A 56635-nucleotide genomic window follows, 5' to 3' on the forward strand; every position below is an offset into this window, starting at 1 on the left:
CCATCTTTATTCAAAGAGTTAGACAGCCTAAGCAAGCAGCTAGACGCAATAAAAATCCATGAAGTCATATTGGATCGCAGCTACAACGCAGCCGTTGTACAACACCCTCGACTGGGTGTTCTTGGTTGGAACAAAAACTATCTCATTCTTGGGTATCAATTGCTGATGGGTCTTAGCCCTGAACAAATGAGAGCCGTACTGGCGCATGAATTTGGTCACCTATCAGGAAACCACAGCCGATTTTCTGGGTGGATTTATCGAAACCGAATTAGCTGGGCCAGAGTCATGGACGCCTTCTCGAATGAACACTCATGGGGCGGCTCGATGATGCGTAAGTTCTTTAATTGGTACTCACCAAAATTTGACGCCTACTCCTTTGCATTAGCCCGTAGCAATGAATACGAAGCCGATGCGATCTCAGCTCAGCTAACCTCGGCTAATATTGCAGGACAAGCCCTGCTGAATGCGTATGTCGCAGCGCCCTATGTTGAACAGCACTATTGGGATGATTTTTTTAAACAAGCTGATCACTACACAAAACCACAGACTCCTCCCCTCGAAGGCCTCCAAGCGTTTCTACAGAGCACCTGCATTGACAAAGAAGACATTAAAGAGCATTTAAATACGGCATTAAATGCAGAAACCCATTATGCAGACACACACCCTTGCCTTTCCGATCGACTCAAAGCGCTTGGGGATACGCAAAAGTTTCAGTTGATGACTTCATTTGAAGTCAGTGCTGCGCAGGCATGGCTTGGCAATAAGAACAGTGACGTTTTAAGCGATTTTGATCAAGAGTGGTGGCAGGAAACCCAAGAGCGCTGGGAAAGTCGTTTTGCTTATTCACAAGAGTCACTTAAGGCTTTGAGCGAATTTGATGAATGCATCGCCGAAGAGCTCAGCGACGATGACCTCTGGAAATTCGCTTACTTGACCCAAGAGTTTCGCTCATTAGAGCAAGCACAACCCCTGTTCCAGATGTATCAATCTCGATACCCCAAAGACAGCGATGCTGCCTATTACATAGCTCGCTATCAGATGGATCATGATCTCGAAGCCGCTATGCTTCAGTTCAAAATTGCTCGTCACGACCCTAGACTGATTGAAGCCTGCGCCCATTTAGGCTTCCAACTATTGATGACTCAAAATCAAGAACAAGAAGCCAACCAATGGTGGCAAGAGTGCGTTAGCATCAACCAAGTATTCAATGAAGCTAAAGAGGAAAGAGCGTCCGTCACACTTAGGGACACCCTCAATGAGCCTAGTAAAGATCAGCAACCACTTCTTGAAAACTTAATTGAGCAGCTAAAGGCGCACAAGCGCGTTAAAAAGGTTTGGATTGCCGAGAAAGCCGTCTCACATTACAAAGACGACCCTGTCTATATCGTGGCTTTTACTTTGCGCGGTTTAGCATTTTCGTATGACAAAGCCGAAGATGAGCTTAGGAATGCGATCCGTCACTCAGCTTCTGTATTTATCGTCGCTAAAAGCGGCTCTCATAAAAAGCTTGCAAAAAAGGTCATCAAATCAGGAAAGCGGGTGATTTAATCGATCACGTAATCAACGAAATCATCTTCGGTGATTTCGTTGTCTTTCACCTCATAAACACTGATGACGGAAGCACCGGCATCAATGACTGAGCGACTTTTACCCGAGATCAAAGGGTGCCATTCAGGTAATTCTTGCCCTTCATAGATTAAGCGGTAGGCGCACGTTGGCGGTAACCAGTGGAACTCAGCTACATCCTGCGGGCGAAGCTTAACGCAGCTTGGCACAAGCTCCGTTCGTTTTTCATACTGAGTACAACGGCAGTTATCATCCATTAGATGACACACTACCGTGGTGTAAAACACCTCTTCGGTGTCTTCATCTTCAATTTTATGAAGGCAACACAGAGCACAACCGTCACACAGCGATTCCCATTCACGATCGGACATTTGCTCCAAGGTTTTGGACTTCCAAAAGACGGTATCCGCGACCATTAACGCACACCGGATTCAGGGCGATCTTTGAAGAGATTCAACATATAGTCGTCTTTTGGGGGTGGCATTTGAAGGTAGAAGCCTTGCTCTTTAATGCCATCAAGTACCTTGTCGATATCCACTCGTGCCAGAGCACGCTCTTTGTGAAGCGGCATATCCATCACATGGATGGCATTACCAAAGCGCTCCATCAGAGCCTCTGGTACCTCTTTTAAGCCCGTGCGCTTGTCCACATAAAGATACATTTCATCTTTGCGGGAGCTTTTATAAATACTGCAAATCAACATGGGATTAATCCTGTTGTTCAAATAACTCTAATTGCTCAAGCAACGCCTGACCAATGATCTCTTTGCGCCAGCCTGCTAAGCCTTCGGGTAGCTGGTACGCACCAAACCACTCTCGACTACGCACTAAAAGCTCTAGGTCTTTCTTTTTCAGCATAAGCTCTGGGGCAATCCCCTTTTGCTCAGCAGCAGTCCTAGCCATCGCTTTCAGCTTTTTAAGACGCTTATTCCAATACACCGGTAGAGGCCTTGGTATTGGCTCGACCGGATTTTGCTCGGCGCTTTGTTTGGCGTTGCTTAGCATTTCAAGAATGGTGTCGCCGTCCTCTCGAATCACTTTAGAGCGTAATTCAGGAATGCGCGACAAATCCAGGCGGTTTCTGGGCCAACGCTGGATTAGGGTCAAAAGCGATTGATTGCGCAAAATACGGTTGCGCGGAACATCGCGCCCTCGACTTTGCTGCTCTCGCCATGCGGTCAGATCACGCAAGGCCGCCATCTTATGATCCGGCAAGCCCCACATTTGGCTAAAGCGCAGGTAGTACTCAAATCCGGTTGGGTCTTGATCCTCTACGTGCGCCAATGCCACTTGCGACTCTTCTTCAAACCAACCCAGCACACCTTTCTCGGTAAGTTCGGCCGCAAGCTTTTGGCAAAGCGCCGGTAGGTAGGCGACATCTAATGCGGCGTACAGCTCTTGGTCGGCGCTTAGCGGACGTTTCAACCAGTCTGATGTGGTTTCGCCTTTGCCAAGTTGCACACCCAGTGCCGATTCTACAAGGCGCTGCAAACCCATGGTAAAGCCCCACCCAGCAAAGGCTGCGGCCAGCTGAGTATCAAAAATCGGAGCCGGTATCGCACCTAATGAATGGTTGAATAACTCGAGGTCTTCACTGCCCGCGTGGATGATCTTAAGTACGCTTTGGCGATTGAACACATTCACCAAGGGTTCAAAGTCGGTCACGCTGAGCGGGTCAATCAGATAACAACGCTGATCATCAGCGACCTGAATTAAGCCCGGTATCGGGTAGAAGGTATCGACTCGTTGAAACTCGGTATCAATAGCAATCATAGGCAACGTCAGCCAATGATCGCAGTAGGTCAGCAACTCTTCATTAGTACTGACATACACCGCATCTTGGGCAGCCTGCTCAAGTTGACCCCAGTCATAAGGATTGGACATGCAAATAGCCCCTTAAAGTGTCCTACGGCCGGCCAGCGCGTGAGCCAGCGTGCCACCATCAACAAACTCCAGCTCCCCACCAACAGGGACTCCGTGAGCGATGCGCGTAATTTTTAAAGAAGGATGGTTCTTGAGCTGTTCAGCAATGTAATGCGCTGTGGCTTCCCCCTCCACCGTTGGGTTGGTTGCCAAAATCAACTCATGAAGGCCCGCTTCATCCACACGACGAAGCAACTGATCGATACCAAGATCATCCGGTCCTATGCCATCGATCGGTGATAAATGACCGCCCAACACGTAGTATAGGCCAGCGTATCCACCGGTCTGCTCAATAGCGAGCACATCCAAAGGTGACTCAAGTACACATAAGCTTTTATGGTCTCGTCCACTGGATGAGCAAATTTCGCATATAGGTGTTTCACTTAAGGTGTGACACATTTCGCATTCAGACACTTGCTCGCACGCCTCTTTAAGGGAGTGCGCCAAGGTAAGCGCTGAATCACGATCGCGCTCAAGCAGATAGAATGCCATGCGCTGAGCCGACTTTGGCCCAACACCTGGCAAACACTTAAGCGAGTTGATTAACTGCTGAATTAAGGGGCTAAACGACATAAGACTCTTAGAATGGCAGGTTCATACCAGGGGGTAAGCCCATACCGCCAGCAACAGAAGACATCTTCTCTTTGCTGTACGACTCTACTTTGCGAACCGCATCATTGATGGCGGCCGCAACCAGATCTTCAAGAATCTCTTTGTCTTCTTCCATCAAGCTGTCGTCCAACGCAACGCTTTTCACATCGTGACGACCGTTCATCACAATCTTCACAAGGCCTGCACCGGATTCGCCAGTAACTTCAGCGTTTGCGATTTCTGATTGGACCTTTTGCAACTCTTCTTGCATTTTTTGGGCTTGTTTCATGATGTTGCCCATACCGCCACCTTTAAACATGCTAATACCTCACTCGCTCAGTCGATGGGAATAATCGTTTCTTTCAGGATGGTTGCCTCAAACTGTGCAACCAAGCTCTGTACTGTGGAATCTTGTTCAAATGACGCCACCGCTTCAGCCAACCGCTCTGCCCGTTTACGTGCAAAGTAAGCTCGCGGTGTTTCTTGTGTTTGCGCCTCTTTGAGGAATTTTACCTCAAATTGCGCCTTAAAATAATCGACCAATGCTTCTTGGATACGTTCCTTATGAACGCCCGAAAGCATGGCTTCTTGTTCTTGGGTGTAGTGAAACTCGATCGCAGTATCGGTTTTGACTTCCAGTGATAAACTGCCGGCTAAGCTCGCCGTCATGCCTGTTAACCCTAAATGGCCTACTACATGAACCCAATCGCTTAACTGAAAATCGCCCCACGCTACCTGCATTTCTGGCGTTACTTCAACAGCAGGCAGTTCGGCCTCCTCTTTTGGTAACGCTGTTTCAACAGGTGCCACCGTCGCCGAAGTCAAAGGCGACAGGACCGCAGGCTCAGACTTTTTTGCTGGGCTGTACGCGGGCTCCTCCGTATCCATCATCGGAGGCATATCATCATAGGTCGGAGGCGGAATCTCCTCTTCCCAAGGTGGCACATCCTGCATCTGAGGCGGCTGAGCAGGCTTTGGCTCTGATGCCGATCGCATCGGCTCTTCAGGCATAGTGGGTATTGTAGGGGCAGGCGCAGCACTCGATTCTGGCCTTAAAGACACAGACTGGATCGACGCCCTAGTGGGTGCCGTTTCTTGTACTGCCTCTTGAGCCGTATTTTGTACAGGCTCCGATATCGTGGTTTCCGGTACTTGTTCAGGCACCGAAGACGCTTGAGCCGCAGTCGCAACATGAGCGCTCTGTGTTGACGGTGAAGCAGATGCAGACGACGCTGGTGTTGGTGCAGGGCTCGTTGATGCAGAGTTCGTTGATGCGTTGCCTGCAAGCTGGATCGGTTTGGCAGACTGATCCGCTGGTCTAAACGCCAGCATGCGAAGCAACACCATCTCGAGGCCTTCACGGGCGTCCGGTACAAACGGCAAGTCCTTACGACCCATCAACGCGATCTGATAGAACAACTGAACGTCTTCGGCGGACAACTGACTCGATAGGGATAATATATGTTCTTGATCGCCTAAGCTGTTGTCCACCGCCGCAGGCAGTGCCTGTGCAACAGCAACGCGGTGCAAGACACTGATCAAGTCCCCTAAAACCGTCATATAGTCGGGCGAGAATTGCGCTAGCTGAGCCACAGCATCCAGCAACTGACTTGGGTCGTGCGCGGTGAGTGCATCCAGCATACGATAGACCAATCGCTGATCAATCGTCCCCAGCATCGCACGCACATCGTTTTCGATCACAGAACCTGCGCCAAAGGCGATCGCTTGATCCGTTAAACTTAAGGCATCACGCATCGAGCCATCCGCCGAGCGGGCCAATAGCCAAAGAGCCGGTTCTTCAAACTGGATCGACTCTTCACCCAGAACAAACTGCAAGTGCTGTACGATCCGCTCTGGGATTAAATTTTTAAGATTAAACTGCAAACAACGCGACAAGATGGTGACAGGCAGCTTTTGCGGATCGGTTGTGGCCAGCAAAAACTTAACGTGCGGAGGTGGCTCTTCGAGGGTTTTTAACAGTGCGTTAAACGAGTGTGTCGACAGCATGTGCACCTCGTCTATCAAGTACACTTTGAAGCGCCCATGCGTTGGGGCGTACTGCACGTTTTCGAGCAGCTCGCGCGTGTCTTCCACTTTGGTACGCGATGCCGCATCGACCTCGATCAGGTCAACAAACCGGCCTTCAGCAATCTCTCGGCAGGCACTGCACTGACCGCAAGGCTCTGAAGAGATACCCTGTTCACAATTTAGCGATTTGGCAAACAAGCGAGCGATGGAGGTCTTACCCACCCCGCGGGTCCCTGTAAACAAGTACGCGTGGTGCAAACGCTCCTCGTCGAGCGCGTTTACCAAGGCTTTTAGGACATGCTCCTGCCCTACCATCTCGGTAAAACGTTTAGGACGCCATTTTCTGGCAAGGACCTGATAACTCATAGCTCGCTCGTACCTAATCTTGAAGATCGCTAATGCTACCGATTATCAGGTGTTCATGCCAGTAAACTGGCCCTCGCCCATAAGAAAAAGCCTGCAAAACAGCAGGCTTTTCTTGATCATAGCAAAACGTTAATACTGCTCATCTTGCTGATTGATCATGGCATAGACTTGGTGGGTCCCATCTTTCATCAAAACCACCACTGGGTAGGGCGAGAAACGATCTCCCATCTCCATACCCGGACTACCCGCAGGCATACCCGGTACCGATAAGCCAATGGCGTTTTCAACCGGCGTCTTTAGGAACTGCTCGACCAGTTTAGCCGGAATATGCCCTTCAAACACATACCCATCTTGGGTAACAGCCGTATGGCACGAACGGTATTTAGGACCAATACCCAACTCCGTTTTTAAACCGGCCAAATCATCGGGGTGTTCACTGGTTAAGGAAAAACCGTGTTGTTCTGCATGGGTGATCCAATCGGAACAACAACCGCATGTAGGGCTTTTATAGACAGTCATCGCCTGACTTAGGGCGGATGTTTGCGCATCCACGCCCTTAGTCTGTTCCGCCTCGGAGGATTCAACGTCCGTACAGGCCGAGAGGACTACAGCAAGCCCCATCACACTGACTAAAGGACATTTTTTGAGCAGACGCGCATTAACAAATGTGAAAAACATAGAACAATCCTAATCGTTTAAATTGAGTGTAGAACCAAGGTAACGACTAGAGTTTGGGTGGGCGATCTATGCCGGATAAGTGTGCATTGGCCAGATCAAATCGCTGATCGACCATCGGCGTATCGGAGTCATTTAACGCCCCTACCTGCCACATAAAAGGCACCACTGCGGAATGGGTAGCGTGCGATAAACTGCACAGAGTGGCATGCTCCGAACATCCCTCTTCGCAGTGCACAGGTTGAGTATTCATCGAAGCACACTCGACTGATAAGTCAGCCGCGCCGTGACAGCTGTGCTGCTCGTCACCCGCGTTTGTCGCCATTGTCATGGTGGTTACGGACGACGTTTTTGCCCCATGCGCAAGCGTCGAGGCAGCCACTGGCATTACCAGCAGCGACCACGCCATCACACATTGCAGCAAAAGCGCCATAAGGCGTCGATAAGTTCTCATGGCGGTATTAAGCCACATGCTCCTGTTTACGTGAAGCCTTTTAACCCTGTTTATACCCACTTCAGTTACAAAACAACTCACAAAATTGACGCGCCTTTTTTATAGTGGAGTACTTCAATAAACAAGCAATTTAGACTGTATTTTTATTCACACTTACTGGTATCTTCTTGAATGGAATTTCAAATACGGTTTTGCGATAAGAACACGAGCTTGAAAGCCAGCAATGTGTCATTTTTGATCAAGTTAATCGGAAAACTTACGCTATAGTGTCTTAGATAAGAAACAAACTCAGGGAGAGATGTAATGACCGCCAAGGTGCTCATTGTTGATGATATACCCGATAACATTGACCTGTTAAGGCGCGTTCTGTCTCCGCTGGATTGTACAACCTTGGTGGCCACCAACGGTCTTCGGGCACTTGAGTTAATCGAGAAGAGTCGACCTGACTTGGTGCTTCTCGATGTCATGATGCCGGAAATGGACGGCTTTGAAGTCTGTCGACGACTGCGCGAAAACCCCGTAAATCAGGACTTGCCGATTCTATTCGTCACTGGACGTCAGGATGATATCCGAATCGGTTTTGAGGCTGGCGGCAACGATTACATTACAAAACCCGTTAATACCGATGAAGTGCTGGCCCGAGTAACCCATCACCTAGAGCGGGTTCGCTTGTTACATGACCTTAAAACGTTAAATATTGAGTTAGAAGATAAAGTCCGCGAGCGCACTGCAAAACTGGCCCTAACCAATCGCCAACTGCGCGAGGAAGTGCACGAGCGGCGCTACATGCAGGATCGGCTGCGCTACTTAGCGGAGCACGATTTTGTAACCCGCCAATACAACCGAAATGCATTGGATGCCCACATTACCGATGTAATTGCCAAAGCTCAGCTAGAGCAACACAGCGCAACATTTTTGCAAATTGATCTGGATCGATTTCGCTTAATCAACGAAAGCTGCGGCTGCGTCGCGGGCGATGAATTACTGCGCGAGTGCTCGGAGTTAATCGCGTTGTGCTTAGGGCGCGATGATTTCTTAGCCCGCATTGGTGGCGACCGATTTGGTTTGGTGACGATTAATCGATCGGTCGAATCAGCACAATCCCTTGCGCGGTTGATTAAAGAACAGTTTGCCCAGTATCGTTTTCATTGGGAGGACCGAGAGTTCTCTATTGATGTTACGATCGGTATTCTTGCCATCGATCAACGCATACAAAGCTTCGAACAGCTGCTGATTATGGCCGATGAGTTACTCTATTTGGCCAAAAAAGAGGGGGGACACTCCATTCGTCTGTATGACGAGGAAACCACACGCGTTGTGAACGAGCAAAGACGCATTAACTGGGCTCTGAAATTACTGGATGCCTTGAAATACGATCATTTTGAGGTGTTTGTTCAACACATAGTGCCCTCTGATCAAAGTATCGATCGCACCAAAGTACGCCTTGAAGCCCTCATTCGTTTAAACGACCCAAAGCGGGATCACGTCCTAACACCCGATCTATTTATGCCAGCCGCGGAGCGGTTCAACTTAATGCCCGGCATAGACCGGTGGATGATCGATCACGTCTGTCAGTTCATAGGCGCCCACCCTAAGCTTCAAGTCAAACTGGACAGTATCGCTATTAACTTATCGGCCACCACCCTCACAGATACTCATTTGGCGGACTTTGTCGCCGCGACCATCAATCAATACGGCATTGAGCCACGCTTTCTCTCTTTTGAAATTACCGAAACCGAACGTTTCATTAATTTAGATGTGGCTAAAACAACGCTTAATGCCCTGTCCGAACTTGGGTGTGCGTTATCCATCGATGATTTTGGCAGTGGCTATGCGTCGTTCAACTATTTACGCGAACTGCCGTTTAATGAAATAAAGATTGATGGCGTGTTTATCAAAGATCTGGATATATCCGACGCCAATCTTACGATGGTCAAATCCATACTGGACATCGCTAAACAACTGAATAAACCCGTGGTTGCCGAGTTTGTTGAGCGCCATGAGACCTTGGAAGTACTCAATCAACTCGGTGTTTCTTGGTGTCAGGGGTACCTTTTCCACCGCCCCGAACGGTTAACTCCGGATGTGATCGTGCGTCTGTTAGAGCCACAGTCGTCCATTGCCTAGAGGTGTTACGTGCGTAAATGTCTACTTCTGAGCCTTGTTTTCGGACTCATGTGTTTTACTCTACTGGGTAAAACACAGACCTATGCTACACCGCTGGATCAATTTACGCCCACACCAAAAGAGCAAGAATGGCTAAGCCAACACACGGATATTCGCTTCACGGGTGATCCAAACTGGCTTCCTTTTGAGGCCTTTGAAGGCGATCAATACGTCGGCATAGTCGCCTCCTTCCTTAAAGAATTTGAAGATCGGCTTTCTGTACAAAAGCCCTTCGAGCGCATTCCCAGTGATTCTTGGTCCCACACATTAGCCATGGCAGAGCAAGGCCAGGTCGATGTGGTATCCGGGGATTTGGCCGATGAGAATCTGCGCCGTACCCACACCTTTACCGAACCTTTTTTACGCTCCCCTTTGGTCATTGTCAGTTACGAGATGGGCAGTGCCGTGAACGACCTTAACGCGTTGGGCGATGACGCCATCGGCATCATCAAGGGGTATGGCTATACATGGGATTTGTGGGAAGCCTATCCGCAAACCAACATGATCGAGGTCGCGGATGTCAGCGACGGTCTGGCTAAGCTTGAATCCGGTATGATCCGCTACTTGGTCATGACCCAAACGCTGGGGCAGTTTACTTTGGCTCAACACCCAAACAATACACTGCACATCCGCGGCCAACTGCCCATCACCGTTGATTTAGGCTTTGCCGTCAGAAACGATTGGCCAGAGCTTTTGGCGATGCTTAATCGCGTAATTGCCTCCATTCCGCCTCATATGCAGCACCAAATTGCTCAGACGTGGTACCTAAATAACGCTGACCGATTTACGGACTATTCTTCTTGGTGGACGTTAGCGAGTATTTTGATCATCGCTGTATGTGTTTTACTCGGCTGGGTATACACGCAGCGTCTTCAGCAACTCAAGATACAAGACCAGCGCAAAAACTACGCCGATGCCCTACTAGGGATTAATGCTGGTGACTGGTGGATTTCGCTGCCCAATCAAGCCTTACATGTATCCGAAGCCTTCTTATCCCAACTGAATGCGGCCTCCCATCGAATAACGCATCTGAATGATCTGATTAACGTCATCACGCCACAAGATCAGCCAAGCGCGATCAAAGCGTTTGATACCCTGCTTACGGGGCATACAAGCCTTGAACTTGAATGCCGCCTAAAAGCGAAAGATCAGAGCGTCATCTGGGTTAAGATCAAAGGCAAAGCGATCAAGCATCACAAGGATGGCACAGCGAGCCGAATATCGGGGATCATCGAAGACATCTCTGACCGCAAAGCGCACGAGCTTGAACTAAAACAATTTAAGCAATTTGCCCATCACTCAAGCCAAGGTATGGGCATCGCGGGCTTTGATACCCAGATCCATTACCTGAATCCAACCCTGATGCAGTGGTTAGAAGGGACACTTCTGACAGATCATGAGGTAAAACGATGCCATATCGCGCAGTACTACCCAGAAAAATACCACGCTTTTTTAAAAGACACCGTTTTCCCAACCATCTTGAAGGAAGGCTATTGGAAGGGTGAGCTTGAGCTGTTGGCCTCAGATGGCACCACCATCCCCACCTATGAGACCTTCTTCTTAATTCGTGACGAAAACGGTAACCCTGAATTTTTTGGCGATATTATCATCGATATGTCGCTGCAAAAAGCCGCTCAACACGCACTTGAGCACGCCAAAATCCAAGCGGACCAAGCAAACGCGAGTAAATCGACCTTTTTAGCCAATATGAGTCACGAGATTCGAACGCCACTTAACGCCGTTCTCGGGTACTCTCAATTGCTTTTGCATGACCCAAGTTTTAACGAAGAGCAACAAGGCCAGCTACGACGCATTCAAACCGCAGGTCAACGCTTGTTGAGATTGATCAATGATGTATTGGATCTATCTAAAATCGAGGCGGGCAAACTCACTCTGAACAATGAATCGTTTGATCTGTTTCAGGAGTGCGAAGACATCGTTCACCTACATCAAGCCAAAGGTGAAGAGAAACAGCTCTCGGTCGTTTACGAACCCGAAATATCCCCTAACGAGTGGGTTTCCACAGACCGTACCAAGCTGGGTCAAATCCTATCTAATCTTTTAGATAACGCGATTAAATTTACGCCCAATGGCCGTGTCACCTTACAGGTAAAACGTACCGGTGATGAGATTTCGTTTTTGGTAACGGATACAGGCCCTGGCATCAGTTATGAAGATCAACGCCAGCTCTTTAGCCCCTTTGTCCAAGGCCAGTCGGGTAACCAGCAAGGTGGCACTGGGCTTGGACTGGTCTTATCCCGAAGGCTTGCAGAACTCTTAGGTGGTTTATTAAAGCTCAACAGCCAGCAATCACTTGGCACACAAGTGTTGGTTAAACTGCCGTTACCGGCAATCAAAGATAGCACATCGACAACCGAGGCATTAAAACCCACCACCCAAACGGTTCATCAACGAGGACTGACCGCCTTGGTGGTTGAAGATGATGAGATGAGCCGTGACATTTTAGTTCAAATACTCAACCGAACCGGCTTTAAAACCTACGTTGCACACTCGGGTAGACAAGGCATCGAGCTGGCTTATTTACGCCAGCCGGATATCATATTTACCGATATTCGAATGCCCGAGATGGATGGGGTCGAAATGTTACAAAGGTTACGTACACAATCGTTCACGCGTGACTTACCCATCATCGCGGTTTCGGCCTCGAGCTTAGAGCATGAACGGCGCTTTTATCTGGATCAAGGATTTGATGATTTTGTGGGTAAGCCGGTCGATTTCAATGAGCTGATACGGGTCATTCAAGAGCATTTGCAACTAACGCCAGCAAGTAACCTCCAAAACCCAAATAACCCTATAAAAAACAAGGTTGAATCTAATTTATACCCGGAGTGCAACAGTCAGGCCCAAAACAAAGAAGTGTTATCTAAAGGTGACATTTTTCATCTTGAGAGTGCCCTTGATGCGGCCCAATCAGGTGATGTCGACCAAACAGCCCTGCATTTTTCCAACATCAGTGATCATCTAAACGGCCACCTTAGAAGCACTGTAGATCAATCACTTAAGCGATATGACCTAGAGACGGTATCGAATGCCATCAGCCGCTACCTTACAGACCACTCAAATTCAACCTAAGTATTTTTAAAAGAGAGGGTTTTCACCTAATGGAATGAATTTATTTCAGCGCCATTTCGGGTGAAAAACGACCAATCTCGACTAACTTTAATTTATGTCAAAGTAATTTAGTCGGGTATTAATTGCGTCGAATCGTCTCATTTTGGAACGCCGCATCATGTTTGATGCTGCCCTTATTGATACTGCAGCATCGGAAGCCGCATCTGATTCCTCGGCCAATAGCCCTGATTCACAAGATACCTCGCAAGAGAATCAGAACGACCTTGCGATAGCTTTGGGCCACCAAGACCCAGCCAACAGCTTGTATGTATTCGACGGCAACCTTCCTGATCTTCAAGCCCTCACCAGCGCGGTCCCCGAAGGGGCTCAAATTCTGATATTGGGCGCCGAAGACGGCTCATTGAATGACATTGCAGCTTACGTTGAAGGGTTGGATCAACCGCTCAGTGCCGTTCACATTGTTACCCACGGCAGCGACAACCAGCTCCAGATTGGTAACGATCTGCTGACATCCGAAAACCTGCTAACCGACTACGCAGATGCACTGAACATCCTATCCAGCCACTTGAGTGAATCCGCTGACATACTGATTTACGGCTGTGATTTTGCCGCAGGTTCCGACGGTTTAGACACCCTTGAAGCGTTATCCAAAGCCTTATCTGCGGATATTGCTGCCTCCGACGACGTTACCGGCGCTAGTGGAGATTGGGACTTAGAGGTACAAAGCGGAAACATTGAAGCTGAATCCCTTTCTGTAGAAGAGTGGGACAATAACCTTCTCAACCTCTTCGCGCCAGAGGCATTACCTGATGTGCTTGTTCTCGATGAAGATACCAGCGCCACCATTGATGTCACTGCTAATGACATCGATCTTGATGGCGATAGCATCATCGTAACTGATGCGCATGCATCGTTTGGCGTTGTCACCATCAATCCTGATAACACGCTAACTTATACGCCCGATGAGAACTACTTTGGTGTCGATACCATCACATACACCATTGAAGTCAGCCAAGGCGCTGAGATACATTGGATGAACTGATGGACTGGGTCATTGAGAACCCAAGTTATCGATATGTGGGTTTTACCCAGCACGGATCACCCGGACACATTGCCCAACTTAAATTAGCGCGGTCTAAACGAATCGCGCTACTGCCTCAGGCCTACCGTGACACCTCTATGCTGACGCAAGACCTCAAGGATCGAACGTTGGCCATCGGCATGGTTTCGACCGGTAGTGCTCAAGATTTATTCGCCAACGGGTTTTTACGACCGATCGCCGTAACCAGTAAATTTCGACACCCGGCCATTGGTTGGGAGCAGATTCCAAGCATGTACGAGCTGGGTTTAAAGGAGTTTGATATCAGCGGCTGGTATGGCTGGTTTATCAGTTCATTGACTTCGGGAACGATTCGCCGTGAGCTCTACAACAACATGCAAAATATGTTGTTTGACCCCGATTACGAGAATCTTATTCTTGCCCGTCAATTTAAGCCGGTTGTAGCGCATAACGTGATGATTGCCGACCGAATTCGAAACGAGCTTTCACAGAATCGAAGCTACATAAAAGACTATAAAATCGGCCGTATTGGATAATACGGCCCATCAATCATCAGTGGTTTTGGTGGAACAATATCCGGATCAGATCTTCTTTTTTGGGATGATCGTTGATCCACTGGGTAATCCGCTCGGCCTCTTGATAATCCAGTTCGCCCAACAGGGCTTGGTTTCGAGCACGTTGATCGGCCTCGACACGGTCCTGTCGGATCTTGCGTTGCCATGGCTCAGTAAAAATTTTGGTCAGTTTATCTTGCATCAAGAGTGCACCTAGCAACTGCCATTCACCCTCATCTAGCCAAGCTTCATCGCAATGCGTGCACACATCAATGAAGTTTTCATGTTCATCGCAAATTTTATACTTGAGCATAAAATGCTGGCACTTGGAGCAGATTAAGGCCCCTTTTCGATCTTCTACTTCCATAAGTTCCGGAAGCTCACAATCGGGCATGTTTTCTCGCCATGCACGATAAGAAAGAAGATCGATCAAGACACCCTCGCAATGGGTGCACTTACGCGCCATTAAACTCGGTTCGAGCTTAACGGGCTTTAAAAGCGTTAACTGACAGGCTGGACACTGCATAACATTCCCTATTACATGCATTGGAGCAACACGAGAGCCGCGTTGCTTTGTTTACTGGCACGGTGGTCATATCCTTATGAGCCGAGTAAAACAATGAACTTGTGTTTCTTTAAAGAGGCACTTTAATCGCATGTTCGGTCTTGGACAAGTGTTTTTGATTTGTCATTTCCATTAAAGCGCTTTGGTAATCACGAGTTTTCGGGTGACGCCAAGGTATGTCCAGACAGTTGAATACAGGCGTGGCAGAAAATTAACCAGTAAAACGACCATCAGTGCCCCAAGCGTAATCATCAAGAGCCACGCCATAATGCCGATTCCGACACCCCAAGTGAGTATCGGAAAAGGCAGCGAGACAAGCAATGTAACCCAAGCCATAGATTGGTAGAGATAAAACTCAGCCTTTGGTATCTGCTTTGTGCCGTAAAGCTTACGGTAGTGCGCTTCACTCGATACCGAAAAATGCATAAAGCTGATAAAGCTTAAGATGAAGACCACGATCAATGTCATCATACGGCCACCCCCTCTTTTTTGAAGCTTTTGGGGGCTCGGCGTTGAGACGATGTGGCCTTGATCGCTTGTTTTTTACGGATGTAAATCGCACCGGTGAAAAACAACACGCCCAGTAACAAGCACATGCCATCGAAGCTTAGGCGAAGTGCATCGGCGTGCGATACCGCATGCCAAAGCCCTACGGGTGAAGTCAGTTGATCCAACACCGGTAGCGCCGTAAACAGCGCGCCACAAACAAAGAGCTGGTGCAGCCACGCACCTCGGTTTCGGAAAAACAAAGCGTGAACCAACGCAACCATCCAAGCCATAAAGAAGCCGTTGATCTCCCAATCTTGTCGACTTGCAAAATCAGCCGGTAACAGGCGGTTTAGCCAGAAATACACAGCAACCGCCCCACACAACCCGGTAATACTGGCGATGTTCAAAGTGTTGACCAACTCAAAACCCACCCTGCCCATCTGTTTTTTAGCGCGCTTAGAGGCCCAAAGGATAGACCCCGTCCCGACCATCAAGGTACCCATAACGCCCGAGATAAATAAGCACCAACGAACAATGGAATCGGCAAAGCGCGCTTCATGCAGCGTACGGAACACGCCACTTGCGGCCGTGAAGAACGAAGAATCCGATGTTTTCAACGCCTCTTGCCCTGTGATCTCCCCATTCGCTGAGAAGGTCACCGAGTCACTGGAGCCTCGCTCGGCCAGCAACACATCACGCTCTGACGAGGTAAACACAAAAGAGGCCGCTTTCTGTAAAGGCTGATGTATTTGAATCCGCTCGATACTGGCATCCAGTTGTGTTTGGGCATTCTGCAGCATCGCTTGCAGTGGCGGGGTTGAGAGTTCACGCGTTGGGCGGTTCTCGCGTGCTTCGGTAGGTCGCTCCCGTGCTTCTTGATTAGCCATCGGACGATTAGCGCCGCGCTCGCGCCCACCCTGCGCCATTTGATTGGCTTGATTGGCCTGCGGTGCTCGCTCACCACCGCCCCCTCGGGTGTTCTCGGTCCAGAAAATCAGGCTCGATGATAAAAGCAGCAAGCCCGAAAAGGTGATCATCACATGGAAAGGCAAAGCTAACACCGCGGTAACGGCATGCGCGTCCCCCCACCCCAGCGAGCGTTTTTGAGTCCGGAACGAGAAGAAATCACTGAAAATCTTTCGGTGCATAATCACGCCACTGATCAAGGCAATGAACATACACATCGTGGCAATTTCGACCAACGTGCGGGAAAAGCCGCGCGGCAAGCCATACAGCTCAAAGTGGAAGCGATACAGGAAGTCGCCACCTCGGGTTTCACGCTCATTGATGGGCTCGCCCGTGGCGGCATTCAACACCTCTTTAGGGCCACGACGACGCTCATTTACGCCCTCTTCCTGCCAGTTTAAGCTAACGGTGTTATTACGCGCCGATGGGAGTGAAATATCCCATCGGTTTGCATCAGGTGCGACCTCTTTTAGTCGGTTATAGGCTGTAACAAGGCTCTCTTGTGTCAGGTAGGAACCATGGCGTTCTGGTGTCATCCAGTGGCTGATTTCGGCACGAAAATAGGAAAGCGTACCGGTTAGGAAGATCGCGAACAGCAACCAGCCGAGTAAAATGCTGCTCCAGGTATGGAGCCAAATCATCGTCCGTCGTAGTGGTCCTTTCATACGGTTTGCCCTCCAATGGCCCACCAGGCCCCCCACACGGCAGCACTGACAACAACCGCTACGACAAAGGCTTTTTTCAACGAGTTAATCGAGAAGAAGGTCACGATGCAGATCGCATAGTACAGGAAAAACAGAAAATGCACGGCGGTTCGCATCTCGCGCTCCGTACCTCCGGCAAAATGTGCGCTTAGCAAACTTAAGCCTGCGGCGAGGCTATAGCCCCCTACCACGGCCAATAAAATACGCAATAGGATCGGCACCCGATCAAAAAGAGCAGCCCTGCTTCGTTGTGTGGTCATTCGTTCTTATTCGCTTATTTTTTCTAATAGATGAGAATGATTATATTTTTAATTATCATCCAAGACGAGTGGCCCTTTGTTAAGATTTGTTATTTACTCAACAAGTGCACGGCTTTCTGCGACACGCCTTATCATTTCTTTACAATTATTAATTGATAATTGCTTTTATTCTTATTTACCAAAGAGAATCGGTTTGTAATCATGCGCTCTCCTTTTACTGATCCCTACTAAAACGATGAAACGTCTTGCCATCACTGCGGTTTGTAGCTTTGTGCTAAGCGCACTTGCGCTCTATTGCTTTACCTCGACCACCACACATCAACGCGTCTTATCTTTGGTTGGTATAAGCCCAGATACGCCAGAACTTACGCGAAATGAGCGACCTCGACGCGACCCCGATGCCAACCCCCGCCCTCGAAAACAAGAGTGATCCTTAATGAAGTTGCCTAATACCCTGATCAAATCCTGCTTATGGATCATCATTGTCGCAAGCCCCTTATTTGCAGGTTACTGGATCTACCAAGACAGCCAATCCAGTGTACAAGCTTGGCTTACCGATACCGTAAAACGCGCCTCCATCGAAATCACCGTCCCCGCGACCGGTACCTTAGAGCCCTCTAACTATGTTGATGTGGGGGCGCAAGTCTCTGGGCAGATAAAAACACTGCACATTGCCGAAGGGGATGTCGTTGAGAAAGGCCAACTGCTGGCTGAGATTGACGCCACGGTGTTTGAAACCGAGGTTAAAGAGAGCCGCGCGAGCCTCCAGAATCAAAAAGCCCAGCGCGATCAGTTGGTCGCCCAACTGGAGCTTGCCGAAAGCCGTTATGCCAGGGATCAACGTTTGTACAAAAAAGGCGCCGTCAGTGACGACTCACTTGAGGAGAGCCGAACTGACATTGTGATTTTGCGCGCCAAAATCGTCGCCATCGAAGCCCAAATTCAGATCAACGAGGCCGCCCTTGAAGGGGATTTGGTCACCCTCTCTTACAGTAAAATTTACGCCCCCATCGATGGCACCATCACCAGCATAGCGGTGCGCGTTGGCCAAACGATTAACGCTAGCCAAAGCGCCCCGACCTTGCTGACCATCTCGGACCTGTCCAACATGACCCTGCGCGCCAATGTATCAGAAGCTGATATCCAACGTTTGGCACCGCGCATGCCAGTGCGGTTTTCGACACTGGGCAACCCCAACGACTTTTTCCACTCCACGCTTGATAAGATTCTGCCCACCCCTTTGGTCAATAACGATGTGGTGCTGTATCAGGTCTTGATTGGGGTGGATAACCGCTCTGGCCGCTTAATGGATGGGATGAGCACCCAAGTCTTTTTCATAGAAGCCCAAGCAAGCGACGTATTAACCGTACCGTTAGCCGCGGTGTCGGAGCGCCCACGCGGCGCGGTTGCGTTTATCCCATCAGGCACTGGCGGTCGCGCAACCAAACCCGTTTCGGTGGGTATCAAAAACCGCACACACATCGAAATCGTCGACGGCCTTACATTGAATGAGACAGTCATCATCGGGCGCGAAAATGGCGAAAACAAAGAGAAAGCGGTTAGCTTAACCGGCTCATCAAGCGGTCGTCCGATGGGAGGCCGGCGTGAATTCTAACTCCCCTCCTTTGCTGTCAATTTCGCATGTCAGTCGTCATTATCGCAACGGCGATTCGGTGATCAGTGCGCTGGATGACGTATCGCTGACCATTCAAAAAGGCGAGTTTGTGGCCATTATGGGTCAATCTGGCTCTGGCAAATCGACCTTGATGAACATCATCGGCTGTTTGGATCAACCAAGCGAAGGCCGCTATTTAATCCACGGGCACAATGTCAGCTCCCTCAACACCAACCAACTGGCGGCTTTACGGTTAAAAACCTTCGGTTTTGTGTTCCAGCGCTACCAGCTATTACCCACCCTGACCGCGGCCGAAAACGTGGCGTTACCCGCCCTTTATGCCAACACCGACAAAGAAACTCGGCTTAGCAAAGCGTTAAGCCTGCTGCAACGCTTAGGCATTGAAGGGCGCGAGACGCACAAACCCAGCGAGCTATCCGGTGGCCAGCAACAGCGCGTCTCGATCGCACGCGCATTGATTAACGGTGCCGATGTTATTTTGGCCGATGAGCCCACAGGCGCTTTGGACTCCAAAAGCAGCGAACAAGTACTGGAACTATTAGGCGAGCTGAACGCCCAAGGGGTTACGGTGATTCTGATCACCCACGATGCCCATGTTGCCAGCAAAGCTAAGCGCCAAGTCCACATTCAGGATGGCAAAATCGTTTCAGACTCCGCACAGGCTTTGGAGAGCGAGGTTTCAGAAAGCCAGGAGCCGATTAAAGAGCTGCCCTCAATCAGCGTCAGCGAAGCCACCCGCATCTCTCTAAATGCATTGAAAGCCAATTGGTTTCGAACCTTACTTACCTTGCTGGGTGTCGTGATCGGCGTTGCCGCCGTGGTTGCCATGATGGCGATTGGTGAAGGCGGTAAACAACAAGTCGTTCAACGCATTCAGTCGCTGGGGACCAACCTATTACTGGTGAGACCTGGCGGCGCGAACATGCGAAACACGGGCGATATTGCGACCTTGATCGAATACGACGCCGATGCACTAACTGACCTTGCCCATATTGATCAAGTGGCACCAGAACGAGAAAGCCGATCCACCATTCGATACCGTAATCAGGATTACCGCGCCAAGATCATGGCCACCACCCCAAACTACCTAGCGGTGAAGGAGTGGTCACTCTCGCAAGGGGTGATGTTTGATCAGCAAGACATGGATCAAAAAGCCCCAGTGATCGTCATTGGCGATACGATCGCGACATCGCTGTTTCCCGACGATAACCCGATTGGTCAATACGTGATGATGAAAAGCGCACTGTACCAAGTGATCGGGGTACTGAGTACTCAAGGTGCTTCGGCCAGCGGCGTCAACAACGACGAGATGGTTTTGATCCCGTTATCGACCGGTTTATCACGCGTGTTTGCAGGCCAGTATCTGAATGGAATCACCATTAAAGTGGATGACACCGACCACCTTAGCAGCGCCGAGGAAGCCATCCGCGCACGGTTACTCAAGCGCCACGGGACAGAGGACTTTCAAGTGCTGAATACGGCGTCCTTGATTGAGGCGGTCTCAGAAACGCAAAACACCATGACTTGGTTACTGGGCTCCATCGCTGCCATCTCCCTGTTGGTGGGAGGAATTGGCGTGATGAACATCATGCTGGTGAGCGTATCGGAGCGGCGCCGGGAGATCGGCTTACGGATGGCCACAGGGGCCAAGCCCAAAGACATTTTGCGCCAGTTCAACATCGAGGCCTTGGTGGTCTGCTGCTTTGGCGGTGTGATGGGGATTTTGATTGGCCTTGGGGCTGCGCAGACCTTAGCCAGCTTTAATTTAGCCATTGCGTTATCGTGGCACCCGCCAGCCCTTGCATTTGCATCCGCCTTTTTAGTGGGACTGGTCTTTGGCCACGCCCCAGCGCGCAAAGCATCCAAATTGAACCCCATCGACGCGCTGGCCGAGGAGTAACCCAATGCGATTCATGTTAACCGGCAGTCTGGTTCTGTGTTTGTCTGGCTGCGCCACCTATTCCGATTACCAAGCGCCAAGCGCCCCGATGGATGTCAGCGTGCCCTACAACCATCCCGTTTTTACTAGTGATTTGTGGTTTAGCTTTGGTGCCCGTGATTTGACCGATCTACTCTCGGTGGCCTTTAGCCAAAACTGGGACTTATCGGTCGCCAGAGAGCGGGTACGCCTGGCCGAGTTAAACCTTAACAGTCAGCAAGCGGGCAATGGCATCAGTATCAGCAGCGGTATTGGCGGCTCTCAAAGTACCACCACGCAAGACTTAAGTCAGAGTGATCATTCCGAGTCCTTATCGTTCTCGGCCCGATACGAGGTGGATCTCTGGGGTAAAATCCAAGCGGAAGAAGATCAATCTGAACTGGACATACTCACCTCACAATGGGATTTGGATGCGGCCACATTATCCGTCACGGCCAACATCGTTAAAGCCTATCTAAGCTACTTATCCCTCAAGGAGCGGCGGCTGATCGCCGAAAGAAACCTGCATTCCGCAAAGGAGAGCCTTGCGCTTTACGAGCTGCAATTTGAAGCCGGCGTCGTGTCACGCAGCGACCTCCTTAAGCAGCAAAGCACCATCATCAGCCTAGAAGAAAAGTACGTTAACTTTGCCTACCAGATAGAGGATCAAAAGCGCCTATTAGCGATCCTATCTGGGCAAAGTTCTTGGCAGGAAATAGAGCCCAACAAACGACTATCTGATCTTAAATTACCCAAAATTGCATTGAACCAGCCTGCACAGTTGGTGAGAGAGCGCCCTGATATCAAATCGGCAGAAGCCGCGGTTCAGTCCGCCTATCTTGGAAAAGTACAGGCGGATTTGGATCGTTACCCAAGCTTATCGATCAGCCTAAGCCTGAGACCCTCGGACTTTTACGATTTGGCCGAACAGTGGGCCATTTCGCTGTCCGAATCGATCAGCATGACCCTTTTTGATGGCGGTGTGAAATCTACAGCGGTGAGCAAAGCACAGATCAACGAAACCATTGCCCGTACACAATACGTTAGCGTGGTGCGCACAGCGCTCATGGAAGCTCAGGATGCGCTAAGTGCTTATCATCAGAGCCTTAACAGCTACCATTACCAACAAGCCTCCCATGCAAACTTGGCCGAGCAAAACCAAATCATCCAGTACGAATGGGAAGAAGGCGTAAGCACAAAATCGGACTTAATCAGTGCAGAGCGCAGCCTGTACAGCTCAGAAGAATCCCTCATTACATCAAAGTTGAGTTTACTTAACGCCATCGTTACCTTGTACCAAGCCAACGGCACAGCCCCTTCTCTGTGAGGGGCTTAATCATCCTCTATTGATACATTTAGAATACCCATTTCGATATATCTAATTATTAATGATAATTATTATCACTAGTAATTAGATTTTATCTTGTGCAAAATGCCCCCGCTTTATCTGTAAAACATGACAACTTTCTTACAAGAATTTCCAAAAAAGGGACATCGTTGTGCTAAACCGAACCTTGATTGCGGTTGCCATCGCTGCGGCTTCTAGTGGCACTTATGCCGAAACAGCAACCGAAACCCAACACCAAAATCTAGACACCCTGTTAATCGAAGGTAACGTCGAGTCGACTCAGGCGGCGACCAACGCAGAAACACGCGTCAGCGCCGCCGACGGTGCCGTGACCGTCACCTCGAAAGAGATGGAAGACGCGCAAGTATCGAACCTTGCGGATGCGCTTCAGGGTAATGCGGCCGTACAGATTGATGAGGTCGGCGGTTCGCGCGGCAGCGAAATTACCATCCGCGGCCAGTCGGGAAATGCCGTTAGTGTTCGGGTAGAAGGTGCCCCAAATAACCGCAGCCAAATTATGCACAAAGGCAGCAACGACCGGGATACCATCTGGTTGAACATGGATATGTACGACACCATCACGGTGATTCCTGGTGCCGGTGCCAACACCTACGGTAACGGTTCAACCGGCGGGGTTGTACTGCTTGAAACCAAAGACCCAGAAAGCATTATTCGTAATGGTCGCGACTTGGGTGCCAATCTGCGTTATACGCATGAAACCAACGGTCAGTCCGATGGCATCAGTGGTGATGTGGCCAAACGCTTTAACGACCAGTTCTCGGCCAACGCGACGCTGTCCATCCGAGACACCGATGCGTACAAAGATGGTAACGAGGTCAAGACAAACAACGGCAGTACCGGTTCTGACGACATCAGCTATCTGGTGAAAGGGGTATTCACCCCGACCGATGAGCACCGTCTTGAAGCCAGCATCATGCAGAACGACAAAGACTATTCGGACTACAGCGATACTGACATCGAAACTCAATACGAGGTACGCGAACGTACACTGTCTGCCAACTACGGCTACAAGCCCAAGAATAACGATTTAGTGGACCTTAAAATACGTGTCACCCGCGCCGAAAGCGATCAAGAGTCCGACAGCGGCACAGGGGAATGGGCCAACACAGGTGGGGTTACAACCACCTATGCAGAGGTCGAAAACACCAGCATGCTGCACCAGAGCGAGTCGGTCATGCACCTGTTGCGCTATGGTGTCGACTACACGTTTGACGATGTGAGAATGTCCTACGACCAAGACAATGGCGATCCAAAACAAGTCGAGCGTACTTCCATTGGTGGATATGTCTCAGACTCGATTCATATCGGAGAGAACCTGCTGATCTCTGGCAGCGTGCGCTACGATACGTTCAACGCCGACTTTTATGGCAACGGTTTTGATGGTGAAGATTCCATCAACTCAAAACTGTCGGCCAACTGGACGCCGTTTGAGAACACATCCTTCCACGGCTTTGGCTTTACGGCATTAGTAGGCTCAGGCTACCGGGCCCCGGCTGTCTATGAGATTTACGGCAAAGGCTTCACCTACGAGACGTTCTCGGGCGAGGATGCTGACGGCGATGGTATTTACGAAACAGGGAATGTCTCTGGCTGTATGAACGGTCACGGTAACTGGTGTGTTATCCCGAACGAGGATCTGACGGGCGAAACCTCGCTGGATACCGAGTTTGGCTTTACCTTTAACCGAAACCAAATTTTCCAAGCCGACGACCGCTTTGAGTCTAAATTGATGTACATCCACAGCGACATCAAAGACAAGATCTATAACGATACCTTGGGTACGCTGGACAGCAGTCTTGGAACCTATAACGGAAGCTCGTACAACGTCCGTCAATTCGTGAACAAAGATGAAGCAGCGGTATACGGCTGGGAGCTATCAACCTCGTACAACAGCCCTACAATTTTTGCCCACTTAAGCTTCAGTGATATGGGCGGCTATATCGTTGAAGACGACGGTTCTAAAACCCGTGATACGAGCCTTATGCCTCAGAACTTGAGTGCAAGCCTTGGCACCCACTTTAATAACCAGAAAGGTAAAGCGGGTATCGATGCGAAATATCGCGAAGGTCGCTCTTACTTAGGTGGACGTAACAACAACGTTTTGTACATCTATAAAAGCTACACCGTCTATGACCTGTTTGCTTCTTACCAGTTTACCGAGAATCTACGTGTGCAAGCACGCATCGACAACGTCACCGACAAAGCCTACAGCAAAAGCCAAGTCTCAACTGACGATACCACCGGTGCCGATACCACATCGTACCAACCAGGTCGTAACTATAAGCTTAGCTTGAACTATCGCTTCTGATCAGCGACACCCTCCCCTTCTAAAGCAGCCAAACGGCTGCTTTTTTTGTCTTTGTTACATGCGCATTACGGTTTTGTTATAAGTTTTGTAAACCTAGATGATAATGAGAATCTCTTCTATTAAAATCAGAGTGTCTTTAAAACAGTGGGCGTACACTCCATGTTCTTAGAAAACCCGACCCTAAAACGAAATACCTTTGTACTGTTTATCGGCTTTATCGCGGTATTGGCGTTATTTTTACTGACCTATATTTATCAAACAGAGCGAAATACCCTTTTTATAAAAGAGGTTTCTTTTAGCAACAACGATAAACAGGACTGGGTCACGCTTTATAACCCGAGTATGAACAGCTTATCGCTGAAGGGTTATTACTTAAGCGATGATTTGGACGACCCACTTAAATTCCACATCCCTTACGATTTGATTATCCCTGCACAAGGTATGGCAAAACTGCATGGTAAAAAATCAGATCAGTTAGCGATGGATGCCATACGACTGAATTTCAGTTTGAGTAATGGCGAAACCTTGGTGTTAACGAGCCCGTCAGGTAAAGATCAGATTGATCGAATCACATTGGTCGCACCGCTCGATTACAAGGGTGAATTTACCATTGGCCGGGAAACCTCAACCCCGCACATCACCGACATCTTCTATGCTAATGCCACGGCGGTTATCGCCAATGCTCAGTAATAATCCCACGGCACTCAAGGTGCAGCGTCACGAAGTAAAGTATTACATCAGCTATGCCGACTACGAGTACGCGCGTCACCTTCTGAATACGCTGATGATTCGCGACCCGTATCAAACCCATGAGCGCGGTTACTTTATCCGCAGTTTGTACTTTGATGATGCCTACCACACCAGCGTCGAGGAAAAGCTCGATGGCATCGAGCACCGGGATAAATACCGCCTTCGCATCTACGACCCGCACCAAGACTGGGTCAAGCTGGAGCGCAAGCGTAAAAACAATCAGTTTGTGAATAAAAGCTCGGTCACGCTTAGCAAAGCCGAAGCGCTTCGCATGATTGATGGAGATGTCGACTTTTTACTTGAAAAAGAGAGCCAGAGCGCACGCTCGATCTTCTTTGATCTTAAACGCAAATACATGCGCCCGACTGTGATCGTCGATTATGACCGCGAAGTGTATATGCTCGAGTACAACGAGATTCGAGTCACCTTTGACAAAAACATTCGGGTGAACACCAGCCATTTGGATCTGTTTAATCCAGACCTCGAAACCCAAACGCTGCAACGCCCAGACACCATCATCATGGAGGTAAAGTTTAATCACTGCTTACCCCCTTGGTTCCCGACACTCTTAAAGTTTGATGGGACAACCGCCATGGCCATCAGTAAGTATTGCCAAGGCCGAATGCATACCCGCGAATTTTATGGGGATTAACCCAACTCTCTCACTTAAACCTCAATAGCTATTGGTTATGAACGCAACAAACTTAAGTCAACTGTTCGAAAACAGCACGCTCTTCTCGGAAAACACACTGGGTATGCTGCAAATTCTTTTATCGCTCTCGATGACTTTTTTGATGGCGATGTTTATTTATTTTGTTTACAAGCGCACCTATAACGGCGTGCTTTACTCGCAGAATTTTAATATTACGTTGGTGATGACCGCGATTGCGATTAATGCCATCGTCATCGGTATCAGCGGGAATTTAATGCTCTCGCTCGGGATGGTCGGTGCCTTATCGATTATCCGTTTTCGTACCGCGGTTAAAGACCCACGTGATACCGCATTTATCTTTTGGTCCATCATGGTGGGCATCGCCAACGGTGTTCAGTACTTTGAGCTCTCGTTTATCGCCAGTATTTTCATTGCCGTGGTGCTGTGGGGCTTATCGCGCTCGGTCACATTTGAGCCAGCGTACATGTTGATCATCAAATACCCACGATCAACCAGTTGGGCCCCAGTACAAGCCATTTTGGACAATAAAGCGTTTGTATCCAGTTATCTGACCCGCTCCGACACTCTTAAAAACGAAGTCGTAGAGCGCGTTACCGAAGTCAAAATCAAACGTGGGCAGCAAGAATCGCTTTTGGATCAGTTACGCGCTTGCCCAAGTGTTGATCATTGCATACTCCTCTCTAGTAACGGTGAATTTACGGAATAAATCATGATGAAAACGCCTTCACGTCTATGGACCATCGCCCCCCTTTATGGCGCACTGTTAATGGCAAACACCCACGCATGGGCAAACGAAAACGCGGTTGTGCTGGATGTCTCTAAGCCCGCTGCCAGTGGCACAATCACACTGAATAACGGTCAGTTTTTGATCAACCAAGGCGGTACTTACCGCCTAACCGGTCAATCGAATGATCGTCAGGTTTGGGTCAATACACAGGATCAGAAAGTCACCCTGATTCTGGATAACCTGAGCCTCTCTAACGATTACGGATCGGCGATTTACATCGAAGAGGCAGGCGATGTCGACATTGAGCTGGCCGAAAACAGCAAAAACCAATTGGAAGATCAAAACCACAGCGCCCCTTCCAACGGTGAAGCCAAGCAAAATGCACCGATCTACTCCAAATCGGACCTTAAAATCATCGGCGCACCCAATGCGACCTTAACTGTGATTGGCCGCTATAAAGACGGCATCGTCAGTAAAGATGATTTGGATATTCGCAAAGCCAACATCGTGGTTGAGTCAGCCGATGATGGTTTATACGGCCAAGACAGCGTTGATATTCGCGACTCGATCATCACCATCCATGCCGGTGACGATGGTATTAAGGCCGATAATGAAGAGCGCGAAGATAAAGGCTTTATCTATCTAGAGGACAGCGATATCACTGTTCATGCTAAAGATGACGGTATCAAAGCCTCCCGTAAGGTGGATGTAAAAAGCGGTAACATTCGTGTCGAAGAGTCCTACGAGGCCATCGAAAGCCGCAACATAACCATCCACGGTGGTAACGTGTTTGTCAAAGCTGAAGACGATGCACTCAACATTGCCGATGGCAGCGGCGCTGAAGAGAACCGCCAAAAAGGCGATAAAGGCGAGCGACCAGAACGTGGTGAACGACCACCACGTGGGGAGCGCCCGCCCATGAACGGTGATATGCCCCCGCCACCACGCGGTGACAAGATGGGCCGAGGCCCTGGTGGCGGTCACGGAAAAGCCAAAGTGGATGGGCTGCTCTCTATCCTTGGCGGTAAAACCCACATCCAATCCGGTGGCGATGGTTTTGATTCCAATGGCGATGCCATGATGAGCGGCGGTGAGCTGTACATCGAAGGGCCAACCAGCGGCCGCGATGGCTACATCGATGTGGACGGCTTCTTTAAACTGACCGGCGGCCGTCTTTTTGCCATGGGCAGTGCAGGCATGGCACAAACGCCATCCGATGATTCCACACAGCCGGTGATCCAAATCAATGCCGAAAAAACCTACAGCAAAGGCGCTGTGGTGTCGGTGAAAGATGCAAAAGGCAACGAGGTCTACAGCAACACCATGCCAATGGATTTCCAATCCTTTACGCTGTCGATTCCAGAATTGACCCTTGGCGAGAGCTACACGGTTACCATTGATAACGATGAGATCACAACCGTGAAGCTTGAAAGCGTTATTACCCGCTTTGGTAACTCCGGCCGTGGCGGCCGGGGTTGGTGGTAAACGTTAGAGAAACAAAAGCCCTGCGGTGATCGCAGGGCTTTTTACTTACCGATACAACCATTCAGGAAGAATAAGAGAAATCGCACTGAAGGCCACGATCAAAGCCAGTCGAACCATATCCGCACACCAGAACGGCGTTACGCCTTTAAAGATGGTGCCTGTTCTTACATCTTTTAACACCGCACTTAAGACAAAGACGTTCATCCCCACAGGCGGCGTTATTAGACTGATCTCCGTAACCACCACAACCACAATGCCAAACCACACCAGATCAAACCCTAAGTTTGCCACTAAGGGATAGAACACGGGCACGGTTAACAGCATCATCGATAAGCTTTCAAACACCATACCGAGCAAGATGTAGATACCCAGAATCACCAAGATGACCACCATGGGTGAGACATCCAGATCGAGCACTAATTGCTCTAGCATACTGGGGAGACCTGCGCGGTTTATAAAGTCGGAAAAGATTAACGCGCCGATCACAACCGCAAACAGCATCGCCGAAGTACGTAACGTATCCACCAGCGTCTCGAAGATGGCGCTGATACCCAGCTGCTTGCGCGCAAGCCCAATTAAAAATGCACCGCCTGCACCGATGCCAGCGGCTTCTGTTGGCGTAAAGATACCCATATAGATACCGCCCATCACAACGATGAACAGCAGTAAAATCCCCCAAACGCCTTTGAGTGCCGTGATGCGCTCGCTCCAAGACAACTTCTCGCCCGCTGGCCCCTGCGAAGGGTCCCGCCAAACCACATAACGCACCGCACACAGATACAAGACAATACCCAGTAACCCAGGTAAGAAACCGGCGGCAAAGAGTTCGCGAATACTGGATTCGGTTAGCAGTCCATAAATCACCAAAATCACACTGGGTGGAATCAAAATCCCTAAGGTGCCACCGGCAGCAATGGATGCGGTAGCCAGCGCATCGGAATAACCAAACTTTCTCATAGGGGGCATAGCCACTTTGGCCATGGTCGCCGAGGTTGCCAAGCTTGAGCCGCAAATGGCCGAAAACCCGCCGCAGGCCACGACCGTAGCCATCGAAAGCCCGCCTTTTCGGTGACCAAGAAAGGCATAAGAGGCTTGATACAACTCATGCGAGAGACCCGTACGGGTCACAAAATTGCCCATCAAAATGAACAAGGGGATAACGGATAAGCTGTAATCTTGAACGGTATCAATGATGCGGTAACTGGCCATCGATAAAACACCGTCCCAACGATAGGAAAACAGGTTATCAAACGTAAGCCCTTGCAAATGCGCAAAGCCAAAGAAGCCCACCAGCCCCATAGCAAACGCGATGGGCATACGCAGAAGTAGAATCAGTACTAGCAGTACAGTAAAGCCAATAATAATTACGGACATAATAAGACCTACAAACTGGAGTTCTGACCTTTAAGCTGACGATAAACACCGTAGGTGATCACACCGAGCGCAGTGAACCAGCTCATGACAGCGATGTATTGGATGATGTAGCCGGTTGGCATCCCCAGGTACTCAGTTACCACGCCACGCCGCAACGCCCGCTCGGCCAACTCAAAGATCCGAAGGCCAACGCCATAAAAGGAGGTAGCGATCACAAGGACAGCGATCAAACCTAATACCTTGGCGGCCATCACACCCAATAACCGATCCAAGATATCGACCACAACGTGCCCACCGCGCCATGTGATGATCGGCATCTCTGCAAAGATCATCACAGCAAGACCGATTTCGGTCAGTTCAGTGACGCCATCAATGGAGTTGTTAAACAGATATCGCCCTACCACATCGGCGCAGGTAATGAGCATGACGAACAACAAAGTCGTTGCGGCGATCAGCTCTAGTAGAAACGCTAACCATTTGATCGGGCCAATCTCGTTGTAACGATGATTGACCCATGCGGATAAAGAGTGGCTCATGTTACTTGGCATCAGTCGATGACAGGGTGGCTTGATAGGCCTTAGCTTCGCTCCAAAGCTCGTCAATGGCCGCTTGCGCATCAATACCGCGATCCTTAACACTGTCGATCCAATGTTGTTTAAGCCCTTGGGTTAGCTGCTTAAACGCTTGGGTCATTGGATCCTCATCGCTCAAACGGATGATGTTTACACCACTCTCTTCAGCGACTTTTAAACCATCTGCATCGATCGAATCCCACGCTTGCCCAGCCAGTTGCGAGAGCTTTTCGCCGGACACGCTTAAAATGGCTTCGCGATCTTTCGGGTCCAAATCTTCCAAAAAGTAAGGATCAATAAAAATCGAAAAACTGCCCAAATACATCCCGCCCGGAATCATTGTGACGTTAGGCGCGACTTCGTTTAGGCGCAACGCTTTTTGCTCCCCCATGGGCATAAACACACCGTCGATTACGCCCTGCTGAAGCATCTCATAGACTTTGGGAGCTGGTGCTGCAACCGCCGTCACTTCCATTAACTCGCCAAGCTCGCTCTGGACACCACCGCCAATTCGAATCTTTTTGCCTTTTAGATCAGCCATCGTGGTGATCGGCTGCGTGGAGTGTAAATAGCCTGGGCCATGCGTGAACATACCGATCACTTCTAACCCTTCAAACTCATTGGCTTGCTCGAAGTACTTTTTATACACACGCCATAAAGCAACCGATGCCGCTTCGGCACTGACACCCATACCCGGCTGCTCTACCGCTTGGGGTAACTTAAATCGCCCGGGTACGTAACCGTGATAACCAAAGCTTGCATTGATAACGCCATCTTCCACTAACTGAAACATGGTTTTAGGATGTCCAAGGCCTTCCTCAACCTCGACTTTCACTCGCCCCTCTGTGGCCTCTTCAACCCATTTGGCCCATGTTGGCCACACAATGGCGTTCTGTGGGTTGGTAGGCGGCAGCCAAGTACCAACGCGCAGAATGGTCTCAGCCTGCACTACTGATGAAAGAGCAGGTAAAACCGTTAACAGGGAGACTAGGGTTGCTTTTTTAATCCGTTTACTTGCGAACATGGGGTTATCCTCATTTTTATTGTTAGCGGGATAAATCGAAGGCGTTATTTAAATAAAGGGTGAATGTTGTTTTTATTAAATTTTAAAACAGGGTCTAACTCCGTCATTTCAAAGGATATTTGACAATAACCATGATCCGTTACCGGCTTCATCCAATCGCACAGTATGTTAAATACCTGCTCAGCGACGGTTTGCTTCAATTCGCTGTCCCGACCGTGACCAATCTTGAGCGTTAAGTTCAGGAAGGCAAACTCAGGACGGCCATCGGCCACACGAAAATCATCACAGCGAATGGCGCGGCTGCGTACACCGCCCAGCGGGAAGTGCCCAGTGCCAACCACATAATCGTGTAGCTTTTCAAACAGACTCTGAAACTCCAGTGATTCGTGAAGATTCCCAGAGTACTCAACGATAAAGTGCGGCATGACGGTGCTCTCTTCTTAGACTGTAATTCACAGGATGATGATCACCCTTAAACGAAAACCAAATTAATTAACATATTAAGTTTTGTCAATAAGTGATGTGCCTCGTTAGACCAAGGTGTAGATATTGACATTACTTAATATATTAACTAAATATAGTCACCTTAGAGGCCCTAATTTTTGCACGACATCAACCATTTGGTTAATAGAAACCGATAAAACAACAACCATATAGTTAACATATTAAGTTAATTATCGATCGGCCATCACGAGGTTTACCTACATGCTCAGCCACGAACACATTCTTGAAGCCGCTAACCGGCTACACAGCGCCGAGACCGAGCGCCAGCAAATCAAAGCTTTAACGCTTGAGCACTCATCCATGACCATGGACGACGCCTATGCGATTCAAAAAACATGGGTGGATCAAAAAATTAAGGCAGGCCGCTCCGTGATTGGCTATAAGGTCGGCCTAACCTCGCGTGCGATGCAGATGGCGGTCAACATTGATGAGCCCGATTACGGCGTACTGCTGGACGATATGCTGTTTGAAGATGGCGCTACGTTAAAAGCATCTGATTTTTTGGATCCGCGTATCGAAGTTGAACTGGCGTTTGTGCTTAAAAAGCCTCTGTTTGGCGAAAACGTGTCCATCTTTGATGTCTACAACGCAACCGATTATGTCATCCCGGCGCTTGAGTTGATCGCGGCACGTTGCATGCGCACAGACCCTGAAACAGGCTACACCCGCAAGGTGTACGACACCATCGCGGACAACGCCGCTAACGCGGGCATCATCTTGGGCGGTCGTCCTATCAAAGTTGATGAGATCGATCTTCGCTGGGCAGGCTCCATGCTTTATCTCAACGGACAAATCGAAGAAACCGGACTGGCCGGTGGCGTATTGGGCCACCCTGCTAAAGGTATCTCTTGGGTGTGTAAGCGCTTTGCGCCCCACGGCATCGGTTTAGAGCCAGGGCAAGTCATCCTTGCAGGTTCTTTCACTCGCCCGGTTCCTGTTAAAGCGGGTGATACCGTTCATGCCGACTTCGGTCCACTGGGCGGTATCGGCATTCGTTTCGAATAAGGAGCGAGTGATGGAACTGAAAAAGAACGCCTTTAAAGCAGGATTAGATTCCGGCACCACCCAATACGGCCTATGGCTCGGTCTTCCAGATAACACGGCAGCGGAAATTGCAGCCTGTGCGGGTTTTGATTGGTTATTGATCGATGGTGAACATGCACCATTTGATCTTCGTGCCATCATGGCGCATCTACAAGCGATGTCGGCCTACCCGGTAGCGCCGATTGTTCGCCCTGTTGAGGGCAGCACCGCACTGATCAAGCAGTTGCTGGACGTTGGCGCACAAACCTTGCTGGTCCCCATGGTGGATACAGCCGAACAAGCCAAGTTACTGGTGGATGCCGTGCGTTACCCGCCCAACGGCATTCGAGGTCTGGGAACCTCCCTTGCACGTGCGGCGGCGTGGAACAACATCGCAGGCTACGCGCAAAAAGCCAATGATGAGATCTGCCTGCTGGTGCAAGTTGAAACTCAGCTTGCGCTGGACAACTTGGACGAAATTCTTGCCGTTGAGGGCGTAGACGGTGTGTTTATTGGCCCATCGGATCTATCCGCTTCTATGGGATACATCGGCCAAGCTGGTCACCCGGATGTGGTTTCAGCCATTAAAGGCGGCCTTGCAAAAATACGAGCGGCCGGAAAATACGCAGGCCTCCTCTGCTTAGATCCATCCCTTGCCAAAGATTATGAGCAAGCCGGTGCCAATTTTATTGGTGTGGGTGTGGATACGATGATCTTAGCGCAAGGTGCGAAACGCCTAGCCGCACAATTCAAATCTCCAGAAACCTTGACCGAACAGAAACCGCAAGCCGGTTACTGATTTTGATCTTTAGGACTCGATTATGTCTTTGAACCCATTAGTAACAAGCAAACTGGTCTGTGTTGCTCTGAATGACAAGGAGCAGCTCACAAAGCTGGATGCCGAATTCCACGAGGCTCCTTACAAAGCCCCACCCAAAGAACCCGTTCTTTACTACAAACCCCGCAATACCTGGACAGTCGATGGCGCGACCATCGAATGGGCGCGTGATTTTGATAACCAACCGGTGCCCGTTATGGCCGTTGGCGGCAGCTTAGGTGTGGTCTTTGGCAAACCGACGTGCCGTGTCTCAGTAGACGAGGCGCTTTCTTACGTAAAAGGCTTTACCGTGGTGGGCGATTACTCGTTACCAGAAGCGAACTACTACCGCCCAGACATCAAAGGAAAATGCTTAGATCAATCAGCGCCTGTCGGGCCAACGATTGTTGCAACTCAAGCACTGCCAAACCCAGATCAACTGACCATCGATATCTCAGTGAACGGTGAGTTACAAAGCCGCTTGCCAATGTCTCGATTGCTTCGAAGCACAGCAGAGCTGATCAGCACCCTTTCGCACATCATGACCTTCCAAGAAGGTGAAGTAATGGCCTGTGGATTTTCTGGCGAGCGTGTTGCGGTTAAGCCAGGCGACACAGTGGCCATCACAATCGAAGGGGTAGGAACGCTTAACAATACATTGGAGGTACCAGCATGAGACACGCTCGTATCCAAGTAAACGGTCAAACACTGGCCATCACCATCGATCAAAATGATCAGATCAGAACAACCGATGGCAAGGCCCTTGATCTTCCGCTCGATTCGGACCAGATCACTTGGCTGCCACCGGTTGAAACACCAGGCACAATCTTTGCGCTGGGTCTGAACTACGCTGACCACGCGACGGAACTGGCGTTTGAGCCACCGAAAGAGCCATTGGTGTTTATCAAGCACGCCAACACTCTGACTGGACACAAACAGATCAGCTACCGTCCTGACAACATCGAATTCCAACACTACGAGTGCGAGTTGGTTGCGGTTATCGGTAAGCAAGGCAAGCGCATTAAACGTGAAGATGCGTTGGATTATGTGGCCGGTTACACCGTGTGTAACGACTTTGCGATCCGCGATTATTTGGAAAACTACTACCGTCCAAACCTGCGTGTAAAAAGCCGTGATTCTTTGCTGCCAATGGGTCCTTGGATGGTTGATCGCGATGATGTTCAGGACGTGAACAACCTGCGCCTAACCACCCGCGTTAATGGCGAGATCACTCAAGATGGCTCTACAAAAGACATGATCTTTGATGTGCCGTTTTTAATCGAATACTTAAGCCACATCATGACACTGAACCCGGGCGATATGATCGCGACCGGTACCCCACACGGTGTGGTTGATATGCAACCTGGTGATGTTGTTGTTTGCAGCATCGAAAACATTTGTGATTTAGAAACCCGTATCGTCTCTGAACAAGAGTACTACGGCGAAAACTACTGATTCTGGAGAGCCTCATGAGCGATACACTGAATACCAATCAAGAACGCGCCACTCAGTACTTAGAGCGCTTCCAGAAACAAACGACTGGCCATTACATCAACGGTGAATTCACACTGGGTTCGGGTGGCAACCTGTACGACAACATCACGCCAACGGACAACACCTCACTCGGTAAAGTGGTGGCAGGCACAGTTGAAGACATGGATGCCGCCTGCGTGGCAGCCGAAGAGGCCTTTAATGGATGGGCCGACACCCCAGGGGCCGAACGTAAAAAAATGCTGCACGCCTTTGCCGACAAGTTGGTTGAGCGTGCGGATGAAATTGCGCTGGTTGAGTCCATGGACTGTGGCCAAGCGATCCGCTTTATGAAGCAAGCGGCGATTCGCGGCGCCGCCAACTTCCGCTTCTTTGCCGATAAAGCCCCTGAAGCGCAAAACGGTTTAGCGCTGCACCAAGAGGAACACACCAACTTTACGTTGCGTCGCGCAATCGGCCCTGTGGGCATCATCACCCCATGGAACACGCCGTTCATGTTATCCACTTGGAAAATCGCGCCAGCACTGGCCGCCGGTTGTACTGTAGTGCATAAACCGGCTGAGCTAACGCCGCTGTCCGCTTACATTCTGGCTGAAATCGCCGATGAAGTGCTGCCTAAAGGCGTTTGGAACATGGTGAACGGCTTTGGAGAATCTGCCGGTAAGCGTCTAACCGAACACCCAGCGATTAAAGCGGTGGCTTTGGTGGGTGAATCTGCAACGGGCTCCCACATCATGCGCCAAGGCGCTGACACACTGAAGCGAATGCACTTTGAGCTGGGCGGTAAAAACCCGGTTATCGTCTTTGATGATGCCGATTTTGAGCGCGCGCTGGATGCGGTTGTGTTCATGATCTACAGCTTGAACGGCCAGCGTTGTACCTCTTCTAGCCGCTTGCTGATCCAAAGCGGAATTCGTGATCGCTTCATCGAAGCACTGGAGCAACGCGTGCGTAACATCCGTGTTGGTCACCCGCTTGATCCGAACACCGAAGTGGGCCCATTGGTGCACACCGGCCACTGCAACAAAGTGGTTAGCTACTTTGATATCGCTAAAGAAGATGGCGCTAAAACAGCGGTGGGTGGGCAGCGTATTTCGACATCCGCAAATGGTTTGGACAGTGCAGGTAACTACGTGGAACCCACGCTGTTTACCGGTGCGAACAACCGCATGCGCATCGCTCAGGAAGAGATCTTTGGCCCAGTGTTAACCGCTATCTCCTTCGATACCGAAGAGGAAGCGATCGCCATCGCTAACGACACACAATACGGTCTGTCTGGCTACATCTGGACCGAAAACACCGGCCGTGCGATGCGTATGGCGCGTCACGTAGAAGCGGGTATGCTGTGGGTTAACTCCGAAAACAACCGTAACTTGCCATCGCCGTTTGGTGGCATGAAAATGTCCGGTATTGGGCGTGATGGTGGCGATTGGAGCTTTGACTTCTATATGGAAACCAAAAACGTGTGTATGGCTCACGGTACCCACCGTATCCCGCAATTGGGTAAAGCCAAATAATCGGGCAGCCGCCCGCGGTAAGAGAGGCCGCCCACTCGGGCGGCCCAGCTATGATGATAAAAACAATAAAAAGCGATACGCAAAACTGGATACCCAACATTGTCTTGGGCAAAGATTACGATCAACGCTACCTTGATTCGTCGATTCACTATGACCGGCTCAATAACCTAGCGGGATTTTTCGGTCGGGATATGCCTGTGCATCGGCACGCGCAGTTTATGCAGATCCACTACATTGACCGTGGTCACACGCAATTTCACATCGATGACCAACTGTTTGAGGTCGATGGGCCATCGTTGTTTTTAACACCACCGGCTGTACCTCACTCGTTTTCGACCACCGATCATGCCCAAGGGCATGTCTTAACGGTGCATCAATCTCTGGTGTGGAATCTGTTTAAAGATGGCTTAGGCAAAGCACTGGAGCACGAACTGACAACCGGCATTTGTATCAGTAAAAACCGTTTAACCCGACACCAGATGTCACAATGGGTGCTCATTACCCAGTTGTTTCGGCAGTTGCGATTAGAATGGGCCACAAACCTGAAAGCCAAGCAACATGGCATGCTGGCACTGGTACAGTTGCTCCTGATTAACATCAGCCGCTTAAGCAGTGGCCAAGTCAGCAGTACTGCCATCAATAACGAGGAGCTAAAACTCTTCCGGCGTTTTACAGACCTGATCGAACTGCACTTTGCAAAGCATTGGTACTTGCCTCAATACACCGAGCAACTTGGCGTGTCAGAAAGTCGATTAAACACCGTCTGCCAACGCATCTCGAATCGTGCGCCCAAAAAGCTGATTCACGACCGTATGGTGCAAGAGATTAAACGGCGCCTCACCTTTACCGACCTGACCGCCACCGAGATAGGTTATGCACTGGGCTTTACGGACCCATCGTATTTTTCACGCTTTATCAAACGAGAACTCGGCATGACCGCGCATCAATACCGGAAAGAGAGGATGCCTGCTTAATACAGGGCTCTTTCAATCGGCACTGGACAATAATTAAGATATTAATAAAATTTGTATGAACCTACTTTTTCAAGATGCTCACCAAGGAGCCTCAATGCGCAAGTTTAATGACTCCATCCCCCTCAAGCTGCTGCAAGCGCGGGAGGTCACCATGGGGTTTTTCCGTCCCATTTTGCAAGAGATCCCGATGACAGAGCAGCAATGGCGGGTCATTCGTGCATTGAATGAATATGACGAGCTAGAATCCAAACAACTGGCCGATGTGTGCTGCATCTTAAGCCCAAGTTTAACGGGCATTTTGAGTCGATTGGAACAACAGGGCTACATTCAGCGTCGTAAATCCCACGAAGATCAGCGCCGCACATTAATCAGCTTAACGACCAAAGCCCGCACCATGTTCGATGAGTTAAGTCCGCGATTAGAAGCACGTTACCGCGCACTGACCGATCAACTTGAGCCACACGAGCTGGATACCCTGATGACCCTGCTGGATAAGGTGTGCAAAGTAAAATCCTAACGCATTAGCCATCATCCCTTTAGCGGATAGACGACCGATTTTTGCTTTACTAAATTACTTAACATATTAAATACTTTGGAGCATCGCATGTTACAAGACGCGTACCCTTATTACGTGGCAAACAAGGCGCACTATGCCAATAAAGACTTAGCCATCTACGATAAATACACAGGCGAGGTCGCGACCTACGCTGCCATGGCCGACGCTAAGACCATTGATCAAGCGATTGAAGCAGCCGAACACGCCACCAAAGCGATGCAGGCGTTTCCGGCTTACAAGCGACAAGAGATACTTAACCACTGCGTGAAACGCTTTGAAGAGCGCTTTGAAGAGATCGCGATGGCACTTTGCCTTGAAGCGGGCAAGCCCATTAAAGACTCCCGCGGGGAAGTCACTCGTCTGATCGATACGTTCCGGATTGCCGCTGAAGAGGCGGTTCGCATCGGCGGTGAAGTGGTCCCGATGGACATCACCCCACGTGCAAAAGGCTATACCGGTATGTGGAAACGCGTCCCGATTGGGCCTTGCTCGTTTATCTCCCCGTTTAACTTCCCGCTTAACTTAGCGGCGCACAAAGTAGCACCTGCGATTGCGGCCGGTTGCCCGTTTATTCTAAAACCCGCCAGCCTAACACCGATCGGTGCTTTGATCATTGGTGAGATTCTGGCCGAAACGGACTTACCGGAAGGGGCCTTTTCGATTTTGCCGTGTCACCGTGATGGAGCAGATCTGTTCACCACCGATGATCGCTTAAAATTACTAAGCTTCACAGGCTCCCCGGATGTCGGCTGGCAGTTAAAAGCCAAAGCGGGCAAAAAACCGGTTGTACTGGAGCTTGGCGGTAACGCGGCTTGCTTAGTGGATGAAGGCACAGATGTGGATGATGCGGTCGCACGCATTGTGTTTGGTGCTTACTACCAATCGGGCCAAAGCTGCATCAGTGTACAGCGCATCATCGTTCATGAATCCCTCTACGATGAGGTCAAAGCAAAGCTCACCAAAGCGGTCAATGCCTTGGTACATGGCGACCCACGAGATGAAAACACCTTCATCGGCCCGATGATCTCCGAAAAAGAAGCGACCCGTTTACACAACTGGGTGATCGACGCCGTTGAAAAAGGCGCGAAGGTTCTGTGTGGCGGTCAGCGCGATGGCGCCATGCTGGATGCCACACTGCTTGAAAACGTTGACTCGCATCTGGATGTGAACCAACAAGAAGCGTTCGGCCCTGTGGCGATTTTGTCCAAATTCACCGATTTCGACAAAGCCATGGAGGCAATCAACGACTCCATGTTTGGCCTGCAAGCGGGTTTATTCACCAAAGACATCTACAAAATCCAAAAAGCATGGGATGTGTTGGAAGTCGGCGGTGTCGTGATCGGTGATGTGCCCTCCTACCGAGTGGATCACATGCCCTACGGCGGTGTGAAAGACAGCGGATTAGGTCGCGAAGGGGTTCGTTACGCCATTGAGGATATGACCGAGCTTCGCATGCTGGTCATCCGCAACCCTAACGCGTAACGAAGACAACGCCCTATGAACAGCATCACGAAACCACATAAGCTCATTGTTCTATTGGCATCGCTGCAGGCCTTTGGGCCGTTATCGATTGATATGTACCTACCCGGCCTTCCCCTTATGGGGGAAGCGCTGGGTGCCAGCGAGCCACAAATGCAGCTGACCATCAGTGCTTTCTTGATCGGGCTGTTCATAGGGATGATCTTTTACGGACCGCTCTCGGATAAGCTGGGGCGGCGTCCATTGCTGCTGTTCGGTATGTCGCTGTACATGATCAGCAGCTTAGGCTGTGCACTGGTAACCAATGCCGATCAACTGGTGCTGTTAAGACTCTTTCAAGCACTGGGTGGCGGGGCGGCATCGGTGCTGGGGCGTGCCTTGGTTCGGGATTTGTTTCCCATCAAAGAGGCCGCACGGGTGTTATCCCTCATGCACTTGGTGACCATGATTGCGACCTTGATCGCCCCACTTTTAGGCCACTATTTAATGGAAGCCTTTGGTTGGCGCTCTCTATTTGTCAGCCTGATGGTCTTTTCTGGCGTGGTACTGCTGTTTTATGCGGTAAAAATCCCAGAAACCCACCCAAAAGAGCAACAACAAGCAAGCCTTACCCACGCTTATCGCGCCTACGGAAAACTCCTGTTGGACCCGAAAGCGATGGCTTTGATTTTGTGTATGTCTCTGTCCTTCTCAGGGATGTTCACTTACATCACCGCCTCGCCTTACGTGTACATCGAGTATTTTGGCTTAGCACAAGCCCAATACGCTTGGCTGTTTAGCCTCAACATTGCCAGCATCATTCTATTTGTACTGATCAATGCACGTGCCGTTCGAACCATATCCACTCATACAATGTTGATGTTTGGGGCGGTTATCTCTTGCCTATCAGCGCTGGTGATTGGCGCTTTCTCTCTGTCAGAGGCACCCCATCTTTTAGGCATCATCTTAGGCTTGCTGGGGTACGTCGGCGTGACTGGATTAATTGGATCAAACTGCATGGCGCTCTTGCTACACGCCTACCCCAATAACGCTGGGGCAGCCTCAGGCCTTGCGGTATCCGTTCAATTTGGTTGCGGCGCCCTATTCAGCGCCCTAACCAGCGCACTTTACTCGGGGTCACCTCTGGTGATGGGAGCCTTAATGGCCATCTGCGGTTGCTTAGTGTTGCTGTGTGCCACGACCTATCAGTGGCTCGAAAAGTCCCATAAGCCTAGAAAAAGATCCCTTTCGACATGATTTTTGTTTTTTTACACTTTTCGATGTGTGTTGAGCACGCTAAAGCGATAACCCCCAACACGCAAAGAATACATAAAAAGGAGCTACATCATGGGTAAACTCGCCCTAGCCGCCAAGATTACTCACGTACCATCCATGTATTTATCCGAGCTGGATGGCCCCAACAAAGGGTGTCGGGAAGCGGCCATTGAAGGCCACCGCGAAATCAGTCGTCGCTGTCGCGCGCTCGGTGTCGATACGATTGTGGTGTTCGATACGCATTGGCTAGTAAACGCCGGTTATCACATTAACTGCGCCCCACACTTTAGCGGCACATACACCAGTAACGAGCTTCCGCATTTTATCTCCAACATGCCGTACGAATACCCAGGCAACCCAGAGCTGGGTCAGGCCATCGCTAAGGTCTGTAACGAGCAAGGTGTTGAAACACTGGCCCACGATGCGACCTCGCTTGGCCCTGAATACGGCACCTTAGTGCCGATGCGCTACATGAACGAAGATAAGCACTTTAAGGTGATCTCCGTGTCGGCCCTGTGTACCGTGCACTACCTAAACGACAGTGCTCGTCTAGGCTGGGCGCTGCGTGAAGCCATCGAGAAACACTACGATGGCACCGTCGCCATTTTAGCCAGTGGCTCTCTATCCCACCGTTTTGCCCAAAACGGCACCGCGCCTGACTTTTTGAATAAAGTGTGGAGCCCAATGCTCGAAACACTCGATCATCAAGTGGTGAAAATGTGGGAAGACGGCCAATGGAAAACCTTCTGCGAAATGCTCCCAGAATACGCCGCTAAAGGGCATGGCGAAGGCTTTATGCACGACACGGCTATGCTGTTAGGCGCAATGGGTTGGTCGGAATACGATCAAGGCGTCGAGGTGTTAACCCCGTATTTTGGCAGCTCCGGCACAGGGCAGATTAACGCGATTTTCCCGGTCAGTGATGTCACCGGTAACGAGGTTCCTGGCCCTCAAGCCTCCGTCACCCCCGAGTTTGTACCAGGCTCTAGCCGTTTGTAAGTACCCCGAGCACTTAGTTGAATGGCTCTTCTTCAGGTATCGACAGCAATCGACTGAAGTTTGCCCGCTTAGGCGGGCTTTTTTTTGCCTTTTGCAAAGTTGAAAAGTGCCATTTTTAGCGTGGTTTTGAAATTTTAAGCGCGGATCATTCTCTGGATACTGCTTGTTATCGCTGACATCAATCGATGTAGCCCTCAATAACAAAAAGAGAATGAATGATGAAACACGCCAATCCTATGCTGGATCGTTTAAGAGAGATCCTCCCGGCTATTGCGGCCAATGCTTCCAAAGCCGAAGACGAGCGCCAAATCCCTAAAGAGAACATCGAAATGCTCAATAACACTGGGCTAAACCGAGCGTTTTTACCGAAAGCCTATGGCGGCTTGGAGATCTCGTTACCTGAGTTTACCGACTGCATTGCGGCACTGGCTGGCGCATGCTGCAGTACTGCATGGGGCTATAGCTTACTGTGCACCCACAACCACCAGCTGGCGATGTTTCCCAAGAAATTACAAGACGAATTATGGGCAACCAACCCAGACACCGTCGCCTCATCGAGCATTGCGCCCTTTGGTAAGCACGAAGAGGTCGAAGGCGGCATTCGCTTTACCGGCGACATGCGCTGGAGCAGCGGTTGCGACCATGCGCAGTGGATCATTGTCGGCTTTAACCGTTTTAATGAAGCGGGCGAGAAAACCTACTGCTTTGCGGTGATTCCTGAATCCGATTACACCATCATCGATGATTGGCACGCGATGGCCATGAAAGGCAGTGGTACTAAAACCGTTCACATTGAAAACGTGTTTGTCCCTGAATATCGCATTCAAAAAGCCAAAGAGATGATGGAAGGCCGCTCGGCTGGGTTTGGACTTTATCCGGACAGTAAAATCTACTCAACACCTTACCGCCCCTACTTTGCCTGTGGTTTTGCCGCAATGAGCCTTGGCGTTGCTGAGCGCATGTTAGAGGTGTTCCGCGACGTGACTAAAACACGCGTGCGCGCCTACACAGGTGCCGCTCTAGGTGCATCCACACCTGCGTTGATGCGTTTGGCCGAATCCACACACCAAGTCGGCGCTGCACGCGCGTTCCTTGAAAAAACCTGGAACGATCATAAAGAACACGGTGAGCAACAACGCTATCCCGATCAAGAAACATTAACCTACTGGCGTACCAACCAAGCCTACGCCGTCAAGATGTGCATTCAAGCGGTGGATCGTTTGTTTGAAGCGATTGGTGGCTCGCATTGGTTCCTTGATAAAGAAGCCCAACGTCTGTTCCGCGACTGTCACATGGTCGGTGCTCACGCTTACACCGATTACGATGTGTGCGCACAGATTCTTGGCCGCGAACTGATGGGTCTCGACCCTGACCCTGCGTTGCTGTAATTCAAGGAGATCACCATGACACAGACCACAGAATTTGACCCAAAAGCGTTTCGTCGTGCCTTAGGCAATTTTGCCACAGGCATTACCGTGATTACCGCCACCGCCCCGAACGGTGAAAAAGTCGGCGTAACGGCCAACAGCTTTAACTCGGTGTCGTTAGACCCTGCCCTCATCCTTTGGAGTATCGATAAGCGCTCTGGCAGTTTGCCCGTCTTTGAAGCGGCTACCCACTTTGCCGTGAACATCCTTGCGGCCGACCAGATCCATCTATCGAATCAGTTTGCCCGCCCAAGCGATGACAAGTTTGCCAATATTGCTTACACCGAAGGCGCAGGCGGCGCGGCAATATTAGACGATTGCGCGGCCACCTTTGAGTGCGAAAAATACCAAATCGTTGAAGGCGGCGATCACTGGATTCTGATCGGTAAAGTAGTGGCGTTTAATGACATTGGGCGCGCTCCGCTTTTGTACCATCAAGGCAGTTATGCCGTGTCTTTGCCGCATACCTTGGCGGCCGGTAAAGACAGTCAGCAAAGCGCCTCGGTTCAGCAGGTAAAAGGCCGCTTAAAAGATAACTGCTACTACCTAATGACCCAGGGACTTCGCGCGTACCAAGCGGATTACCAACCAAGACAGCAAGCAACCGGTCTTCGTATCACCGAAGCCCGCATCTTGATGGTGATGGAGCAAGATCAATCCGTATCGATTGATGCCTTGGTGAACGAGGTCAACATGCCTCGCTCAGAGGTTGAAACCGCCTGCGAAATCTTAATCCGCAAAGAGTTGCTGGGACAAACCGATGCGGCCTATCAGATTACCGCAAAAGGCATCACACAAGCCGAAGCCCTCTTTGAGCTTGCGGATGAGCAACAACAAAGGATGTTTGCCAACGTCAGTCAGGATGAATTGGACGCCTTCAAGCGCGTTCTTAAATCGCTGATCGAATAGCGTCTCCCACAAGCGGCTTAACTGCCGCTTTTTTTATGCGCGCTTTCCCATCAACCTTTTGGTTGATACCCCAAAAGACGCAGGCTGCTTTTAATAGTGAGCAACTACCTTCTTTAACAATAAAAAGAGGCATCAATATGCAACCCAATTTCACATTGACCATCAACGGTACAGCAACCGAGGGCAAAGCAGGCCAATTTGACGTTATTAATCCGGCCAACGAATCCATCATCGCAAAAGCCCCTCTCGCCTCGGTCGATCAACTGCATCAAGCGGTCGCCGCTGCAAAGCAAGCGTTTACCTCTTGGAGTCAAACCACCCACCAAGAGCGACAAGCGTTTCTGGGCACACTTGCCGATGTGATTGAAAGTAACGCCGATGCGATTGCTCGCTTAATTACCCAAGAGCAAGGCAAACCCTTGTTCCTCGCTGAAATTGAGGTGCAAGCGGCCGCTGGCTGGACACGCTACACCGCAAGCCTTGAGATGCCGAGCAAGGTGATCGAAGACTCCGACACCCGCCACGTGGTTCAGCACCATTTACCCCTTGGAGTAGTCGGGTCCATTACCCCTTGGAACTGGCCCATCATGATCGCCATTTGGCATATCATGCCGGCGCTTCGTGCCGGTAATACGGTGGTGTGTAAACCTTCAGGACTGACTCCATTAAGCACCCTATTGTTGATCGAGAAGATCGCCGAAGTCCTGCCAAAGGGGGTTATCAATGTGGTAACGGGCGAAGCCGAGGTGGGCAATGCCATGAGCCAGCACCCAGACATTGCAAAGCTGATCTTTACAGGCTCGACACAGACCGGCCAACGCATTGTTGAGAACTCAGCCGGTAATTTAAAACGCCTAACACTCGAGCTTGGCGGCAACGATGCCGGAATCGTCCTCGATGAGGCTGACCCAAAAGCGATGGCCGAGGCGATTTTTAAAACCGCCTTTATCAACATGGGGCAAACCTGTGCCTGCCTAAAGCGTTTGTTTGTTCACGAATCGATTGCAGATGAGCTAACCCAAGAGTTAATCCGCATCGCTAATGCGCAAACCGTTGGCGACGGACTTGAGGCCAACACCACGTTTGGTCCTGTTCAAAACCAAGCCCAGTTCGACAAAGTGGTGGGGCTGATCGACGATGCTAAATCAAACGGCGGCCTTGTGGTCTGTGGCGGCGAAGCTTTAGGGCAAAAAGGCTACTTCATCCCACCAACCTTGATTCGAAATGTCGGTCCAGGCGTTCGCTTAGTGGATGAGGAACAATTTGGCCCTGTACTCCCGATCATCACTTACAAAAACCTGGATGAGGCCGTACAGATGGCCAACGCCGTGGGAGAAGGCCTAGGCGGATCTGTCTGGTCAACCAACATTGAACGGGCACAAGAGGTGGCTCAGCGACTGGTCTGTGGCACCACCTGGGTCAACAACCATGGCGAAGTGCTGCCCCATATACCATTTGGTGGCTGCAAACTTTCGGGCTTTGGCGTGGAGTTCGCCGAAGAAGGCCTGTTGGAGTGCACCCGCATTCACATCATCAACACCACGAAGTAACCAAGGGCCTTAGCCCTTTTCACATATGAGATCATCAATGACACAAACAGCTTTATTTGAAGACCTTCAGCAACGCGGCCTCGTCGCTCAAACAACGCAAAACTCGGAGTTTTTCTCGCGTTATCTACGCGACGAGGCTCTGACCGTCTATTGCGGCTTTGATCCAACAGCTGACAGTCTTCATATTGGCCACTTGGTGCCATTGATGATGCTCAAGCGTTTTCAAATGGCAGGTCACACGCCTATCGCCCTGATTGGTGGGGCGACCGGCATGATTGGCGACCCAAGCTTTAAGGCCACCGAGCGCTCGCTCAACAGCAGCGATACTGTGATGCAATGGGCGTCTAAACTTGGCGATCAGATCCAACACTTTCTGACTCCGGTGGCCGGTAAATCGGCCCCCAAGCTAGTGAATAACGCCGATTGGATGCAGTCTTTCTCGGTATTGGATTTTCTTAGGGACATCGGCAAGTACTTCTCGGTCAATGCCATGATCAACAAAGAGTCCGTTAAGCAGAGGATTAACCGGGAGGATCAAGGCATCTCCTTTACCGAGTTTTCCTATGCCCTACTGCAATCGTACGACTTTGCGGTACTGAATCGTGAATACGGCTGTACCTTGCAGATTGGTGGCAGTGATCAATGGGGCAACATCACCTCGGGCATCGACCTTACCCGTCGCTTAAACAACCAACAGGTGCATGGTATGACCGTACCGCTGATTACCAAAAGCGACGGCACCAAGTTTGGTAAAACCGAATCGGGTACGGTGTGGTTAGATGCACAGAAAACATCGCCCTACGCCTTTTACCAGTTTTGGCTCAATACGGCAGATGCCGATGTGTACCGCTTTTTAAAGTACTACACCTTCTTAAGCGTTGAAGAGATTAACCAACTGGAAGCAAACGATGCCGCGGCGGCTACCAAACCCAGCGCCACGTATGTGCTTGCCGAGCAGATGACCCTTTTGGTGCATGGTGAAGCGGCATTAAAAGCGGCCAAACAAACCTCGGAGCGTTTGTTTAACCGCGAGTTTGACGCACTGAGCGAAGCGGAATTTACCGATATTTGCCAATCGGGTATGCTCAATATTCAGGCAGAAGCACCTCTGTCGGTGTGTGATGCTTTGGTTGCGCTAAACCTTGCTAAATCCCGACGGGCCGCCCGAGAGTTGATCGAGAGCAACGCCATCCGTTTAAGCACGGGCTTAAACACGGGCATAGTCAGCGACAGCGAGTCTTTAATCCACCCAAGCGATGCGTACCATGGGCGATTTGCGGTCCTTCAAAAGGGCAAAAAATCCTTCGGGGTGATACGTTTCTAACCGCATTTGAACCGCCCAACTGGGCGGTTTTTTTTCGTCTATAGCCTTGGTCATCCATACGGTTGATAGGACTGATCTCTGCCTCACGTTATTAATAAAGAAAAACAAATAACAAGGCAGCGAACATGCTTAATCGTATTACTCGTATCGTCTACGCATCCGACCTTAACCATGGCAGTCGCCCTGCGTTTCGAATGGCTGTAGAGCTTGCGATACAACACAAAGCCCGCCTTTACTTTGTGCATGTGATCGAACCCTTTAGCGAAAGCCGCAAAGAGATCATCGAAAGTTACCTTCCCGAAGGGGTCAGCCTCAAGCATCTTAACGACACGCTTGGCGAGCACAAAGAGCGCATTACACAACGCATTACTGATTTTCTAGACACCGAATTAACTGATGAAATATCGCTTCCCTACCCGCCTGAGGCGATCGTACTGGTTAATTCACCCGAGCGAGGCGTTTTAGCCGCCGCCCACCAGCAAAGTGCCGATTTAATCGTTATGGGCGCACGCAAAACCTCTGCGGCGTCTCGATTGTTCTTGGGCTCTACCGCCCACAAGGTGATGAACAAAACCGACATCCCCGTTTTGATCGTCCCGCTAAACACACCATCCCAACACGACTAGAGGTAAATACAATGAAAAAAATGAAAAAAGCCCTATTGGCAGCCGCGTTTCTGAGCTTACCTGCTTTTCTGTCGGCACCTGCGCTTGCGGAATACCCGCAGCGCCCTGTTAAATTCATCGTCCCTTGGCCGGCCGGTGACCTAGAGGACATCTTAACCCGCCTGATCGCTGAAGAGATGTCAAAGGACACCGGTAAGCCCGCCACGGTCGTCAACAAACCAGGCGGCGCAGGCATCATCGGCGCAATGGATGTGGCAAAAGCCCGCCCAGATGGTCTAACGATCGGCTCTTTTGTGGCGGATATCCTAACAACTCACTTAATCTCCGGTAACGCGCCTTATCAACGCGATACCTTTGAACCGGTGGGCATATTCCTCGATTACCCGTTTGTATTGGCGACCAAAGCCGACTCCCCTTACAACAATTTGGAAGAATTAGCTGCGTACAGCCAAAGCAACAAGGTCTCTTTAGGCCACTTTGGTTATCAAGCATTGCCGACCGCCATCACCTTTATGGCCGCAAAGCAGGAAGGGATTAACTTCTCGTCGGATGCGCCCTTTGATGCCAACGATTGCTCAACATTGGCCAATGGCGATGCGGATGTCATCAACACGACGACTCAATTGATCCTTGCGTGTTTAAGCTCTGGCGAGGTCAAACTGCTGGCTTCCATGACCAAAGATCGCATTAGCATCGCGCCCGATACACCAACACTGTTTGAACAAACCGGTATCGAGCAAACCACGTGGAACGGCCTGTTTGTTCGCAAAGGCACCCCTGAGCCGATCAAAGCCAAAATTGCAGAGGTCGCCCAAAAAGCGCTTGAAACCCAGCAAGTCAAAGACTTGGTGCAAAACACGGGCGCCAATGTGTACTGGCAAGGTGAAGCCGTGGCCAAAGAGGTGGTCGAGCAGGACTATCAAAACTCGACCAAGCTTGCTGAGTTTATGAAGCAGTAAGGTGTGTAAGCGCCGAAAGGCGCTTCTCCTTAGGATAATTACCATGAGTCAAGAAACCCAACAACGCACCTCTTCGTTTGCGTTTCAGCGCGATTACACCGTGTATTGGATCATTTTAGCGGTGTCCGCCACCTTACTCTGGCTACTGCCAACGGAAACCCAATGGATCGATACAAAACGAGGCTGGTATACCCAACCCATCTTAAGCCCTGCCGTTGGTTTAAGCATTCTGGCCCTGTTTTCGCTGGTTCGCTGTGTTCAGTCGCTCTTTGAAGATTATCAACATGGCTACTTTTCCATCGATAAGCTGGTCGAAAGCGCTCAAAACTATCGAGTTGCCCTGATCGCCGCGGTTTTGTTCTTTATTTACGTCAACACCCTGTCGGTTGTGGGTTTCTTCTTAGCAACCCTGTGCTTTGTCACCGTGCTTTTGTGGCTCTCGCGTCTGCTCAGTTTAAGGTGGTTTTTAAGTGCATTACTGACCACAGGCTTGCTGATTCTTATCTTCCGCGTTGGCGTCAATGTGTGGCTTCCCGATGTGGCGCTGTATGAGCTGTTCCCTGAGCAGCTGTCCATTTTTGCTAATCAATATCTGTAAATAGGTGGCTTATGGAGTCGATCCTCCTTGGGCTTAATGAAGTCCTGACTGTAAACGTATTATTAGCCATCGTGCTTGGCGCTATCATCGGCGTCACTATCGGCTCTATTCCGGGCCTTGAGCCCGCGGGTGTGATGGCGATTCTTCTTCCGATGAGTTTTTCCATGGACCCGCTCTCGGGCGTGTCGTTACTGCTGGGGGTTTACGGCGGTGCGTGGTACGGCGGTGCTATCCCCGCCATTTTGATGAACACACCGGGGACACCGGTATCGGTGTTAACCACTTACGATGGCTACCCCATGGCCAAACGAGGCCAAGGCAAATTAGCCCTATCGATCGCGTACAGCTCCTCGTTTGTTGGCGGCATCATCAGTGTGCTGTCGCTGGTACTGCTCGCCCCTACCCTTGCCCAAGTTGCACGGATGTTTGGCTCCGCCGAATTTGCCATGCTGGCGGCACTTGGGATGATTTTTGTGGTGTTAGCCCACCGTCAACACGTGGTCGAAGCGGCCATGATGCTGGGCTTAGGTATCTTTTTAGGCACGATTGGACTGGAGCGCTCCTACAGCACGCAAGTGTACACTTTTGATCAGCCATGGCTGCTCAGTGGCATACCTCTGGTGCCTGCGGTGATTGGTCTGTTTGCGATGTCCCAAGCCTTTGTGCTGCTCTCGCAAACGGGGAACGATGCCAAAAAAACCAAGCTCGAAGGGGATGGCATGTTCAGCGGGTTTATTGCCCTGGCTAAGCATAAAATCACCGTGGTACGCTCGGCGGCTTTAGGCGTGATCATGGGCCTATTGCCCGGTGTCGGCGAGTTTGGCTCGCAGTTTTTCTCCTACACCTTGGCGCAGAAATTCTCAAAAACCCCCGAAAAATTTGGTGATGGCGCACACGAAGGCCTGATAGCATCCGAAACCTCAAACAACGCTGTTACCTCAGCGGTGATGATCCCACTATTGGCCTTTGGCATTCCGGCCGATGCGCTGATGGCGATGCTGTTGGCTGTCTTTATGGTGCACAACTACATCCCAGGCCCAACCTTGTTTACCGAACAACCTGAGTTTATCACTGGGCTATACATCTCGTTGTTTTGTATCAACATTTTTGCCTTTGTGTATCTCACCTTTGCCTCTCGTTGGGTGGTTAACCTTACCCGAATCCGCGGGCGCTTTATCGGTGCTTTTATCTTGGTATTGGGCTTTATTGGCAGCTACAGCCAGAACTACCAGTTTAGTGATGCCATCATAGCCCTTGGCTTTGCGGTGTTCGGTTACATACTGCGCCGCAACGCTATTCCGGCGGTACCGATTGTGTTGGGCTTAGTGCTTGGGCCGGTCTTCTTGAACCGCTTTAGGCAGGCCTTGGGCGTGGCCGATGGGGATTTAACCATCTTTGTATCACGGCCCATCAGCTTGACGCTGTTCTCGCTGATCGTCATCACCATTGGGGTGTACCTGTTCAGCGCATTCCGACCAAAGCGCACCTAAACCTCGTGCGCACTTATAGTGCAAATCATCCATAAGTGCGCACCTTAATTAAACAAAACTAATTAATATATTAATTATATTGACTCACGCCCATTTTCATTGTTTATTAGACGAACAATAAGAAACAAACATGATGAGGGCAGTCAGTATGAAACTCAGCAATGGTCATCATCCCACTGGGTTACTTCATTTTCAGGAACAATCACTGAACATGCTTTCGGGTGTGCTCAACATTCGTAAGATTGTGACCTATCAAATTGATGAACAAAACAAACCCCTGTGTTACCAAACACAGGATATGCACTCGTCGATGCACCGCGAGTACATGGAGCAGTTTTATCAATTTGACCCTCTCTACCCAGAACGCGTAAAAGATAACAACGAGCCGGTCATCAAGATGAACGACCTTGTCTCGTTTTCGGACCGCACCGACCACCCCTACTACTCGGACTTCATCAACCCTTGGGGGATTCGAGACATTATCGAAATATTCCTTAGCATTGATGAGCAACGCATAGTTGGCTTTGCGTTGATGCTTAACAATCAACAAAATGAGCTATCGCTATCGGATATGAACCGAGTAAAAGAGCTGCAAAAGTTTATGCAGTACTCTCTTGAGCGCGCGTACGAGTCACCTGCTCAAAAGCAGTTTGATCAGTTTTGCAACGACTACCAACTAACCCCAAAAGAGCAACAGGTGCTCGACTTATTAAGTGCCGGTATGCCCAACAAATCGATTGCGAACAACCTAAGCTGCTCGTTGGCTACGGTTAAAACCCACCTGCAACACATCTTCGCGAAAACCGGTGTTAACAGCAAAACCGAAGTCACATCGATGCTGTATCGCCCCCACTAAGTTCATCAACCGAACGGTTGATGGTCGATCCCGCCTGCTCGACATACTTTAAAGATCTTTCTTAAAACGTATGTGGAGCAGGCGTTATGAACTCAAATAAGAAACAATCCTTCTGGAACCCAATGGTTCACCCTGGCGATACGGGTGCCCGACATGGCATCGAGATCGTTAAGGGCAATGGTAATTACGTCCAAAACAAAGAGGGCGATTGGTTAGTGGATGGCGTTGGCGGCCTTTGGAACGTCAACGTGGGTCACAACCGCCAAGAAGTGAAAGATGCCATCGTGGCGCAACTCGATGAGCTAGAGTACTTCCAAATCTTTGATGGCATTGCCCACCCACGCGTGCGTGAGTTATCCGATTTATTGGTCAACATGTTAGAGCCAGAAGGCATGGTACGCGTGATGTACAGCTCTGGCGGATCGGACGCGGTAGAAACTGCCCTGAAAATTGCTCGCCAGTACTGGAAGGCCATTGGCCAAGCCCAGCGTTACAAGTTTATATCATTGAAACAGGGTTACCACGGTGTGCATTTTGGCGGCGCATCCGTTAACGGTAACACCGTGTTCCGCACCAACTACGAGCCGGTATTACCTGGCTGCATCCATATCGACACCCCGTGGTTGTACCGCAACCCATGGAACTGCGAAAACCCTGAAGAGCTAGGCCAATTGTGTGCAAAACAACTGGAAGCTGAAATCATATTCCAAGGTCCAGAAACCGTGGCGGCCTTCATCGCAGAGCCTGTGCAAGGTGCAGGCGGTGTTATCGTGCCACCCGAGAACTACTGGCCGCTGATCCGTGAGGTGTGTGATAAGTATGGCGTATTGTTGATTGCCGACGAAGTCGTCACAGGCTTTGGCCGAAGCGGCAACATGTTTGGTGTCCGCGGTTGGGGCGTTGCTGCGGATATCCAGTGTTTTGCGAAAGGGATCAACTCAGGCTACATCCCATTGGGTGCAACGGCCATCAACCAACGTGTTGCCGATGGCATCGAAAACTGCCCTAACTTCTCGGGTGCGGTTATGCACGGTTACACCTACTCAGGCCACCCTGTCGCATGTGCGGCGGCGCTCGCTTCATTAAAAATCGTGATGGATGAAGACCTACCCGGCAACGCCGCTACACAGGGTGATGATCTTCTTAAGAAGCTGAACGAGTCGATCTCACACTACCCATCGGTGGGTGAAGTACGCGGTAAAGGCTTGATGGTTGCGATCGATCTGGTCACTGATAAAACCACCCGCGAGCCGATCAATCCAATGGATGGATTTGCTAACCGCGTCGCGGCAGTAGCCCTTCGCGAAGGCGTTATCGTCCGCCCTGTCGGCACCAAGATTATCTTATCTCCACCACTGACCCTCACCACAGAAGAGGTCGACAAAATGGTGCACGCACTGAAACAAGGCTTTGAAGAAGTTAAAGCGTAAGTCCCTCCCCCTCCGATAGGGGATAGAGGAAAGACGGTTTAGCCCTGCGAGAGCGGGGCTTTTTTATCCTAGCCAAATAGCCTTTATGATCTTATGAGTGCACTTACAGACCCCTTTCAGAAAGAAGCGATCGCCCTAATAGAGCGCTTGGTTCCGCTAAGCAAAGCGGCTTTTTTTATCGTCAGCCACGACTTCCAACACAAAGGCGCCTTACTGCACAATTTAGACCCCCAAGCCGAACGCGATTACTGCGAAACCTACAGCGCGCTTGACCCGCTAAGCCCCGAACGATTTGCAAACAGCCAAGACACGGTAGTTACGCTCGACTCACGGATTGCACCTTTTTATTTACGGAAAACGATTTACTATCAGGAGTTTATGACCAAACACAATCACAGATATGTAGCGGATATGTTTTTCCGTAACAACGGTACGATCTGTGCGGGGTTGAGCTTGATTCGGGAAGAGAAGCTCGGGGAGTTCACTAAAGCGGAGCTATTACTGCTAAAAAATATCCAGCCCTTTTTAGAGTTCTCGTTAAACAGCCTATACCTGCCTGAGCGAGAAGGGCAAAGAACCCAATACAGCGCAATCTATGACTTAACCGAACGCGAACAGGATGTTTTAGAGTGCATTTTAAGAGGCTGCAGTAATAAATCAGCGGCAGAACAGCTCACGGTTGGTGAGTCCACCGTGAAAACGCATTTACACCATATTTTCCGTAAAACCGGAGTGAAAACGCGCAGCGAACTCGTCGCTAAGATGACACCTTTAAAAAAGTTCTGACCTCCATCGTTTGATGGATGCCGCCACTTAACAAAACACAGAATACTGAAAGCCGTTTTGTTCATTGTTTTGTTTACGGAGGCATTCAGCCATGGCTGTGCACGCAGTTTCTCAACTCCTCTCCCGTCGCTATAACGTAATGGGCCACCACTCCCCTTTGTTTTATGCCGAACCTCTTCAGCTGGTACGGGGTGAAGGCGTATGGCTTTGGGATAACCAAGGCAATCGCTATCTGGATGTGTACAACAATGTGCCTCATGTCGGGCACTGCAATCCTCGCGTTGTAGAGGCGATGTACCAACAAGCCTCTACGTTGAACATCCACACCCGTTATTTGCATAACAATATCGTTGATTATCTGGAGCGATTAACCAGCACCTTCGATGACTCACTGCAAATGGCGATGCTGACCTGTACAGGCAGCGAAGCCAACGAGCTGGCGTTACGAATGGCACGGTTTTGCACTGGTGGCCAAGGGATCATCGTTACGGACTTTGCGTATCACGGCAATACCGAAGCCGTGGCCGAAATCGGCACGGGGTTTATGCCTGAAGCCAAAACGACAAAGCGTGTTAAGTCCTTCCCTATTCCTGACTCTTACAGAGCACTGGATGATCTTGCCGGTGACGCCTTAGCACAAGCCTATGCCGATCACGTACAGAGAGCGATTGATGAGTTTCATGCCGAAGGTATTCAAGTGGCCGGTCTTCTGGTCTGTCCTGATTTTGCAAACGAAGGCTTGTTGAATGTACCCAAAGGCTTCTTAGAAAAAGCCGTAAAGGCCGTGCGTAAAGCGGGCGGCGTTTTCATTGCCGACGAGGTTCAAGCCGGGTTTGGGCGAAGCGGTAAGCACTTTTGGGCGCACCAATGGTATGACGTGACTCCCGATATCGTCACCATGGGCAAACCCATGGGCAATGGCCACCCATTAGCCGGTGTTGTAGCCCGCGCCGATATGATCGAGTCCTTCAGTAAAGAGGCGATGTACTTCAACACCTTTGGGGGCACCCCAGTATCTTGCGCCGTTGGCATGGCCGTACTTGATGCCTTACACCTAGATGGACTGATGCAAAACGCGGTCACCACCGGCCAATATGTGGCAGAGGGCCTAAGAAAACTGCAGCAAAAGCATTCGGTTATTGGTGATGTGCGTGATTTAGGCCTGTTTTTTGGTGTGGAGCTGGTTAAAGACACATCCACCAAAGAGCCCGCAAAGCAATTCGCGAAATACGTCATTAACCAGATGCGAAACAAAGGTGTATTGATCAGCACCATTGGTGTTCACGATGCCATCCTAAAGCTCAGACCACCGATGCCATTCCAGCCAGAACACGCGGATATTTTACTGCATACCCTAGACGACGTACTCACCGGTGCGAAGGGGATGCTATGAGCACACTACCCGCCCAAGAGCAGTACACGTTGTTCTTAGCCGTCGCTACACAGTCTTTACAGTATTGGGGTTTAGAGGGTAGCTCACTGTCACTGATTAAATACCGCGAAAATGCCGTGTACAAAGTGACGGACAGCCAAGGTAACCAATTTGCCCTCAGGCTTCACCGACCGGGCTATCACTCTATGGCAGCCCTTAAATCTGAGCTTTCATGGATGTCGGCTTTAGACGAATCCGGTATCGCCGTTCCGAAAATCATCCCTTGCACGGATGGCAAACTGTTCCACATCCATAAAGGCGAGGGGATTCCACTGGTTGCCGTCGATCTTTTCGCTTGGATTGATGGGACACCGCTCGGTAGCGTAGAAGAGGGCTTAGGCAATAACGCTCACGAAATCAGCACCCTGTATAAAAGCTTAGGTGAAACAGCCGCGCGCTTACACGATCAATCCAGCGAATGGGTACTACCCGCACATTTTGAACGGCACGCCTGGGACCATGATGGATTGGTCGGCGAGTCCCCCTTTTGGGGACGATTTTGGGAATTAGAATTACTGACTGACAGCCAAAAAAAGTTATTAGAACAAGCCCGTCTACAGATCAGCAAGGACTTAAAAACACTAGATCACTCCCCACACAGATACAGCCTGATCCACGCTGACTTTGTGCCCGAAAACTTAATGAAAGATCAGAACCAATTACGGTTGATCGATTTTGATGATGCGGGGTTCGGTTGGCATTTATTTGAATTAGCAACGGCGCTCTATTTCATCCAAGAAGAGGCTTGTTATGAGATCGCCAAAGACGCCCTGATTGACGGGTATGTCAGTATTAGGCCCTGTATCAAACAAGACTTACACCTATTAGATACATTCCTGACTGCGCGCGGATGCACTTATCTTGGTTGGATTCGAAGTCGACAAGAGACAGATACCGCACGCGATTTAGCACCGGACTTAATCCGTCGAGCCTGTGATCAAGCGAATCAATATTTAGATCAATCTAAGTAGCCATGCCTCTAAGTCTTGTCCTTATAGTGACCCCGAGACTCACAAATCGCTTGATGATGCTCATCAGCCCAGTCCACCAACTGTTTCATGGGCACTAAAAAGGAGTGCCCAAGCTCCGTTAACTGGTATTCAACACGCGGAGGCACCTCCGCGTACACGGTACGGGAGACTAAGCCATCTTGCTCAAGAAATTTAAGCGTGCGTGATAGCATTTGCTTAGAGATGTCGCCTATCTCGCGCTGAAGCTCATTAAAGCGCATGATGCCCCCTTCTAGCGAGTCGTCCCTGAAAAACACCCTTTACGCACGGACCAAACTCAGGCTCTGTGCGTTCATTTCTCTTCTTTCCAATAACCCGATCAAATACAC

At 50.1% G+C, this 56635-nt stretch carries 53 protein-coding genes (1 of these 53 running past the window's edge); 36 read left to right on the forward strand and 17 right to left on the reverse strand.

The features are described from left to right. Window positions 1-1548, forward strand: the 3' portion of a protein-coding gene (locus ACXAF9_RS11085) for a M48 family metalloprotease (protein WP_475074028.1). The gene continues 321 nt to the left of window position 1, outside the view; 1548 of the gene's 1869 nt are visible here — the last part of the coding sequence; its start codon lies beyond the left edge, outside the window; the stop codon is at window positions 1546-1548. Here the strand turns inward: ACXAF9_RS11085 and ACXAF9_RS11090 are convergent. The 8 genes from ACXAF9_RS11090 to ACXAF9_RS11125 form a co-directional block, all read right to left on the reverse strand. Further along, entirely contained in the window at window positions 1545-1982 is a 438-nt protein-coding gene (locus tag ACXAF9_RS11090; RefSeq protein ID WP_475074031.1) for a YcgN family cysteine cluster protein, read from the reverse strand. The two genes, ACXAF9_RS11085 and ACXAF9_RS11090, sit on opposite strands and share 4 nt — an antisense overlap. Continuing rightward, the gene (locus tag ACXAF9_RS11095) at window positions 1982-2269 is read right to left on the reverse strand and encodes a YcgL domain-containing protein (RefSeq protein WP_475074032.1); all 288 of its coding nucleotides are present in this window, start codon (window positions 2267-2269) and stop codon (window positions 1982-1984) included. Before ACXAF9_RS11095 ends, ACXAF9_RS11090 begins: the two co-directional genes overlap by 1 nt. A gap of 4 nt (window positions 2270-2273) precedes the next feature. Beyond that, window positions 2274-3449, reverse strand: coding sequence for a ribonuclease D (gene rnd, locus ACXAF9_RS11100; RefSeq protein ID WP_475074034.1), 1176 nt, complete (start codon window positions 3447-3449; stop codon window positions 2274-2276). A 12-nt stretch (window positions 3450-3461) separates the two neighbouring features. Next, window positions 3462-4061: a recombination mediator RecR gene (recR, locus tag ACXAF9_RS11105; protein WP_475074037.1), complete on the reverse strand. Its 600-nt coding sequence runs from the start codon at window positions 4059-4061 to the stop codon at window positions 3462-3464. A 7-nt stretch (window positions 4062-4068) separates the two neighbouring features. Beyond that, on the reverse strand, window positions 4069-4398 hold the full coding sequence (locus ACXAF9_RS11110; protein ID WP_475074041.1) for a YbaB/EbfC family nucleoid-associated protein: 330 nt from the start codon (window positions 4396-4398) through the stop codon (window positions 4069-4071). A 17-nt stretch (window positions 4399-4415) separates the two neighbouring features. Beyond that, window positions 4416-6473 (reverse strand): DNA polymerase III subunit gamma/tau, encoded by a 2058-nt coding sequence (gene dnaX / locus ACXAF9_RS11115; protein WP_475074044.1) that lies wholly within the window; start codon window positions 6471-6473, stop codon window positions 4416-4418. A 129-nt stretch (window positions 6474-6602) separates the two neighbouring features. Then, the gene (locus ACXAF9_RS11120; protein WP_475074046.1) at window positions 6603-7151 is read right to left on the reverse strand and encodes a DUF411 domain-containing protein; all 549 of its coding nucleotides are present in this window, start codon (window positions 7149-7151) and stop codon (window positions 6603-6605) included. A gap of 46 nt (window positions 7152-7197) precedes the next feature. Beyond that, window positions 7198-7620, reverse strand: coding sequence for a hypothetical protein (locus tag ACXAF9_RS11125; RefSeq protein ID WP_475074048.1), 423 nt, complete (start codon window positions 7618-7620; stop codon window positions 7198-7200). A 285-nt stretch (window positions 7621-7905) separates the two neighbouring features. Between ACXAF9_RS11125 and ACXAF9_RS11130 the strand changes: the two genes are divergently transcribed. The 4 genes from ACXAF9_RS11130 (at window position 7906) to ACXAF9_RS11145 (ending at window position 14457) form a co-directional block, all read left to right on the forward strand. After that, window positions 7906-9729 (forward strand): putative bifunctional diguanylate cyclase/phosphodiesterase, encoded by a 1824-nt coding sequence (locus ACXAF9_RS11130; protein WP_475074050.1) that lies wholly within the window; start codon window positions 7906-7908, stop codon window positions 9727-9729. 48 nt (window positions 9730-9777) lie between these two features. Further along, complete coding sequence (locus tag ACXAF9_RS11135; protein WP_475074052.1) at window positions 9778-12861, forward strand: ATP-binding protein; 3084 nt, start codon at window positions 9778-9780, stop codon at window positions 12859-12861. A 157-nt stretch (window positions 12862-13018) separates the two neighbouring features. After that, a complete protein-coding gene (locus ACXAF9_RS11140) occupies window positions 13019-13903 on the forward strand; it encodes a DUF4347 domain-containing protein (RefSeq protein WP_475074054.1) in 885 nt (294 codons plus the stop codon). After that, complete coding sequence (locus ACXAF9_RS11145; RefSeq protein WP_475074055.1) at window positions 13903-14457, forward strand: tripartite tricarboxylate transporter substrate-binding protein; 555 nt, start codon at window positions 13903-13905, stop codon at window positions 14455-14457. The genes ACXAF9_RS11140 and ACXAF9_RS11145 overlap by 1 nt, the downstream gene beginning before the upstream one ends. Before the next feature lie 16 nt (window positions 14458-14473). Here ACXAF9_RS11145 and ACXAF9_RS11150 read toward each other — a convergent pair whose 3' ends face one another. The 4 genes from ACXAF9_RS11150 to ACXAF9_RS11165 all read right to left on the reverse strand — a co-directional run bounded on the left by ACXAF9_RS11150 (window position 14474) and on the right by ACXAF9_RS11165 (window position 17459). After that, window positions 14474-15001: a TFIIB-type zinc ribbon-containing protein gene (locus ACXAF9_RS11150; RefSeq protein ID WP_475074057.1), complete on the reverse strand. Its 528-nt coding sequence runs from the start codon at window positions 14999-15001 to the stop codon at window positions 14474-14476. A 171-nt stretch (window positions 15002-15172) separates the two neighbouring features. Further along, window positions 15173-15511: a DUF3325 domain-containing protein gene (locus ACXAF9_RS11155; protein ID WP_475074060.1), complete on the reverse strand. Its 339-nt coding sequence runs from the start codon at window positions 15509-15511 to the stop codon at window positions 15173-15175. After that, a complete protein-coding gene (locus tag ACXAF9_RS11160) occupies window positions 15508-17160 on the reverse strand; it encodes a PepSY-associated TM helix domain-containing protein (protein ID WP_475074062.1) in 1653 nt (550 codons plus the stop codon). Before ACXAF9_RS11160 ends, ACXAF9_RS11155 begins: the two co-directional genes overlap by 4 nt. Next, on the reverse strand, window positions 17157-17459 hold the full coding sequence (locus tag ACXAF9_RS11165; RefSeq protein WP_475074064.1) for a hypothetical protein: 303 nt from the start codon (window positions 17457-17459) through the stop codon (window positions 17157-17159). The genes ACXAF9_RS11160 and ACXAF9_RS11165 overlap by 4 nt, the downstream gene beginning before the upstream one ends. A 436-nt stretch (window positions 17460-17895) precedes the next feature. On the opposite strand from ACXAF9_RS11165, the gene ACXAF9_RS11170 reads away from it, so the two are divergent. The 8 genes from ACXAF9_RS11170 to ACXAF9_RS11205 all read left to right on the forward strand — a co-directional run bounded on the left by ACXAF9_RS11170 (window position 17896) and on the right by ACXAF9_RS11205 (window position 28325). Next, on the forward strand, window positions 17896-19074 hold the full coding sequence (locus ACXAF9_RS11170; RefSeq protein WP_475074066.1) for an efflux RND transporter periplasmic adaptor subunit: 1179 nt from the start codon (window positions 17896-17898) through the stop codon (window positions 19072-19074). Beyond that, the gene (locus ACXAF9_RS11175) at window positions 19064-20995 is read left to right on the forward strand and encodes a MacB family efflux pump subunit (RefSeq protein ID WP_475074070.1); all 1932 of its coding nucleotides are present in this window, start codon (window positions 19064-19066) and stop codon (window positions 20993-20995) included. Before ACXAF9_RS11170 ends, ACXAF9_RS11175 begins: the two co-directional genes overlap by 11 nt. 4 nt (window positions 20996-20999) lie before the next feature. Next, window positions 21000-22340 (forward strand): efflux transporter outer membrane subunit, encoded by a 1341-nt coding sequence (locus ACXAF9_RS11180; protein WP_475074071.1) that lies wholly within the window; start codon window positions 21000-21002, stop codon window positions 22338-22340. Window positions 22341-22512: 172 nt separating this feature from the next. Continuing rightward, the gene (locus tag ACXAF9_RS11185; RefSeq protein WP_475074073.1) at window positions 22513-24690 is read left to right on the forward strand and encodes a TonB-dependent receptor domain-containing protein; all 2178 of its coding nucleotides are present in this window, start codon (window positions 22513-22515) and stop codon (window positions 24688-24690) included. Between the two features lie 159 nt (window positions 24691-24849). After that, window positions 24850-25380 carry a lamin tail domain-containing protein gene (locus ACXAF9_RS11190; RefSeq protein ID WP_475074075.1) on the forward strand — a complete coding sequence of 177 codons (531 nt, stop codon included), beginning with the start codon at window positions 24850-24852 and terminating at the stop codon, window positions 25378-25380. Then, the gene (locus ACXAF9_RS11195; protein ID WP_475074077.1) at window positions 25370-26092 is read left to right on the forward strand and encodes a polyphosphate polymerase domain-containing protein; all 723 of its coding nucleotides are present in this window, start codon (window positions 25370-25372) and stop codon (window positions 26090-26092) included. The genes ACXAF9_RS11190 and ACXAF9_RS11195 overlap by 11 nt, the downstream gene beginning before the upstream one ends. Window positions 26093-26129: 37 nt before the next feature. Next, window positions 26130-26819, forward strand: coding sequence for a DUF4956 domain-containing protein (locus ACXAF9_RS11200; RefSeq protein ID WP_475074078.1), 690 nt, complete (start codon window positions 26130-26132; stop codon window positions 26817-26819). A 3-nt stretch (window positions 26820-26822) separates the two neighbouring features. Next, window positions 26823-28325, forward strand: coding sequence for a carbohydrate-binding domain-containing protein (locus ACXAF9_RS11205; RefSeq protein WP_475074080.1), 1503 nt, complete (start codon window positions 26823-26825; stop codon window positions 28323-28325). A 45-nt stretch (window positions 28326-28370) separates the two neighbouring features. Here the strand turns inward: ACXAF9_RS11205 and ACXAF9_RS11210 are convergent, their stop codons facing one another. From ACXAF9_RS11210 to ACXAF9_RS11225, 4 genes are read right to left on the reverse strand one after another with little or no spacing between them, the layout of a single operon-like run. After that, entirely contained in the window at window positions 28371-29699 is a 1329-nt protein-coding gene (locus ACXAF9_RS11210) for a TRAP transporter large permease (protein ID WP_475074082.1), read from the reverse strand. An 8-nt stretch (window positions 29700-29707) separates the two neighbouring features. Then, on the reverse strand, window positions 29708-30235 hold the full coding sequence (locus ACXAF9_RS11215; protein WP_475074083.1) for a TRAP transporter small permease: 528 nt from the start codon (window positions 30233-30235) through the stop codon (window positions 29708-29710). Window position 30236: 1 nt separating this feature from the next. Continuing rightward, the gene (locus tag ACXAF9_RS11220; RefSeq protein WP_475074085.1) at window positions 30237-31295 is read right to left on the reverse strand and encodes a TRAP transporter substrate-binding protein; all 1059 of its coding nucleotides are present in this window, start codon (window positions 31293-31295) and stop codon (window positions 30237-30239) included. Between the two features lie 44 nt (window positions 31296-31339). Beyond that, window positions 31340-31720, reverse strand: a complete 381-nt coding sequence (locus tag ACXAF9_RS11225; protein ID WP_475074087.1) for a 5-carboxymethyl-2-hydroxymuconate isomerase — start codon at window positions 31718-31720, stop codon at window positions 31340-31342. Window positions 31721-32000: 280 nt separating this feature from the next. Here ACXAF9_RS11225 and hpaH point away from each other — a divergent pair, with 280 nt between their 5' ends. From hpaH to ACXAF9_RS11340, 23 genes are all read left to right on the forward strand, one after another. Then, complete coding sequence (gene hpaH / locus ACXAF9_RS11230) at window positions 32001-32804, forward strand: 2-oxo-hept-4-ene-1,7-dioate hydratase (RefSeq protein WP_475074089.1); 804 nt, start codon at window positions 32001-32003, stop codon at window positions 32802-32804. 10 nt (window positions 32805-32814) lie between these two features. Continuing rightward, on the forward strand, window positions 32815-33621 hold the full coding sequence (gene hpaI, locus ACXAF9_RS11235) for a 4-hydroxy-2-oxoheptanedioate aldolase (protein WP_475074091.1): 807 nt from the start codon (window positions 32815-32817) through the stop codon (window positions 33619-33621). A gap of 22 nt (window positions 33622-33643) precedes the next feature. Further along, window positions 33644-34315, forward strand: coding sequence for a fumarylacetoacetate hydrolase family protein (locus tag ACXAF9_RS11240; protein WP_475074093.1), 672 nt, complete (start codon window positions 33644-33646; stop codon window positions 34313-34315). Further along, entirely contained in the window at window positions 34312-35094 is a 783-nt protein-coding gene (locus tag ACXAF9_RS11245) for a fumarylacetoacetate hydrolase family protein (RefSeq protein WP_475074096.1), read from the forward strand. Before ACXAF9_RS11240 ends, ACXAF9_RS11245 begins: the two co-directional genes overlap by 4 nt. 14 nt (window positions 35095-35108) lie before the next feature. Continuing rightward, window positions 35109-36647, forward strand: a complete 1539-nt coding sequence (hpaE, locus tag ACXAF9_RS11250; RefSeq protein WP_475074099.1) for a 5-carboxymethyl-2-hydroxymuconate semialdehyde dehydrogenase — start codon at window positions 35109-35111, stop codon at window positions 36645-36647. A gap of 50 nt (window positions 36648-36697) precedes the next feature. After that, complete coding sequence (gene hpaA, locus ACXAF9_RS11255; RefSeq protein ID WP_475074103.1) at window positions 36698-37621, forward strand: 4-hydroxyphenylacetate catabolism regulatory protein HpaA; 924 nt, start codon at window positions 36698-36700, stop codon at window positions 37619-37621. Between the two features lie 94 nt (window positions 37622-37715). Continuing rightward, window positions 37716-38138: a homoprotocatechuate degradation operon regulator HpaR gene (gene hpaR / locus ACXAF9_RS11260; RefSeq protein ID WP_475074105.1), complete on the forward strand. Its 423-nt coding sequence runs from the start codon at window positions 37716-37718 to the stop codon at window positions 38136-38138. Window positions 38139-38225: 87 nt separating this feature from the next. After that, window positions 38226-39659 (forward strand): aldehyde dehydrogenase family protein, encoded by a 1434-nt coding sequence (locus tag ACXAF9_RS11265; protein ID WP_475074108.1) that lies wholly within the window; start codon window positions 38226-38228, stop codon window positions 39657-39659. A gap of 15 nt (window positions 39660-39674) precedes the next feature. Then, window positions 39675-40892, forward strand: coding sequence for a Bcr/CflA family multidrug efflux MFS transporter (locus tag ACXAF9_RS11270; RefSeq protein ID WP_475074111.1), 1218 nt, complete (start codon window positions 39675-39677; stop codon window positions 40890-40892). A 90-nt stretch (window positions 40893-40982) separates the two neighbouring features. Further along, window positions 40983-41909: a 3,4-dihydroxyphenylacetate 2,3-dioxygenase gene (gene hpaD / locus ACXAF9_RS11275; protein ID WP_475074115.1), complete on the forward strand. Its 927-nt coding sequence runs from the start codon at window positions 40983-40985 to the stop codon at window positions 41907-41909. A gap of 215 nt (window positions 41910-42124) precedes the next feature. Beyond that, a complete protein-coding gene (locus ACXAF9_RS11280; protein ID WP_475074119.1) occupies window positions 42125-43297 on the forward strand; it encodes a p-hydroxyphenylacetate 3-hydroxylase oxygenase component in 1173 nt (390 codons plus the stop codon). Between the two features lie 15 nt (window positions 43298-43312). After that, the gene (locus tag ACXAF9_RS11285; RefSeq protein WP_475074122.1) at window positions 43313-44245 is read left to right on the forward strand and encodes a p-hydroxyphenylacetate 3-hydroxylase reductase component; all 933 of its coding nucleotides are present in this window, start codon (window positions 43313-43315) and stop codon (window positions 44243-44245) included. Window positions 44246-44382: 137 nt separating this feature from the next. Further along, window positions 44383-45795, forward strand: coding sequence for an aldehyde dehydrogenase family protein (locus ACXAF9_RS11290; protein WP_475074124.1), 1413 nt, complete (start codon window positions 44383-44385; stop codon window positions 45793-45795). Between the two features lie 37 nt (window positions 45796-45832). Beyond that, window positions 45833-47119, forward strand: a complete 1287-nt coding sequence (gene tyrS / locus ACXAF9_RS11295; protein WP_475074126.1) for a tyrosine--tRNA ligase — start codon at window positions 45833-45835, stop codon at window positions 47117-47119. A gap of 125 nt (window positions 47120-47244) precedes the next feature. After that, a complete protein-coding gene (locus ACXAF9_RS11300; protein ID WP_475074130.1) occupies window positions 47245-47745 on the forward strand; it encodes a universal stress protein in 501 nt (166 codons plus the stop codon). 11 nt (window positions 47746-47756) lie between these two features. Further along, window positions 47757-48704 (forward strand): tripartite tricarboxylate transporter substrate binding protein, encoded by a 948-nt coding sequence (locus tag ACXAF9_RS11305; RefSeq protein WP_475074132.1) that lies wholly within the window; start codon window positions 47757-47759, stop codon window positions 48702-48704. A 43-nt stretch (window positions 48705-48747) separates the two neighbouring features. Continuing rightward, complete coding sequence (locus ACXAF9_RS11310) at window positions 48748-49302, forward strand: hypothetical protein (RefSeq protein WP_475074134.1); 555 nt, start codon at window positions 48748-48750, stop codon at window positions 49300-49302. 11 nt (window positions 49303-49313) lie between these two features. Further along, entirely contained in the window at window positions 49314-50792 is a 1479-nt protein-coding gene (locus tag ACXAF9_RS11315) for a tripartite tricarboxylate transporter permease (RefSeq protein WP_475074136.1), read from the forward strand. 148 nt (window positions 50793-50940) lie between these two features. Beyond that, window positions 50941-51648 (forward strand): response regulator transcription factor, encoded by a 708-nt coding sequence (locus ACXAF9_RS11320; RefSeq protein ID WP_475074138.1) that lies wholly within the window; start codon window positions 50941-50943, stop codon window positions 51646-51648. 86 nt (window positions 51649-51734) lie between these two features. Then, window positions 51735-53078: an aminotransferase class III-fold pyridoxal phosphate-dependent enzyme gene (locus tag ACXAF9_RS11325; RefSeq protein WP_475074140.1), complete on the forward strand. Its 1344-nt coding sequence runs from the start codon at window positions 51735-51737 to the stop codon at window positions 53076-53078. A 93-nt stretch (window positions 53079-53171) separates the two neighbouring features. Further along, window positions 53172-53864, forward strand: coding sequence for a helix-turn-helix transcriptional regulator (locus ACXAF9_RS11330; protein ID WP_475074142.1), 693 nt, complete (start codon window positions 53172-53174; stop codon window positions 53862-53864). 91 nt (window positions 53865-53955) lie between these two features. Further along, entirely contained in the window at window positions 53956-55257 is a 1302-nt protein-coding gene (locus tag ACXAF9_RS11335; protein WP_475074145.1) for an aspartate aminotransferase family protein, read from the forward strand. Beyond that, window positions 55254-56267, forward strand: coding sequence for a phosphotransferase enzyme family protein (locus tag ACXAF9_RS11340; protein WP_475074147.1), 1014 nt, complete (start codon window positions 55254-55256; stop codon window positions 56265-56267). The genes ACXAF9_RS11335 and ACXAF9_RS11340 overlap by 4 nt, the downstream gene beginning before the upstream one ends. Window positions 56268-56275: 8 nt before the next feature. On the opposite strand, the gene ACXAF9_RS11345 is transcribed toward ACXAF9_RS11340, so the two are convergent. Beyond that, window positions 56276-56563 carry a winged helix-turn-helix transcriptional regulator gene (locus tag ACXAF9_RS11345; RefSeq protein WP_475074150.1) on the reverse strand — a complete coding sequence of 96 codons (288 nt, stop codon included), beginning with the start codon at window positions 56561-56563 and terminating at the stop codon, window positions 56276-56278. Window positions 56564-56635 lie beyond the last annotated feature (72 nt).

It is taken from the genome of Neptunomonas sp. ABH4_499 (genome assembly GCF_056160565.1).

Excerpts from the sequence above, each read along its gene's own strand:
- ACXAF9_RS11090 (WP_475074031.1), bottom strand. The coding sequence starts at position 1,982 with ATGGTCGCGGATACCGTCTTTTGGAAGTCCAAAACCTTGGAGCAAATG.
- ACXAF9_RS11095 (WP_475074032.1), bottom strand. The coding sequence starts at position 2,269 with ATGTTGATTTGCAGTATTTATAAAAGCTCCCGCAAAGATGAAATGTAT.
- rnd (WP_475074034.1), bottom strand. The coding sequence starts at position 3,449 with ATGTCCAATCCTTATGACTGGGGTCAACTTGAGCAGGCTGCCCAAGAT.
- recR (WP_475074037.1), bottom strand. The coding sequence starts at position 4,061 with ATGTCGTTTAGCCCCTTAATTCAGCAGTTAATCAACTCGCTTAAGTGT.
- ACXAF9_RS11110 (WP_475074041.1), bottom strand. The coding sequence starts at position 4,398 with ATGTTTAAAGGTGGCGGTATGGGCAACATCATGAAACAAGCCCAAAAA.
- dnaX (WP_475074044.1), bottom strand. The coding sequence starts at position 6,473 with ATGAGTTATCAGGTCCTTGCCAGAAAATGGCGTCCTAAACGTTTTACC.
- ACXAF9_RS11120 (WP_475074046.1), bottom strand. The coding sequence starts at position 7,151 with ATGTTTTTCACATTTGTTAATGCGCGTCTGCTCAAAAAATGTCCTTTA.
- ACXAF9_RS11125 (WP_475074048.1), bottom strand. The coding sequence starts at position 7,620 with ATGTGGCTTAATACCGCCATGAGAACTTATCGACGCCTTATGGCGCTT.
- ACXAF9_RS11130 (WP_475074050.1), top strand. The coding sequence starts at position 7,906 with ATGACCGCCAAGGTGCTCATTGTTGATGATATACCCGATAACATTGAC.
- ACXAF9_RS11135 (WP_475074052.1), top strand. The coding sequence starts at position 9,778 with ATGTGTTTTACTCTACTGGGTAAAACACAGACCTATGCTACACCGCTG.
- ACXAF9_RS11140 (WP_475074054.1), top strand. The coding sequence starts at position 13,019 with ATGTTTGATGCTGCCCTTATTGATACTGCAGCATCGGAAGCCGCATCT.
- ACXAF9_RS11145 (WP_475074055.1), top strand. The coding sequence starts at position 13,903 with ATGGACTGGGTCATTGAGAACCCAAGTTATCGATATGTGGGTTTTACC.
- ACXAF9_RS11150 (WP_475074057.1), bottom strand. The coding sequence starts at position 15,001 with ATGCAGTGTCCAGCCTGTCAGTTAACGCTTTTAAAGCCCGTTAAGCTC.
- ACXAF9_RS11155 (WP_475074060.1), bottom strand. The coding sequence starts at position 15,511 with ATGATGACATTGATCGTGGTCTTCATCTTAAGCTTTATCAGCTTTATG.
- ACXAF9_RS11160 (WP_475074062.1), bottom strand. The coding sequence starts at position 17,160 with ATGAAAGGACCACTACGACGGACGATGATTTGGCTCCATACCTGGAGC.
- ACXAF9_RS11165 (WP_475074064.1), bottom strand. The coding sequence starts at position 17,459 with ATGACCACACAACGAAGCAGGGCTGCTCTTTTTGATCGGGTGCCGATC.
- ACXAF9_RS11170 (WP_475074066.1), top strand. The coding sequence starts at position 17,896 with ATGAAGTTGCCTAATACCCTGATCAAATCCTGCTTATGGATCATCATT.
- ACXAF9_RS11180 (WP_475074071.1), top strand. The coding sequence starts at position 21,000 with ATGCGATTCATGTTAACCGGCAGTCTGGTTCTGTGTTTGTCTGGCTGC.
- ACXAF9_RS11190 (WP_475074075.1), top strand. The coding sequence starts at position 24,850 with ATGTTCTTAGAAAACCCGACCCTAAAACGAAATACCTTTGTACTGTTT.
- ACXAF9_RS11195 (WP_475074077.1), top strand. The coding sequence starts at position 25,370 with ATGCTCAGTAATAATCCCACGGCACTCAAGGTGCAGCGTCACGAAGTA.
- ACXAF9_RS11200 (WP_475074078.1), top strand. The coding sequence starts at position 26,130 with ATGAACGCAACAAACTTAAGTCAACTGTTCGAAAACAGCACGCTCTTC.
- ACXAF9_RS11205 (WP_475074080.1), top strand. The coding sequence starts at position 26,823 with ATGATGAAAACGCCTTCACGTCTATGGACCATCGCCCCCCTTTATGGC.
- ACXAF9_RS11210 (WP_475074082.1), bottom strand. The coding sequence starts at position 29,699 with ATGTCCGTAATTATTATTGGCTTTACTGTACTGCTAGTACTGATTCTA.
- ACXAF9_RS11215 (WP_475074083.1), bottom strand. The coding sequence starts at position 30,235 with ATGAGCCACTCTTTATCCGCATGGGTCAATCATCGTTACAACGAGATT.
- ACXAF9_RS11220 (WP_475074085.1), bottom strand. The coding sequence starts at position 31,295 with ATGTTCGCAAGTAAACGGATTAAAAAAGCAACCCTAGTCTCCCTGTTA.
- ACXAF9_RS11225 (WP_475074087.1), bottom strand. The coding sequence starts at position 31,720 with ATGCCGCACTTTATCGTTGAGTACTCTGGGAATCTTCACGAATCACTG.
- hpaH (WP_475074089.1), top strand. The coding sequence starts at position 32,001 with ATGCTCAGCCACGAACACATTCTTGAAGCCGCTAACCGGCTACACAGC.
- hpaI (WP_475074091.1), top strand. The coding sequence starts at position 32,815 with ATGGAACTGAAAAAGAACGCCTTTAAAGCAGGATTAGATTCCGGCACC.
- ACXAF9_RS11240 (WP_475074093.1), top strand. The coding sequence starts at position 33,644 with ATGTCTTTGAACCCATTAGTAACAAGCAAACTGGTCTGTGTTGCTCTG.
- ACXAF9_RS11245 (WP_475074096.1), top strand. The coding sequence starts at position 34,312 with ATGAGACACGCTCGTATCCAAGTAAACGGTCAAACACTGGCCATCACC.
- hpaE (WP_475074099.1), top strand. The coding sequence starts at position 35,109 with ATGAGCGATACACTGAATACCAATCAAGAACGCGCCACTCAGTACTTA.
- hpaA (WP_475074103.1), top strand. The coding sequence starts at position 36,698 with ATGATGATAAAAACAATAAAAAGCGATACGCAAAACTGGATACCCAAC.
- hpaR (WP_475074105.1), top strand. The coding sequence starts at position 37,716 with ATGCGCAAGTTTAATGACTCCATCCCCCTCAAGCTGCTGCAAGCGCGG.
- ACXAF9_RS11265 (WP_475074108.1), top strand. The coding sequence starts at position 38,226 with ATGTTACAAGACGCGTACCCTTATTACGTGGCAAACAAGGCGCACTAT.
- ACXAF9_RS11270 (WP_475074111.1), top strand. The coding sequence starts at position 39,675 with ATGAACAGCATCACGAAACCACATAAGCTCATTGTTCTATTGGCATCG.
- hpaD (WP_475074115.1), top strand. The coding sequence starts at position 40,983 with ATGGGTAAACTCGCCCTAGCCGCCAAGATTACTCACGTACCATCCATG.
- ACXAF9_RS11280 (WP_475074119.1), top strand. The coding sequence starts at position 42,125 with ATGATGAAACACGCCAATCCTATGCTGGATCGTTTAAGAGAGATCCTC.
- ACXAF9_RS11285 (WP_475074122.1), top strand. The coding sequence starts at position 43,313 with ATGACACAGACCACAGAATTTGACCCAAAAGCGTTTCGTCGTGCCTTA.
- ACXAF9_RS11290 (WP_475074124.1), top strand. The coding sequence starts at position 44,383 with ATGCAACCCAATTTCACATTGACCATCAACGGTACAGCAACCGAGGGC.
- tyrS (WP_475074126.1), top strand. The coding sequence starts at position 45,833 with ATGACACAAACAGCTTTATTTGAAGACCTTCAGCAACGCGGCCTCGTC.
- ACXAF9_RS11300 (WP_475074130.1), top strand. The coding sequence starts at position 47,245 with ATGCTTAATCGTATTACTCGTATCGTCTACGCATCCGACCTTAACCAT.
- ACXAF9_RS11305 (WP_475074132.1), top strand. The coding sequence starts at position 47,757 with ATGAAAAAAATGAAAAAAGCCCTATTGGCAGCCGCGTTTCTGAGCTTA.
- ACXAF9_RS11310 (WP_475074134.1), top strand. The coding sequence starts at position 48,748 with ATGAGTCAAGAAACCCAACAACGCACCTCTTCGTTTGCGTTTCAGCGC.
- ACXAF9_RS11315 (WP_475074136.1), top strand. The coding sequence starts at position 49,314 with ATGGAGTCGATCCTCCTTGGGCTTAATGAAGTCCTGACTGTAAACGTA.
- ACXAF9_RS11320 (WP_475074138.1), top strand. The coding sequence starts at position 50,941 with ATGAAACTCAGCAATGGTCATCATCCCACTGGGTTACTTCATTTTCAG.
- ACXAF9_RS11325 (WP_475074140.1), top strand. The coding sequence starts at position 51,735 with ATGAACTCAAATAAGAAACAATCCTTCTGGAACCCAATGGTTCACCCT.
- ACXAF9_RS11330 (WP_475074142.1), top strand. The coding sequence starts at position 53,172 with ATGAGTGCACTTACAGACCCCTTTCAGAAAGAAGCGATCGCCCTAATA.
- ACXAF9_RS11335 (WP_475074145.1), top strand. The coding sequence starts at position 53,956 with ATGGCTGTGCACGCAGTTTCTCAACTCCTCTCCCGTCGCTATAACGTA.
- ACXAF9_RS11340 (WP_475074147.1), top strand. The coding sequence starts at position 55,254 with ATGAGCACACTACCCGCCCAAGAGCAGTACACGTTGTTCTTAGCCGTC.